This is a genomic window from Brucella cytisi (genome assembly GCF_038433355.1).
Classification (GTDB): Bacteria; Pseudomonadota; Alphaproteobacteria; order Rhizobiales; family Rhizobiaceae; genus Brucella; species Brucella cytisi.
In genome coordinates this window covers 57,672-107,065 of sequence record NZ_JBCAUP010000007.1, presented here as the reverse complement: position 1 = coordinate 107,065, position 49,394 = coordinate 57,672, and the positions used below count along the sequence as shown (strand labels likewise).

Sequence of the window (49,394 nt, the reverse complement as noted above, 5' to 3'; positions counted from 1 at the left end):
ACGCAGCGAGCTGTTTTCGCTGGAGCCGTATGCGTCTTCTTCGCCGTCGCCGCCGCCGTTCCAGTTGTAACGCAGTTCGGTGAAGGTCTTCAGAGTACCGAGTTCGGTTTCCGAAGCGGTCGAGAAGCGGAGCGTTGCACGGGCGAGCTTGCCCCAGGTGTCACGGTCCAGATCGCCAGGCGTACGAGCGTAAACGCGATCACCGCCCGAAGCATCGTAACGAACGTAGCCATGGATACGCAGGCAGGTTTCGGTGCCCGGGATGTAGAAGTAGCCAGCGCCGTAAGCATCGCAGACGCGGACATATTCAACGGCTTCTGGCTCTGGAGCGACGATTGCGTCGGCAGCCTGAGCGCCGGAAGCGGCAACCAGAGCTGCAGCGGAGCCGAGGAGAAGGCTCTTGATATTCATTTCTGACCTCTAAACTGTAGTTTTTCCTGAACGCCGATTTCGTGTTCAGCGACTGAAATATAAAAGACTTCGAAGGAGGCGAAATGGCAAGAACTATCTGCACCATAGAAAAATCGCGAGACTGCGTGTTGCTCAATGACCACAGAAATTCGAACATCTTACCAAAAAAATCCCGAATCAATGTCATTTGTTAACGAGGAGTTAATGAAGATCCGTAGAACTACTGAGCCGAGAAATTGTTATTTATAGTTGCTATAGTTAATGTTTATCATTGCCAATAATTAGCAGGCGATTTGTACATTTGCCCTGTTAGCGAACAAGCGCCTATTTCTGGTTATTCAAATCAGAATGAAAACGGCTCCCTGATGAAGCGTACATAATATTGAACTCAATTGGATGATGTTCAACGACCTCATACGGCGCACGGTCAGCCACGATTTATGATGCAATAGCTTTGTGAATAACCAACACCACCATACCAACAGGCCGTATATTACGCATCAGACGCGTGCTTGACAGCTAGCCGGTAAATCCGTCACTGAAGGAAATCAATTGCCGGAGAGACACGATTTTGATCAACTCTGCCCCACGTCATGAAAACCTGTTCACCGCTATCGCCAATCGGTCGGCGCGGGTGGGCGTCATTGGTCTTGGCTATGTCGGCCTGCCTCTGTCGATAACCGTCGCCAATAGTGGTTTTAGTGTTGTTGGCTTTGATATTGACCCCGGCAAGATCAGCATGGTTGACGATGGAAAATCCTATATAGAGGCCGTTTCGGATTCAGAGCTGTGGCGCCAGGTGAGTGAAGGTCGGTTCAGCGCTACGACTGACTTTTCGGGTCTCGGCGATTGCGATGTTATAATTATCTGTGTTCCGACACCTTTGACTAAACAGCGGGATCCTGACCTGTCGTTCGTCATCAAGACCTGTGACGCTATTGCTAAAGGGTTGAAAGCCGGTCAACTGATCGTGCTGGAATCCACAACCTATCCCGGTACCACCAATGATGTGGTGCGACCAATTCTGGAGCATACCGGGCTGCGTTCAGGAATAGATTTCTTTCTTGGCTTTTCGCCGGAACGCGAGGACCCCGGCAACCGCGATTTCGAAACCTCAAGCATTCCAAAGATTGTTGCCGGCGATGGACCTGCGGCCTCTCAACTCATGACGGCCTTCTACGGAGCCGTCGTCAAAACTGTCATTCCTGTCTCGTCCAATGCAACCGCCGAGGCGGTAAAGCTGACGGAAAACATATTTAGAGCGGTCAATATCGCTCTAGTCAATGAGTTGAAAGTCGTCTACGAGGCTATGGGCATCGATGTCTGGGAAGTGATTGAAGCTGCCAAAACCAAGCCTTTCGGTTACATGCCTTTCTATCCGGGTCCAGGTCTAGGCGGTCACTGTATTCCCATTGACCCGTTCTACCTGACCTGGAAGTCTCGCGAATACGAGTTGCCAACGCGTTTCATCGAACTCGCCGGCGAAATCAATTCGGCGATGCCGCGCTATGTGGTCGACCGTCTCGCTGAAGGACTCGACCGTCGACATGGAAAGGCCGTCAGCCGTTCTCGCGTTTTGATAATAGGCCTCGCGTACAAGAAAAATGTTCCTGACATCCGCGAAAGCCCGTCGCTAAAACTTATCGAATTGATCGAGGCTCGAGGTGGGGCGACCGACTATCATGATCCGTTTGTCTCAACGCTTCCGCGGACACGCGATTATATCGAACTTTGCGGCCGCCACTCGGTCGAATTGACTGAGGACGTTGTCAGGAACTTCGACGCTGTTCTGATCGCCACTGATCACGATCAGGTCGACTATCAGGCGCTTGCCAACTGGGCACCGCTGATTGTTGATACCCGAAATGCTTTCGGAAGCCGTAGTATCAGCGGCGACAATATTATAAAGGCATAGCTTGGTAAATTTTGAGGTATGTGATCACAGTAGCCGGATCCGGATGCGAAGTTCTTCAACGAAAGGCCGAGATCTTCATAGCTAAAGGCGTTGAGTGGTCGATACGCGGGATTCCAGACGGTTCTCGAAGTCGGTATGGAGATTGTGTTGTGGACACCACCATCCGTAAGCGCATTGCCACTTTGTTGTGTGAAACCTGATTGATCTGACGGGTACCACTCGCCGCCAAAGACAGGACGTTCGCGCATTTAGTCAATGCGCAAGATCATAACTCCATCTTCTACAAGCGGCATGTCGGGATCGTCTGGCGGTTGCTGCTATTGAATATAGTGGGTGAACCTGCTCGTCGTCCAACCCTCGCTTGGATCGCCGTAAGAATTGTATCGGTCTTGGTCGACATTGTGTTCGACGTCGTTTAAACGGAGACCTAGATCATTATTCATATTGAAGAAAAATCATGAGTCGTCTCGACAGTTTTATCCGCCGTCTCTGTGCTCAGCGTGATATCCTGAATAGCATTAGGGACGATATTCACGCGATGCCAGGTACAATTATAGAGCTTGGTCTCGGCAACGGTCGCACATACGATCATATCAGAGAGTTGTTTCCGAACCGCCGTATCATCGCCTTTGATCGCGCGATGCGCTCATTTGAAAGCTCGACACCCGACGAGGGCAGTCTGGTAGTGGGGGAAATCCAAGACACCATCCGCGACCACTACGGCATAGAGGCGGCGCTTGTGCATGCCGATATCGGCACCGGCCATGATGACCTGGACGCAAAGACACTTACATGGCTGCCCGATGCCGTTGCCTCTCTCCTGACGCGCGGCGGTATAGCGGTCTGCGGATTGCCGCTCGAACATCCGGAATTGACGCCGATGGCGCTACCGACGAATGTGCCGGCCAAGCGCTATTTTCTTTATCGGCGTCGTTAGCAATATCAGGATTACGGTTGCGGTCTTGAATGTCTCGTGAAGACAAAGGTCATCTTGTAATGATCGCGATGTGTATTCCTCGCGTTTCTGAGCATTTAACTGGGCTCGCCGATTTGCAAATGGCAATTCATGCGTTTAAACAACGCTTGCGCCCTTGGGAGGACGGGCCTGTGTTGATTTTGAAGATGGATGGAAGAATAATGATTATTGTCTGGCGTGGATGGGGTTTTCTCTCTGTGATTATTATTGGAGCGGTGACGGTTGCCACTTTGCTCGGCACACTTTGGGTGACAGAAACCTTGCAGTTGCCTGACTGGACGAAAGCCCTTGATATTGCGATCTCCCTGGTCATGGCTGGTGTCGTCAACTGGATAGCTGGCCGATATCTCAACAAAGCGAGCAAATCCCGGTTTGTGCCTGACGACAAGACTGGTCGCTCATCCGGCGACAGCGCAGTCAGGCACGATCTGTTCTTCATAAAGATGGAGTACTGGTCGGTCCCGCTCTTTGTTATAGCAGCCTGGCTTACGGCAGCTGCCTTCTTCGCCCGTTAGTCTGGGCTCATAAAACGCGATTGGTTGCCTGCGTTTTCGGCGCAGATACCGCATGACGGATTCAAACCAGTTATCAGACCCAGTCGAAACAATTCCAATTCCCAAAAAAGGCTCGTTCACGCATTTGTGTGACGTTAAAGTAGTATGACACCAACTATGAAATCGCTTCTAACTGCGCTGTTCCTTGCTGCAGGAGTTTGCCTTGCAGGCTGCAATGACCAGAAGGATGGGCAATCAACAGCGGAGGTTGAACCGCCTTCGGCCCAGCAGCAGGAGATTGCGAAATACAATATCTATATTGACGCGGCAAACGGCAGTGCGTCTTTCGCAGCCAATCTCGCTGACCACCTGAAATATTACCAGGAGACGCTGAAAAAGGGCCGGGAGCTCAAAAATTATTCCGTTGAAAGTCCGTATAACATCAAGCGTATGCATGAGACGCTCGACAAGGCTCTGGCGATGCAGGCTGAACTCCCTGAAATCGACAAGGCTGCGAAAGCCCTTACAGCGGCGTTGAAGGAAGTTGAACCGCTGAATACGGAACTGGATAATTACGCCCAGGCCAACGGTTATCTCGCAGACGAGGGAAAAAAGGCCCGTGAAAAGGATGGCGAGTACATTGCTGCAATGGCAAAAGTCGCAGCCGCAGAGGAAGAGTTTTACAGCGGTATCCAGAAACGGGACGAGGCAAACACTCGTACTGCTTTCGAGCAGGCCCAGAAGGACTCTGTCGAATATTTTCGCGCAGGCATAATCCTTTATTCAAAGCAGACCGCGCGACTTGCCGATGAATTCTTCCAGTCGAAGGGTGAAGAAAAAGCGGCCCGGGCCTTTGGCGACAGTCTCAATCAGGTCAATGAGATGGCAGAAGGCTTTGATAAAAAGATCCGCGAAGGCAGGCCGGATGGTTGCACGAGCATGATGCGTTCGGTCAACAGTGTCCTGGCGCGGGCGCGTAATGCCATTCAGCGTGCTGAGCGAGGCGATTACAAACAACAGGGTTTTAGCAGCCTTTCCGATCCGGTCGCCATGGATGTCCGTGCGTTCAATCAGGACTTCAACAATATGATCAATGATTTCAACCGCGATCGATGCTGAAACGGGGTGCCATTCAATGAATTTCCTTCATAACTTTGGCTCCGCCATATTGTTATCGCAGTTTGCCAGCCGTCAACTGCAGGGCCTGCATACGCTCATTGACCGGAAACGCATCCCGGTCGAGAAGTCAGATGATTTTTATCGACAGACCCTCGCCCTCGACAGGATTACGGGCGAGGGAAGGTTCGGGCGCTGTTATCACCGATATTCTTTGATCAGAAAGGTCACGGTCGCCGTGGCGTCGATTATCATTGTTCCGGCATTGGCTGTCTTTCTATTGTCGAAAGTGCCGTCGTTTGGCAGCCAGATAAACGAATTGATGGCCTGGCTCATGTCAGATTTCATGCGGTTCATTTACATTGTGGGCACGGCAAGCGGATTTCTGCTTCTGGTGCTGGCTGCAGGGCATTTCTATTCGCGCGCCCTTCTGAACAGGCTTTTGGGGCCGGAGCTTGCTCAACTGTGGCAATCAATTATTCGGAAATGGGCTCCTGAACTTCAGCATCAGGACGCTTTACGCCGTAACGACCCCGAAGAAATCGCGGCTATGATCACAACTGCCAGCTTTGAGACTTAGACGCGGATCCTTTGCAGGTCATTGAGCTGCCTTCGACGCAGAGTATTCGCTGCGAAACGAAGTCACCGCATCGATGTTTTGAAGTAATAAAACATCTGGAAACAGAAATTGAGGAAATTGGTAGTGTCATCGGATAGGCCAATCTGTATTTAGGGGTTGTTGAATCAAACAATTGATGAGGACACTTATGAAAGCATATCTTTTAGCCGCCATACTCTTAGTTGCAGCTACTCCTTCTTTTGCCTGCACGGCGGAAGAAGCGACTGCAAAGGCCACTGAGGTCTCGCAAAAGATGCAGGAACTAGCAGCAAAGGACCCTCAAAAGGCTGCAACCGTCGCCCAGAAGATGTCGGATGCTCAAACGCAGGCCGCGACGGATCTCGACGGTGCCTGCAAGGTCTATGATGATATGCTTGCCGAACTGAATTAATTCTGCTGCTTGATGGCAGTGCCTGAGGGCGCTGCCATCGACTTAATCCCAAATAATTGCTGAACGTTAGGTCTCGGTGTTTGCGTCTTCCGCGAGCCGCTCTCGGCTAAAGGAGGCGAAGTCAAAGAGAAACCGTTCGGCAACCTGCCGGTTGGAAGGTACCTTCAGTATTTTCAGGATCTGTTCCGGCGCCTCATTCATGACAGTAAGCCGGAAGAAAAGGCTGTCGTTGAAACCAGAGCTTACCGTCGCAAGCACCGTTCTGAGCGTTTCCAGCATATCGTTTCCACGATGCGAAGCATGGACGAGTGCAACAGGTTTCGCGATCACCTGATCGCCGGAAACAAGCCAGTCGATGGCATTTTTCAAGCCGCCTGGGAGACTGCGGACATATTCAGGGCTTGATATGATCAACCCATCACTTTCCGAAACAGCCCGTTTGAAAAGCCGCACATTATCGGGCTCGTCGGAACCCTCGAGGTCGGGCGAAAAGACAGGCAAATCTCCGATACCATCAAACACGTTGATTACGACATCCTTCGGAGCAATCGATTGCATAGCTCTCAATAAAGCCGTGTTGGTAGACCTGCGGCGTGCGCTGCCTGAAATTGCAAGTATATTCATGATCGAAAATGCCAATCTGTCTGGTCGTCCAATTTAGCCTGGCGGCCCCTTGTTCTGAGCGAAAGTCCGTTAAAGCTCAATCCGGTCTGGATGGAAAGCACCTCACGACAAACTGATTATAGTCCAGTTCGAAATGCGACATTATGCTGACAAACAGATTCCTACAGAATGACAGTTTATATGAGGGAGTTTATGCGAGAATCCCGAGTTCTTCTGGCCCTGACCGCCATACTGGTTGCCAATGTTAGCCTGGCGGAGCAGGTGGACCAAAAGTCGATCGCAGTTGGTTCGGCTCAATGGGTTTCCAGTAGTGGGGACAAGTCACCGACCGATGCGATGGTGGACATTGGTTCCATGCGTCAAATTGGAGATGCGCTCGAGGTTATTATTCGCTGGCCTTACTTGCCAGCGTCTTATGGACCTGAAGCGGTGGAAAAAGATCGCATCATCTGTAGGGCCGATGGAGCATTATCATTCAGCGTGGAGGAGGGTCACGTTTCGCCGGATGGACATTATCAGTTCAAGAATGTCTATGATCCGGCAAGCCAGCGAGCGGAGGCTGAAAAGCGAGCTTCTCAAGTGGCTAAAATCGGCAACGGTGTCTCCTCTTATGGCTCCGATCCGCGAAGCCTTGCGTGTTGGGCAGCCGCTCGCAAATGTGCCAACGAAGCTTTCACCTGGCCCCCGCCACCGAACAGAACTCCGCTCGAATATACCGAACAGGCTCGTAAACTGAACAAGGACTATAACGAGTTGTTTGTTCCGACCTGCAAACTGGAGTGATCGGCGTTCGGTTGGCAATGCTCACGTGGGATCGGCTTTCGACCATCATCGCGGTCGCGCCAAAGTCAAGCCACTTCCCCGAAAGCGACCGTTCCAGGGACAAATTCGAGAGAATCCTGGCCACATGCGAATCTGCCCGCATCGATAATCGTGAATAGCGAGGCCAAAATCCTGTGATAAATTCTGTCAGCAGAGCATATAGGGTAAATTCCAATGCTGGAAGCTGACAGGACATTCTCCGGATCGGTTCCGGAAAACTATAACCGGTTCATGGTGCCTCTTATTTTTGAGGTGTTCGCTACTGAATTTGCGCGACGCGCATCATCCCTTTCACCTGAAACAGTCTTGGAGACCGCGGCAGGGACAGGTGTTGTTGCACGCGTTTTGGGGCCTCAATTATCGCTATCTGCGAAGTATATAGTAACCGATCTCAATCAGGCGATGCTTAACTATGCGATGTCGCAACAGACTTTTGATGCGCGTATTACCTGGTTGCAAGCGGATGCATTGGATTTGCCGTTTGGAGATGGAACCTTTGATCTAGTTTGCTGCCAGTTCGGCGCAATGTTTTTTCCTGATCGTGTCGTCGGATATCGGGAAGCAAAGCGTGTTCTGAAACCAGGTGGACATTTCTTGTTTAGCGTATGGGACCGTATCGAAGAAAATCTATTCGCAAACGAAGTGGAAAATGCACTGGCGGATATTTTTGCTGATGACCCACCGCGTTTTATGTCACGTACGCCACATGGGTACCATGATACGGCGTTGATACGGCGCGAACTGGAAGCCGCTGGCTTTCGTCACATTGCGATTGATACGAAAGCCGAAGTATCGAGGGCGTCTTCAGCGGCGTTTCTTGCCGCAGCGTATTGCCTGGGGACGCCCTTGCGTGGGGAAATCGAGGGCAGGGCAACCGGAAAATTGGAAGCAACAACTGATCTTGTCGCTCGAGCGCTCGAAAGAAGGCACGGCAAAGGAGAAGTGATCGGGAAAATTCAGGCACATTTGATTTCAGTGAAAAACTGAGGAACGCTAAGTGACACCACAATCCGTCGATGAGAAAGGCCGACGCTCGGATCGGTCTATTCGACCAGATCGTTCAGATACACTAAGTTTCAAGGTGGGGCATCGGAGTGGTTTCAAGGTCTTGGTTCGCCTGACGGTCAGCGGAGACGACGTAACAGAAGGTTTGAAGGTTCGCTAGAAATCCCGAATGCTTGCCCGTGCTCATGCCTGTGCCAATGACGAGGCATTGGCACAATCGGCAGCTTCGCGCCTCCGTGTCGGTCATTGGCCGCGAACTATCAGGAGCCGAAAAGCAGCCCATCAGATAGCAGCCCACAGGATTTGCGTCGACAACAGGACGCGACGAGTTCTGAGCAGCCCTAGTGGTTCACGCCACACCCTCCGAGCTGGGGATGTTATTCATTGCTGTTGTTTGTGTGCCTTCAGTGGCAAGAATGTCAAAGCCTTCACGGTATGTAAGCACGCCCGGGGACACGGCCTGAAAGACGCCAGCGTTCGGGTGTTGTACCGATCGCGCGCATGGCGGGCAACAAGGCCAATCGGATGACCGGGTTCATATCTCCAACAAAGGCTGTCTTTGACATGAACAAGCCGTCAGGTGCAAGCAAAGCATGGATGCAGCTCAGCGTGCCGGGCAGGTCGCGGACCAGATGGAGATGGTCGAACACCAGAACTGCATCGAACCGCCCGTCTCAAATATCACCGCTTCTGCGATCGCGGTGCGGAAGGCAAGCGCCGGGACACCTTCAACTCGGCCGAACGGCGCGCGGGCAAGACGATTATTCATGTGTGCCCATAAGAGGGAACAGTATAAACATAGGGAGCGCAGAAAACACAATTCGATACGAAAACAATCGTTGATCACCTGACGGGGTTCTGCCGGACGCAACAAAGGAGCTAGCACTTGACACTTGTTCACCCAATTTTTGCACGATGGCCTGCACAGCACCCCGAGCGACTGCAACTGTTCTCCCTGCCCACACCCAATGGGGTAAAGGTCGGCATCATGCTGGAGGAAACAGGGTTGGCCTATGAAGCGCATCGTATCGACATCGGGGCCAATGAAAGCCACGATCCGGCATTTCTGGCGCTCAATCCCAATGGAAAGATTCCTGCAATCTATGACCCGGAGGGGCCAGATGGCCAACCGCTGGCCCTATTTGAGTCGGGTGCTATCCTCCTCTATCTTGCTGACAAAACCGGGCAATTCATATCATCCGATCCCAATACTCGCTATGAGACGATCCAGTGGTTAATGTGGCAGATGGGGGGCGTCGGCCCGATGTTCGGCCAGCTCGGCTTTTTCAATAAATTCGCGGGAAAGGATTATGAGGACAAGCGCCCGCGTGACCGCTACGCAGCCGAATCCGCACGGTTGCTCGGTGTCTTGAATGAACGGCTCGTTGGTCGGGACTGGGTGATGGGCCCCGACTACAGCATCGCCGACATCTCGCTGCTTGGCTGGGTGCGGAACCTGATCGGATTTTATGAAGCGCGCGACCTTGTGGGGTTCGACCGTTTTGCCCAGGTGCAGGCCTGGCTCGATCGTGGCCTTTCGCGTCCAGGCGTTCAACGCGGGCTGGAAGTGACGGCCAGCTAAATAAAGCGATCAAACGGGTGCCGCCAATGGCGTCCCCCCGCGTCTACCCTGACCCAGCATTTGGCATTTTGTCTATATTGGTGGAGAAGCAATCATTGACCTGTCTCTCCTGCAAGCCGCTTACGGCAGTACTCGTCAACTCCTCGGCTCCGGGGATTAGCGGCTTATTACCCCTGATTGAGAACACATTCAAATTCCACGAACGCAGCCGTGGGCTTTCACCGATCTGATCCAGCCATAAGTCGGTTTCTTTCTGAATAGCTCTTAGGCCGAATACCTTCTTTCAAGAGCGATCTGGCTGGCAAGCCTTGCGGTCTCTTCATCAGATATAAGGACATTTCCCATGCCTGATAACAACGCTGCGGCAATTGCTTCTGCCTTGTTGAGACCGCCCGAGGCGAACACGACGGTTGGCACGTTTGTCAGCGTATCGAAGGAAGGCGCTATAGCACGCTGATTGATCGGATGATCGATCGGCAATCCGTTCTTGTCGATAAACTGCGCCATGATATCGCCGCAAGCACCTGCCGCGATCAACTCCTCCAGCTTGACATTGCTCGGCAATCCGTAGCGTACCAACAGGGAACGCGGGGTCATGTCGCCGATACTGACGATGATAATATCGTTTTTTCGAATTTGCTCGAAGGCATCCTCGAAAACATCCTGGCTCACGATTGCGTCCCGCGACTGAGGACTGCCGGCATAGATTGGTGCTGCGAGATAGGCGCACTGGGCATTGAGCTGGCGTGCAAGATCGCTCGCAATGTCGAATGTATTGATTTCGATCCCGTGCGTTAACCCACCCAGCACTGAGTTCACGAAGACGTCAGGGCGCTTCATCATTGGAATATGGCGCACCATCTCACGCAAAGTAGCGCCCCAGCCAACACCGATTCCCGATATTCCGGTGGTGTTCAATTGAGTGACGAGATAATCGGCAGTTGCCTGCCCGACCAGAACCGGCACAAGATCGACGTCGTCGGGCGTGGGTACGATGCTTGCATGATGCAAGGAAAAGTCGGCTACGAGCTGCTGTTCAAGTTCGACGCACGAAGCCAGCCGGGAGTTCAACGTGATCGTCACCAGCCCCGACCGGCGCGCTTCGGCGATGATCTTGTTGATCCGCAATCGATTGGTGGAGTGTGCCTCGGCGATTTCACCCTGAGTGCGGCCTTCCATGAAGTACTGCCAGACCACACGCATCTGCATTCGCTCGTCAGCGTGAACAGCTGAAGAATTTTGCGTCGGCTTTCCGTTCATCGATTGGACCTCATTTTCTCGTCATGCAAATTCGCTGTTCGGGGTTCTGGTTTGAAGACGTCTATCCATCCCTGATTAGCAGCGCTTTCCCTGTTCGAAAAGATATTTGCATGACTGGATGCATAACCTGCCCTTCTTCCCTTCCAACTCATATCGCACAGGGATTTACAAGTGTAAAATTATATTGACACCTGAATGAAGGCTCTTCTAGATTGAACGCAACAAACGAAGGCCAATGGGAGAAGAAGGCTATGCCACGAGCAAACTAGATGACAAAGCCGCTTCGAGGTTTCTCCCGGGAACTCAATTTTGGTGCAATTTGGTGATCGCGATGAACGGCATGTGCCTGACGAACGAGCTCGAGAATATTGCGCTGGTCATTTTCGATTGCGACGGCGTACTGATCGATAGTGAACCCCTTGCCAGCCGGACGCTTGCCGAAATGCTGCGGGAAGCCGGAATAACTATTGACGCGCGAGAGGCGCATGTCAGGTTCACGGGCAATTCGGAACCGGCAATCCGCAGGATATGCGAAGAAGAACTCCGTTTGACGGATATTGATGCGCGTTTTGCAGCCTGGCACGAAAGCCTCTACCGGGAATTTGGTCGTTCGCTTAGGTCAATGCCAGGCATGGATGCGGTGGTTGCGAGTATCAATCGCCCCAAATGTGTGGCCTCTAACAGTTCTCTGGACCGTTTGCAGAAAAGCCTGGGAAGGCTCGATCTCTGGGAGCATTTTTATCCGGCTGTATTCAGCGCTCAAATGGTGGCCGACCCGAAGCCCGCTCCGGACCTTGTTCTGCTTTGTGCGGAGAAATTCCAGGTCAGGCCGGAGCATTGCGTGATGATTGATGACAGTCCGCATGGAATTGTAGCGGCTCGAGCGGCAGGAGTGGTGGCAATAGGATTCGTCGATCCGGCAGATCCGAGGCCTGATCGCGCATCTCTGCTGATGGCCAGCGGGGCATCATTCATCGCCCATGGTGCAATAGAATTGCCGGCGGCGATATCTGCGGCCAATATCTTGCTCGGTGAAGCAAATAGGGTGGCTTGAACACCGTGTTACATTTGCAAGTTTGCACCAACAACTGTAAGCTTTTAATCGATGCGGTGAATTGATCTAATCAGTTTACAACCCGGGGAACGAAAAAATGGCCCGCGTCATACAGATTTCAGATACCCATCTCGGTCGCCAGAAGGCGCATTTCGTGGGCAACTGGCCACCCTTGCGAGACTGGCTTGTCAGTCAGAACCCGGATCTCATCATTCATTCCGGCGACATCAGCGTGGATGGTGCGGACGTCGATGATGATTTTGTGTTCTGTCGCGAGATTATGGCGGATCTGCCGGCTCCGATGCTTGTCGTTCCGGGAAATCACGATGTTGGCGAACCGAAAAGCGTGCATCAGCCGACTGACGATCATCGTCTGGAGCGCTGGAACCGCCAGTTTGGCAAGGATTTTTGGGTGAAGGACGAGGAAAACTGGCGTCTGATCGGTTTTGATTCCATGATCCTTGGTTCTGGTCTGGCAGCCGAAGAAGAGCAGTTTTGCTGGCTGGAACAACAGATGGATAATGCGAATGGCCGCCACATCGCATGGTTTTGTCATCAGCCATTGTTCATAAATAGTTGGGATGACGTCGATAATGGTTATTGGTCGGTCAAGCGTGAACCCCGTGGCCGACTGCAGGATCTGGTCAAGCGCTTCGGCGTTGAACTCATCGCCAGTGGCCATCTTCATCTTTCACACGGTTTTGTTCTCGACGGGGTTCAGTTTGTCTGGTGTCCGTCGGCCGCGTTCGCAGTTGGTCCTGACATGCAGCCGCCGCTTGGCGGTGAAAAGCAGCTTGGCGCGGTGCGTTATGAATTTTCGGATGCGGGTTTCACATTCGAACGCATTCATTTGCCAGAGCTGACGATGATGTGGATCGACGACGTCGTGCACGAAGTTTACCCCCCGCGATAAATTGGCGGAGACGAATGCTGGAGGAGAGCTTTTGTCCCAGGTTGATATTCAGAACATAAGCAAATCGTTCGGCACTCATCGGGTGTTGGATGACATCAATATTTCGATCCGTGACGGAGAGTTTCTTACACTCGTCGGCCCCTCCGGCTGTGGTAAATCAACCTTGGTGCGCATTATTGCCGGTCTTGAAAGCCAAACCTCCGGCGCGATTTGTGTGGATGGTTCGCCCGTGAACCATTTGCGTCCCCATGAACGTAAAGTGTCCATGGTTTTTCAGAGTTATGCGCTCTATCCCCATATGACTGTTTTCGACAATATCGCCGTTCCGCTAACTGTTGAAAGACTGAGTCTCTTCGAGCGAATTCCACTTCTGAAATATCTGTCACCGCGGCGTAAAAGGCTGATGCATGAGATCGGCGAACAGGTGAAGTCCGTCGCCGCGCAATTGAAAATAGAAGCTCTCCTTGGGCGAAAACCCGCTCAGCTTTCGGGAGGGCAACGCCAGCGCGTTGCCCTCGGCAGAGCAATGGTTCGTCAGCCGCGCGCCTTCCTTATGGATGAACCGCTGTCCAACCTGGACGCAAAATTGCGCGTCCATATGCGCGCCGAACTGACGGAACTGCACAGGCGTATGCGGGCGACTTTCATTTATGTCACCCATGATCAGACCGAGGCCATGACCATGTCGGATCGTGTTGCGATGATGGATGGTGGCAAGGTGCAACAGCTCGGAACACCGACTGAGCTTTATGAGCGTCCCGCTAATCTGGAAGTAGCCCGTTTTATTGGAAGCCCGACAATAAACACGATGGCTGCTGCCATCGGACAAGGCGGTCGCGTGGAGATACAGGGCAGATCCATCGGTATTGCCGTCGATTTGGTGCCGGGCCAGAATGTGACCCTTGGTATCAGGCCAGAGGCGCTCAGCTTGCTTTCGAACGATCTGCCATCCGCATACCGGTCGGTCATCGACGCGCGCTTGCGCCGCATGGAGAATCTTGGAGCCGAATTCCTTTACCATTTCGATCTGACCGGCACGGACGCCAACAGCTTTATCATGCGGGCGGCTTCTTTTCATGACGCTATCCATGAAGGGGACGACGTGCGGCTCACCTTCGATCCCGCGCTTTGTCATATTTTCGGTCCCGATGGACGTCGGGTGGAGAAAGCGCCTGTGTTTTCATCGGGCGATGAGGCAGGGAGGCCAAAACATGGCTCCATCGTCTGAGAATGCCGTTACCTTCGGGAACGGGAGACGAGTTTTCATCGAGAAACTGACAGGGCTCGGGCTCGCAGGGCCAGCGTTGCTTCTGCTCCTGCTGTTACATATCGTGCCTCTGATCATGCTGATCGTTCTGAGCCTCACCGACTACCAACTGGGTGATCTCGCGTTGAATTTTGTCGGCCTCAAGAACTTTTCGAGCGCTTTGCAGGACGATGCGTTTCGACGGTCGCTTTTCAATACCTTCATTTACGTAGCCATCGTCGTTCCTGGTTCGGTTGGTCTCGGACTTTTGTTTGCACTCCTCATTCATGGCAGAAAACAAAGTAGAGCAATCTATGAGGTGATATTCTTCCTGCCAGTCACCGCGACCCTCATCGCAATGGCGTCGGTCTGGAAATTTCTACTCCACCCCACACTTGGTCCTATCAATGCAGTTATCGTTGCGCTGGGCTTCGAACCGGTGAATTTTCTTAGTGATCCCTCCTATGCTCTGCCGACGTTAGCAGTCATCGGCATCTGGCAACTCGTCGGTTTCAATATGGTGTTGTTTCTGGCCGGGCTCTCATCAATCCCCAAAGATCTCTATGAAGCCGCAGATATTGACGGCGCAGCAGGTGTAATCGACAGGTTTTTAACCGTAACCTGGCCCATGCTTGGACCGACGACAATGTTCGTCCTCATCACCACCTCGATCACCGCGTTCAAGGTATTTGATACCGTGGTTGCTATAACGCGGGGTGGTCCGCAGGATTCTACCAATGTGATCCTCTATGCGATTTATCTGGAAGGCTTCCAGTATTTCTCGACTGCCTACGCCGCTGCCCTGACGCTGGTCTTTTTGACATTCATTCTGATTTTTTCCGGTATCCAAACCTTTTTGATCGACAGGAGGGTCCACTATTGATGGCGCAACACAACGAAACCGCTGCAATCGGCAACCCGCCAGACCGCAGTTCGGCGAGATGGAAAAAGGGCCTGATGTTTCTGACGGTCCACGGAATCCTGATTTCAGGTGCAATCTTCATTCTCATGCCATTCGTCTGGATGCTTGTGACATCGATCAAGCCGCCGAACGAGATCTTCAGCGCCCAGTTGAGATTATGGCCAACGCAGTTTTATGGCGTTGAAAATTACAGCTTTGCGCTTGAAAGCGCACCTCTGCTTCGTTTTGCCTTGAATGGCGTCATTGTCTGTGCGGGGATACTTCTGGTTCAACTGATAGTGGCCATTCCTTGCGCCTACGCGCTGGCGAAGCTGGAATTCACAGGGCGCAACGTTTTCTTCATTCTGATCCTGCTCGCACTGGCCATACCCATCCAGGTGCCGGCGCTTCCCCTTTATATAGGTCTGGCCTGGACCGGTCAGTTGAATACCTATTTCTCGATGATGCTGCCGTTTTTCCTGTCGGCCTTCGCGATCTTCCTGTTCCGGCAATTCTTCAGAAGTTTTCCCGATGACATCATTAATGCTGCGCGTCTGGACGGGATGGGGGAGCTGGAGATCATCTGGCGCATTGTCACGCCAAGCGCCATGCCCGCCATTGCCGCATTTTCGGTCTTTTCAATCGTTGCTCACTGGAACGATCTTTATTGGCCGCTCATCGTAATTTCAGACAATCAGCTTGCACCACCTCCGCTGGGAATGCTGCTGTTTGCTGATGCAGAAACCGGCTCAAACTACGGTGCGCTCACCGCCGCGGCAACCATGCTGACTGCGCCTTTGGTGATCTGCTTCCTGGTCGCCCGCAAACGTTTCATTCAGGGCATCACCATGACCGGCGTCAAATAAAAAGCCTTAATAAACAGAAGAGCTTCACAGGGAGGAACAAATGAAACACATTCTAAAATTCGTCGTTGCCAGTGCTTTGACCGTGCAGATGGCGGGAACAACGGTGGCCGCCGACGTGACGCTGGACGTGCTCTATGCTCAGCCGGGCTTCGCAAAATTTCACGACCCGATCGCACAGGCCTTCATGAAGGAGCATCCGGACATAAAGATAAAATTCCGGGCTCCAGCGAAGGATTATGATGAAGGGCACCTTCTGATGCAGCGGCTTGCTGTGACCAATCAGTTGCCCGACATCTACTTCCCCGGCTATCACCTGTTGCCGGAGCTTGCGCGCACATTGTCCAAGCGCAAACAGATCACAGACCTGCAACCGTTCCTGGACGCCGAACCGGACAGCTGGAAGACAGAAAATTATTCGCAGTCCATGCTCAACCTGGGCATCGTTGACGGCGTAAAATACGGAATGGCTTTCAATGCTTCACTTCCCATTATTTATGTCAACGAGAATGCGGTGGAGAAGGCCGGTCTGGATCCAAAGGAAGTACCATCCAGTTGGGACGATCTTCTGGCGCGTGCCAGGAAAGTGCATGATGCCGACCCGAAGATGGCAGGTATCGGATATACTATCTACGATTGGCCGGATGACTGGCTTTGGCAGACCATTTTGCGCCAGGAGGGAACACAGCTTGTAGACCCGGACACGGGAAAGGCGGGGTTCAACAATGAGAAAGGTCTCGCAGCTCTGAAAATTTTGCGCCGTATGGTGACCGAAGGCGGCGAGACCTTGCTGGAATTTGAACAGGCGCGTCAGCAATTTGCTGCCGGACAGACAGCCTACTTCGTAGACACCCCGGCACGCCTCGCACAGATTATAGGCCTGGTTGGAGATCGCTTTAGACTGAACACGATAAGAGTGCCGCTCGATGACAAGGACAATGGTGGCTTGCCCACCGGTGGTGCCGCCGGGATTATTCTTTCGCAAGACGAAGCTGTCCAGAAAGCAGCATGGGAATACCTGAAATTCGCCACAGGCCCGCAGGGGCAAACTATTGTGGTGGAAACAACAGGTTATCTGCCGACGAACAAGCTGGCTGACGGCGCTGATTATCTTGCCCCATTTTACGAAAAGGAGCCGCGTTTCAAGACGGTGGCATCAGAGATAGAACTGGCGCGACCGTGGGAGGGCTATCCTACTGGATCATCGGTTCGCATCTGGCGCGCAGCACGCGATGTTATCGCCAAGGTTATGCGGGGTGATCTTACCCCCGAGGACGGGCTTGCCGAACTTGTAAAAACTGTCGATGCAATGACCCGGTAACGGTCGAGTATCGAGGCCGAGTTTTATCGTCAGGGGCGCAGTAACTCGACGCGCCCTTGTTGGTGTTCTCGAAATAGCAGCGTAACTTTACAATCCATGATGTCGGCGAAAGCGTTCTGTTTGGTTATTGCGACGTCCGGTACATGAATGACACACTTCGACGTTTCAGCCTGCCGTATGTGAGCTGTAAAGAGTTTGAACGGGACGGAGGACTTTCACTCGGGTCGCTATGTTGACTGGCCTTCAAATTGGCAAAAATGACATTCGAGATTTTCAACATTCGCCTCAGCCTACACGGACTCACCGTGCCGATTTCGCGAGATCGGCACGTTTTGATACGCCGACAGTTTGCAAAAAGAAATAACTTCCATCTGGGATGATCATAATGAGCGACGGTCATCCCATGTTTTATGAATATAAAAAGGGATGGTCAGGTTCGGCTTGCGATTGGCCCGTGCCCGGTCTCGTAAACGTGTATAAATCCAGTCGAGGGCCAGGAGGATTATTGCTGCACAGGCAAATGCAAGCATGGTCTGGTCGGGAATACCGAACTGCTGGTCCATATGGGTACTGATCCCCAATTCCGGCACTTTTCCAGGCGGACCATAGTCTGCATAGCTCATGTTGATCAGCACATTTCCTGGATACTGGTCAAGATGCACGACCCGTTGTTGCGATAGATCGACCGGGTCGACCGATCCGGTAAATGGATCTGTCGCATTCAATTACCGACACTGACTGGGGCATAGCCTGGCAAGACTAAAAAGTTTGCGACAGAACCGCAGCGTGAGTGCTTTCTCTCAAAAAGGGTTTTGAAGCGATTGCAACATAGCCGCGTCCAAAGTTCAGGTGTGTTCCATGCAGTGAGAATTTTTGCTGCAGAACCGATAAGGCACTAGTCGGTATGTGCGAAGCTGTCACGCATGGCACGCAATATGATGATTGCGGAAGCAGCACCAGGATCAACATGTCCGAGAGAGCGTTCGCCTAATCGTGCGGCACGTCCCCGCGTTGCGATCATTGACCGGGTTGAATCCGAACCTTTTTCAGCGGCTTCGAGTATTGCGTTCCACATTTCCAGACTGTTCAGACCGTGCGTTTGGGCATCAATCGCCATTTCCATTGCAGGTATCCAGGCATCCAGCATGGTTTTATCGCCGCGTTGTCCTTTTCCGCGGTCCTGAATGCCTCGCGTCATCGCCTCGACGATGGCGGCCTGTCCTTGAGTATCGAGGGATTCACGGGCTTTCAACGCCTTGGAAGCGTGGCGGAACGCTGTTGCGTAAAGAGGTCCGGTCGATGCGCCCACGGCGTCGAGAAAAGCGGAAGCGGCTGTAGCGAAAATCTCGGAGGGGAGTGTCTCCACCAGATTGACTTTGGCAAGCGCGCTGTTCACGGCAGAAAACCCCAACACCATGGTGATGCCATGATCCGCGTCGCCGATTGCGCCATCGAGATCGGAAAGCCGCTCTTTTTCCTCTCTCATCGAAAAGGCGATGAACTGAAACATTCGGCTTAGACGACGCGCTGCAGTTTCCTGCATTTTTACCTCCCAGATAATCTGGAATTCATGAAACCGCCAGAGGCGGCATTAATCAGTTGACCCGAAGAAAAGCCGTATCGCAAGGGTGCGACAAGAGATCGGACAATTCCTGATCGAGATGCATGACGGATATGGATGCTCCGTTCATGTCCAGCGATGTACAGTAATGGCCGACCCAGTTGGCCTCGATTGTTATTTGCTTGGCATTCAGGCGTTGCTCGACGCGTCTGAACAGGATGTAGAGTTCCATCAGAGGAGTTGAACCGAACGAATTTACGAGCACCGCCACCCTGTCCCCAGGCGATGCGTTCATCTCACTGAAAATCCGGTCCATGATGTGATCGATGATCGCGTCAGCAGGCATCATTTTTTCCCGGATGACACCGCGTTCGCCGTGGATGCCCATGCCGATTTCCATTTCTTCGGCTCCGATTTCGAAATTGTGGCGACGGGTCTGGGGCAGCGAACAGGGTTCCAGCGCAACGCCCATCGTAAAGGTGCGCCGATTGGCCTTGCGTGTCACCGCTTCGCATGCCTCAAGCGACAGGCCGCGATCGCAGGCTGCGCCGGCCGCCTTGAAAATGAAGAAGTTGCCTGCGACCCCGCGGCGACCGTCGCGATCCTCTATGGGAGAAGAAGATATGTCGTCCGTAGTCAGAACGGTACGAGTGGGAATTTCGGCTTCCTGTGCCAGTTCGGCCGCCATCTCGAAATTCATCACGTCCCCGACATAGTTACCGTAAACGAAGAGAACGCCTTCTCCCCCCGAGGCGGCCTTGGCGCATTGGAGGATGGGGGCAGGCGGAGGTGAGGAAAAAACATTGCCGATAGCTACGGCATCGGCAAGCCCCTTGCCGACATAGCCAAGAAAGCAGGGTTCATGCCCCGATCCACCACCGATCACCAGCCCCACTTTCCCCCTGCGGGGCCCATTGCGTGCGACGAGGGCGCGTTTCGATCCGTTGATCGGAGTGAGATAGGATCGGTGCGCTTTGGTGGCACCGTCCAGCATTTCCTCGACGACATCATCGGGGCTGTTCAGAAATTTCTTGATATGCGTGCGATAATGGCTGGACGTGTGGGCTGCCGGTTCCGCACGCAGCTTCTGGGAAAGCTTGTTGTCGATTTCAGTCACGCCGTCCGCATTGAGAATACCGCGTCCGGTCGCGGCATCAGTAATCAGAACATTGACATAACCGCCACGCAAGGCGGCAAGAATTGCCGGTACCTTGTCGAAGCCACCCGCAACGGCGATGCGCATGTCGATGTTCCGCAGCCTGTCAAGTGTGATGCCGATTGTCCTGTCATCAAGCGGGCCGGACACGGACTGTCCATAAGAATCGATGAAGCGCCCGGCTACGACGCCGACGGCATTCTTGGCCAGATAATCCTGTATCGAGACGTTCTCAAAAAAGCCGCTGGTATGGATTGTCGAATTCGGTCTTAACGAAGAAATGCCAAACAGCGCTTTGTTCGCGTTATTCAGCGCCTGGAACTGCTCCACGATAATCGGTTCCCCGATAATCGCTGACTTTACATCCGGGCTGGATACGATCGCGGGTGCCGTGATGTTGATCAGATGCGCATTCGTGGCGCGTGCCATTGCCGCCGCACACAATTCGGGCGTGTAAGCGAAACTGGCGCGCGTCCCGCCGGTTGCTTGTACCACGGTTATATCCTGCAGATTGGATATGCGGGTATTTTCGGCGATGGCGAGGACTGTTCGTCCCCAGGCAACAGCAAGCGAGTCACCAGATTTCAAAAGCCTGGTGATTGCTTGTGCGGCTGCCGTTCCGAGCCGGTCGATAAGCGTCCGCGCGCCGTCGTCATTGGGCACCACCAGACAGTCGCTTAACCCGAAATGCCGTTTGAGTTCCTGGGCGATGGCGAGAGAACCGAGGCGTGCGGGTTCGATCGAGATATTGACGATACCACGGCTGCGGGCATCTGCCAGATAGCTGTTTACGGTAGCTCGCGAAATTCCCATGATTTCGGCGATTTCGCCCTGCGTGCGTCCGTCTTCGTAATAAAGCCAGCACGCCCAGACATAAGGATCGTCACCATAGCGCAGCGGAATGCCGTCAGCCGGTTCCACCTGTCCGATTTTGCTTGCGGTTGTTTTTCCGTTTGACGCCATCTTGTCTGCATTGATCCCCGTGTTTCGTCCTTCTATCGACCGGGTTGCCTTGCAATACAATATTTTTTGTTCACGGTCAGTCGAAGAGTGACCGGCCCGGCTTCGTGATGGTGCACCGGGCCAGCCTGAATGACGATGCTGTTTACTGCAGTCGAGCCCGCGCACCGTCGGAAAGTTCCTTGAGAATAATGGCGCATGATGTCGCCCCGGCATCCAGAACACCCAGTGATCTTTCGCCAAGACGGCTGGCGCGACCGATCTTCGCCACCAGATCAATCGTGGAATCGCGGCCTTTCTCGGCCGCTGCAACCAGAGCTTCGAGTGCCTCGGCAAAGGTCTTGCCGGTAGCGGTGGCTTCATCGAAGGCTTTGACGGCCGGCACGAGCGTGTCCAGCAGGGTTTTATCACCGACCTTGGCGGAGCCGATAGACTGAATGCCTTCCAGTCCTGCATGAAGCATGCGGCTGAACGCAGTTGCATCAATATTGTCGATTCCGTCGATTTTTTCGGCGAATTCGGTAAACATCACGCCATAAAGCGGCCCCATCGAGCCGCCGATCTCGGTCATGAGCACGGTGCCAAGCGTATCGAGCGAAGTTGCGAGAGCCTCGTTCTTTCCCTTCAGGCGTTCGGCAGCCATGTTGAAACCCTTGGCCATGTTGACGCCGTGATCGCCGTCTCCGATTTTGCCATCGATTTCGCTGAGATAGGCGCGGTTCTCGACAATCCGGTCGACCATTGCGAGTACGATGTCTCCGGCTTTTGCGTTATTGAGTGTTTGCACAGGTCTGTTCCTTACAAAATGGCGGTGCACCGCACTTCGACGTCGAGCAATTCCTTCAGCTCGCTGTCCAGCGCCATAACCGTCAGCGTTGCTCCGACCATTTCGAGTGATGTGAAGTAATTGCCGATATAAGTGCGATGGATGGTCAGCCCGCGAGACCGAATTTCGGATTCAATCGTGTCGTTGAGTATATAGAGCTCGTTGAGCGGCGTTGCCCCGAGACCCGAGACAAGAACGGCGACTTCTGTTCCTTCCGCCAGCGCATGATCGTCGAGCACGATCTGGCACATGTCTTTTGCGACCTCGGCCGCGGACTTGAGCGGTTCCACCCGCACGCCAGGCTCGCCGTGGTGGCCGATGCCGACTTCCATCGTTCCAGGCGCGATTTCAAAATTGGGATGGCCAACTGCAGGCAGCGTGCATGGTCCGAGCCCAACACCGATCGAACGGCAATTGTCGATGGCCTTCTGCGCGGTTGCGCGAACTTCCTCCAGTGTGGCTCCGGTTGCCGCTTTTGCGCCGCCAACCTTCCACATGAATATCTCGCCGGCGACACCGCGCCGCTTCTCGCGTTCATCGGCAGGGGCCGAGCAGACATCGTCATTTGCAACTACTGTCGCAACGTCGATCCCATCCTTGGCTGCCAGCCTGGTCGCCATCTTCACATTCATGTTGTCACCGGCATAGTTGCCATAGAGGACTACTACACCCTTGCCGCCATTTGCTTCGCGTATGGCGTCGTGAAAACTCTTGGCTGTTGGCGAGGAAAACAGCTCGCCCACCGCCACAGCGTCGAGCATGTTCTTGCCGGTATAGCCGATAAAGGCCGGTTCATGACCGGAACCACCGCCTGTAACGACACCGACCTTGCCAGTGACAGGCACGTTATTCGCGACGATAACCCGCGGGTTTTCCGCAAGTCGAACGATGTCGGAATGAGCCTTGACAAAGCCCTTCACGGTATCCTCGACGACTTCGTCCGGATTGTTGATGAAGCGCTGCATGATATCTCCTGTAAGATGAACGAGCGCTGGGCTCAAAGAATGGTATATCCGCCATCGATCAGAAGATCGGCGCCGGTAATCATGTCGGCTCCGGCAGATGCGAGGAACACGGCCGCAGCGGCGATCTCTTCCGGGTAGGCAAAACGCCCCGCCGGAATGCGCTTCTTGGCGGCTTCGCCCTTTTCTCCGGCCCAGGCCTTTTTGCCGAGTTCTGTGAGCACGATGGTCGGGGAAAGCGTGTTGACGCAAATGCCATGCTTGCCCCATTCGGCTGCGAAGGTCTTCGACATGCCAATGACGCCGAACTTGGACGCGCAGTAGGCGACGTGCTCTTCTATAGCTACGGTCCCGGCCTGTGAGGCGAGATTGATGATCTTGCCACCTTTGCCAGCAGCGATCATGGCACGGCCGACAGCCTGTGTGACGAGAAAACTTCCCTTGAGATTGATGGCGATTGTCTTATCCCAGTCACCAAGCGAAATATCTTCCGCGGGAGCCAGATAAACGACGCCGGCGCTATTGACCGCGATATCGATCGCACCAAACTGATCCTTAACCGCCGCGATTGCGTCATTGACCGATTGCTGGCTGGAAACATCACAAACGAACGGCTTTGCATTTTCGCCGAGGTCCTCGGCTTTGGCTTTGGCAATGTCGGCGCTAATGTCGAGTACTGCGACTTTGGCGCCCTTGGCTATGAAGGCCGTGGAAATTGCGGCGCCGATGCCGGAAGCGCCGCCGGTCACGATGGCGACTTTTCCGGAGAGCGGGAAGTTCAGGTCAATTTGAGGAGCTTGTTCGGACATTTTTTGCCTCGGGAGTCTGGATTGTGAGCTTGGCGGCCCGGCACATCCATTATGATCTGCATCAAAGTTGGCGGGCCGCCAAGGCGGCTTTACTTGCGGCTTTCCAGGAGCTTGTCGACGTTCTGAGCTGTCACGGGCGTCCAGGGAACATTGTAGTTCTTGTCCTTGCCATCGTTGAACGGCATATCCGGATACTGGGCCCAGATATCGGACTGGGGCTTGTAGTCACCCTTCTTGGCGTGGAAAATCGCAAGGTCGAGAGCACCCTGCGCCTGCGCATTGGCATCCTGCAGAATGGAGGTCATCGTACCCTCCTTGACGGCATGGAGCGCATCGGTAATGCCATCGATGCCGGCAATTGCAAAATCACCGACCTTGAGGTTGGCCGCCTTAATCGCTTCGATTGCTCCCAGTGCCATCTCGTCGTTCTGACCGATCACACCGTTGATCTGGCCGGGGTGCGCCGTCAGCCAGTTCTCCATCAGGGTCTGGGCCTCTGCGCGTGACCAGTTTGCCGTCTGGTCTTCAAGCACCTTCACGTCCGGGCATTCGGCCAATGCCTTCTTGTTGCCTTCCAGACGGGAGATCTGGGCAGACTGGCCGATTGGACCTTCGAGGATGACGACATTGCCCTTGCAGCCGATCTTGTCGAGCACGTCCTTGGCTTCCATATAGCCTGAAACCGTATCGTCGGAGCCGACATAGGCCGCGAGCAGATCTGAATTGACGCGGGTGTTCGATCCCACAACCGGGATGCCAGCGTCGCTGGCGGCCTGAACCGCAGTAGCACCCGCCTCGATGTCGATGGGAACGAAGATGATCGCATCGAATTTCTGCGTAATCATCGTGTTGAACTGTTCCTGCTGAACCAGCGCGTCATAACGGCCGTCGAATACAGTCAGTTCAATCTCGCCGTTCTTGACTGCCGGGTGCTTCTTCAGGGCTTCTGACCATACCTGCATGAACTCGGCGTTCAATCCATAGGGGGCCGCGCCAATCTTCATCTTCTTGTCCTGCGCGAGCGAGGGGGTAGCGATCAGCGCGGATGCCGCAGCGAGCGCGATCAATAGTTTTTTCATTGCAATCTCCTCCGTAGTTGGTGTGGCTACCGATCGGTAGGCCGTTCTTGAAAATAGTTGCGGGCGAAAGGTGACTAGGCACCCTGATTGCGTTTCTGGTCGAGCATGACTGCGCCCACAATGAGCGCTCCCTTGAGGACCTGCTGGTAGTAGGATTGGATGCCCATCAGATCGAGACCGTTGTTCATGACGCCGATGATGAGCGCACCGATGAGTGTTCCGGTGATGCGACCGACGCCGCCGGACAGGCTGGTGCCGCCAATGACGACGGCTGCGATAGCGTCGAGTTCGTAGCTGATACCCGCTTGCGGGAGGGCAGAGCCGGTGCGGGCAGACAGGATCATGCCTGCAAGACCCGCCAGCCCGCCGGAGATGACATAGACGGAGAAACGCACCCGTGAGATATTGATGCCTGAGGTATTCGCGGCGTGAGGATTACCGCCGACAGCGTAGATATAACGTCCGAACCGGGAGCGATTCAGAATCCACCACGATACCAGGAACACGATTGCGAGCAGGATGACCGGAACCGGAATACCCAGAATGTTGCCGGTCCCGATCCAGCGGAAATCCGGAATAAGTGCCGGCACTGGCTTGCCACCGCCATAGATGAGCGTTAGTCCGCGCGCGGCGGAAAGCATGCCCAGCGTCGCCACGAAGGCTGGAACCGCAAAGCGCGAGACAATTGTGCCGACCAGTGCGCCGCAGCCAATGCCTACCAGCACGCCGACGGGAATGGCTATGAACGGCGAATACGGGGCGCCGGCAATGCCCGCCGTCGCCGATGTGGTTGCGAAGCTGGCGCTGACGATACCGGCCAATGCGACCACAGAACCAACTGAAAGATCGATACCGCGCGTCAGAATGACGAATGTCATGCCGATGGCAAGAATGCCGTTGATCGAGGTCTGCAGCAGGACGTTGGAAATATTGCCTGCTGTAAGGAAATATTCGTTGGAGAACGAGAGGATCGTGGCCAAAAGCAGGAAGGCAATGAATATGCCGTATTCCTGGATAACCAGTCTGCGGCGTTCAGAGCCAAACCAGCTCGACGATGAATTTTTTTCTGTGGTGGACACTGTTCTACCTCTCCAGAACCGGCCGTATCTGCTGTAGCAGACGGCTGCTCTATCTCCTTGGTCTCAGACGAAACGCGATGCTTTTCCGGTCAGCCTTTATGTCGAAAGATGCACCAACGACTGCGCGTCCGTTTCTGCCCTGCGATAAATGCCGGCCGATTGTCCGCCGCGCATGACCATGATGCGGTCAGACATGCCGAGAATTTCATCGATCTCGGAAGAGATCATGACGACAGTTCCGCCTTCGGAAGCAAATTCGCAGATGATGCGGTAAATTTCCTGTTTTGCGCCGACATCGACGCCACGCGTTGGTTCATCGAGCAGCAGAACGCACGGCTTTCGCAGGAACCATTTTCCGAGCACGACCTTCTGCTGGTTGCCGCCTGAAAGTCCGGAAACGGCCATCGTGTCGTGTGCGACTTTGATCCTGAAGCGCTCTATCATTTCCCGGCTGGCGGACGATTCCTCGCGTCGGTTCATCGCAAAATGCGGGCTCATCTCCGGAAGGCTGGCAAGGCAGATATTGTTGCGAACGGTGTCGCCAAGATTGAGACCGGTCAGTTTGCGATCTTCCGTCACGAAGGCCAGTCCGAGCGCCATGGCGTCAGAGGGGCGCCGGATGGTTATCGGCTCGCCTTCAAGGCGGATTGCGCCCTGGGATGCTTTATCCAGTCCGAAAAGACAGTTGAATATTTCCGAACGGCCTGATCCCATCAATCCGTAAATGCCGAAAATCTCGCCTTTGTGCGCTGCAAAGGAAATGTCGGTTATCTTACCGGGCGCGCTGAGGCCCGAGACTTCTATGCCCGGTATTTCTGTCGGCGCATTCGTCTTGATATATTCTTCGCCCAGTTCCCGTCCCACAATCATACGGATCAATTCCGCGCGTGTGATGTCATCGAGGCTGCCGCTGTCGATATAACTGCCGTCTCGAAACACGGTATAGGTATCGGCGATCTGAAAAATTTCCGACAAGCGATGCGAGACATAGACGATGCCTTTGCCGCTCGCTTTAAGACGTTCAATGGCTGCAAACAGCTGCTGGGCTTCCTTTTCGCCAATGGCCGAGGTCGGCTCATCCATAAAGATGACTTCTGCGTCGTGACTGAGTGCCTTGGCAATTTCCACAAGCTGGATTTCGGCCACAGACAAATTCATCATGAACTGATTGGCGCGGATCTTGAACGCGAGCTGGTCCAGAAGCTTTTGGGCGTTCCGGTTCATCGTCTTGAAGTCGATGCCGCCGAAACGGCGGAGCGGCTCTCTGCCGAGATAGATATTTTCCGCCACCGTCATGTGGGGAACAGGGCTGAGCTCCTGTTCGATGATCGCGATCCCCGCCTGCAGCGCTTCAGCTGGACTGGAATATGTCACTTCTTTTCCGCGCCGCCGGATGTGTCCGTCGTCGCGGGCGTGGATGCCCATCAGGATTTTCAGAAACGTGGATTTGCCCGCGCCGTTGCCGCCGCAAAGTGCATGCACTGAGCCGGCGCGCAATTGCAGCCGACCGTTCCGCAAGGCGGCAACGCCGCCAAAGGACTTCTTGAGTCCCTCCACATCCAGCAGAAATTCCAATGCATTTCCTCCGCTGGCGACAATCAGCGCTGCCGCCGGTTTCGACGATCAAGCCGTCGTTTTGACAATATTCGGTAAAGGATCGACAAATGTCAACCCATGATGTATGAAGGATGAAAAGAGCGGGAGAAGCGCTGGGTCCGGATGACTGCGCTTAAAACCGGGAGGTTTGAATGGCTTTTTATATTCAAATGGTTAGTGCGGTTTTATGTTCCTGTCGGGCTTTGACAGGGCGCAATGCCAAGCGCCGGGCCCCTTCAGTCAGAAGCTCTACTTTTCAGAAGATTTCTGTAAGTCTGGAAAGATGTTGACAAGAGACAGAACTGTCTGACAAATGTCAAAATCGAGGACTGAGCTTCAAATCGTAAAACTGTCTGGAGGCGGCAGGGTTTGAAGGACCAAGAGGTGCTCGTTAGCGGGAGGATGGACGTGTCAACGAATAGCCTGGATCGACAGACGCTGTTTCTGGCGTTGATCAATATTGCCGTTCTGGCCGCGGGCGGGTTTCTGGCTGGCTCAAATTTTATGGACAGCTATAATTTGCAATCCATGGCGTCGCAGGTTCCCGAACTGGGGCTTCTCGCCTTCGGTGTCATGCTGGCAATGATTTCGGGCAACGGCGGCATTGATCTTTCAGGCATAGCTCTGGCAAATCTTTCCGGTGTCGTCGCATTCCTGCTCACGCGCCATTACATTCCAGCTGCCGATGCGCCTTTGCTGTTCTCGTGGGTTTTCGCCGGTCTGGCACTCGTAGTGGGAATGATCGGCGGTATCACCAACGGGATCGTGATCGCATATGCCCGTCTAACGCCGCTGATCGCGACGCTTGGAACCCAGCTTCTGTTTACCGGCATCGCCGTCTTCCTGACCAACGGTTCCGCTGTGAGCATGGGTTTTATCGAGCCGCTCGATAACTTCGGCAATATGCCTGTTCTTGGTATTCCGTTGTGTTTTGCTCTGTTTCTCGCGATCGCTTTGGCACTGTCTTTTCTGCTGAAATATACGCCTTTCGGCGTGAAGCTGATGTTGCTCGGCAGTAATGCCAGGGCGGCCCGCTACGGCGGCATCAACGAGAAGCGCATGCTTCTGATTACCTATACCTTGTGCGGACTGCTTGCTTCAGTCGCCGGGATCATCATTGCAGCGCGCAACTCATCGGTGAAATGGGACTACGGTGGGTCTTACGTGCTGATCGCGATCCTGATTGCCGTTCTGGGCGGCGTCAAGCCGGAGGGTGGATACGGCAAGGTCGTCTGTGTGCTGATGGCTGCGACGGCTCTGCAGATCCTGTCGAGCCTGTTCAATTTCATGAATATTTCGAATTTCTTCCGCGATCTCGCCTGGGGTGTTCTACTGCTGGCGCTTCTCGCATCGGCACGTATGCACTTCGGCTACTGGTTACGACCAGGACGACAATAGAGACAAAGCCGGCGGCTGCGGGATCAAAGCCGCTGGCGGACGACCGAAAAACAATCTGCTTATATTAATGGAGGAGTCATATGAGCATGTTTTCCAAAATGATAGTCGCCACGATGCTTGCGGGTACGGTTATGGCAGGGACTGCCTTTGCCCAGGACAAGCCAACCATCGTGACGGTAGTCAAGGTTACCGGTGAAAACTGGTTTACCCGAATGAATGAAGGCGTTGATGCCTATGGCAAGGACAATGCCAATGTGAGCACCAGTCAAGTTGGCCCGGCAAAGGCAGATGCTGCCCAGCAGACCCGCATCATCGAAGATCTCGTCGCTAAGAATGTCTCGGCGATAGCGGTTGTGCCGATGGATCCTTCGGCGCTTGAAGGTGTTCTGCGGCGTGCTTCCCAGCGCGGCATCAAGGTCATAACCCATGAGGGCGACAGTCTGGTGAACACCGATGTCGATATCGAAGCCTTCGACAACAAAGCATTCGGCGCCCGCATCAATGAAAAGCTTGCCGAATGCATGGGCAAGTCCGGCAAGTGGACATCGTTCGTTGGATCGCTTGGCAGCCTTACGCATAACCAGTGGGTCGAGGCTGGTGCCGAAAACGCGAAGCAATACGCGGACATGGAGCTGGTGGCAGAGAAGAACGAGTCATTCAACGATGCCAACCGCGCCTATGAAAAGGCCAAGGAAATTCTCCGTAAATATCCGGATATCAAGGGGTTCCAGGGATCGTCTGCGATCGACGTGATCGGCATCGGGCGTGCTGTCGAGGAAGCCGGACTGCAGGACAAGACCTGTGTGTATGGTCTCGGTCTGCCCAAGGATACCGGTCCGTATCTCGAAAGCGGCGCCGTCGACCAGATTTTCTTCTGGGACCCGAAGGATGCCGGTTACGTTATGAACAAGGTCTCGGACCTCGTTCTGAAGGGCGAGGAGATCAAGGACGGCATGGATTTGGGCGTGCCGGGCTACGAGAAGATGACCGTCATCAAGGGGCCGGGCAAAGGCATCATCATTCAGGGTCAGGCTTGGGTTGATGCGGATAAGTCCAACTACAAGAATTTCCCGTTCTGATCGCGACAGAACGAACCAAAGCTGACTTCCGGGGCCTCCTGCATCACGGCGACCCCGGAAGAACTATCAGGTAGTTTCAGGATTTCACCATGCTTGCCACCGATACAACGACACATTCTGCGCCACCGTTTCTTGAGGTCAGAAACGTCAAGAAGTCTTTTGGCGGCGTGAAAGCACTGAAAGACGTCAGCCTGACGATCGAAGCCGGACAGATCTACCATCTGATGGGAGAAAACGGTTGCGGCAAGAGCACGCTGATAAAGATCCTCTCGGGTGCACAGCCGGCCGATGAGGGGCAAATACTGATCGATGGTGAAGTAACTGGCGCACGAGCCGGTGATCTCGGTGCGATCGGCGCGCTTCGCGCCGGTATTGAAACCGTTTATCAGGATCTGTCGCTTCTCCCTAATTTCTCAGTGGCGGAAAACGTAGCATTTACCGAACAGCTCGTTGAAGCCTCCGGCCGCCTTTCCCGCCGGTTGAATATTTCCCTGTTGCACGAGACCGCGCGCCGTGCGCTTGCCGAAGTGCATTTGCCAACCGATAACGCGTTTCTCGCGCGTCGGACAGACACGCTGCCGCTGGCGACCCGTCAGTTGATCGCCATTGCGCGCGCTGTCGCTTCCGAGGCGCGCTTCGTCATCATGGACGAGCCGACGACATCCCTGACGCGTCAGGAAGTTGAAAACCTGTTGCATGTGGTAGAGCGCCTTCGCAGCAACGGTATCGCGGTTCTGTTCGTCACGCACAAGCTTGATGAATGCAAGTCGCTTGGCGGACGTGCAATCATCATGCGCGACGGGCTCAAGGTTGCCGAGCTTGACGTCGCCGGGCACAGCAAGGCGGAGTTTAGTCACTGGATGACGGGCCGTGAAATCAGCGAAACACGCTATCGCACCGATCCGAAACTGGGCGATATCCTGCTCGAAGTTGATAGGCTGGGTGATGGCAAAGCCTTCCAGGACGTTTCGCTCACACTCAGGAAGGGTGAGATTCTGGGTATTACGGGACTGCTGGATTCCGGTCGCAACGAGCTTGCGCTTGCGCTTGCTGCTGTCAGACCGGCACCAAGGGGCAAGGTGCGCCTGAACGGGCAGGAGATCGCCCCGCAATCGACCGCGCACGCCATTGAGTATGGTATCGGTTACGTCCCGGAAGACCGGCTCACCGAAGGTCTTTTCCTCGAAAAGCCCATACAGGATAATATCACCCTGCCAATCCTGGACCGATTGCGCAATGCGCTGGGTGTCATCAGTGCCCGGCGGGCGCGACGCGTCGCCGAGCAAAGCGTTACCGACCTGCAGATCGTGGCGCCAGATGTCACGATACCGGTGCAATCCCTTTCGGGCGGCAATCAGCAACGCGTCCTGATAGGTCGCTGGCTGACCATCAACCCGCAGCTTCTGATCTTGCATGGGCCGACCGTCGGGGTCGATGTCGGGTCGAAGGATACAATCTTCCGTATCATCCAGCGGCTGGCCGATGAGGGCATGGGTGTTATCATCATCAGCGATGATCTGCCGGAACTCCTGCAGAACTGTGACCGCATTCTCGTCATGCGACAGGGCCGTATCGTGGCAGCGCATGCTGCCGATGGTTTGACCGAAGATGCCATCTACCAATCCATGGCCAGCACGTCGAAGGAGGTGGTACAATGACCGAGATTGCATCGGCCAGCGTTGCAGCTAAGGGTCAGCGCGGCATTGGCTCACGCCTTTGGGATCTGCTGGGCCGTCGGCCCGAAATCTTTACGCTTCTTCTGATTATTCTGACCTGTCTGGTGGTTATTGGCGCCAATCCCGACTTCCTTCAGATGAGCAATATCGTGGATATTCTGCGCGCTTCCGTTGTGCGCGGACTATTCGCAATGGGTGTTCTGGTCGTGCTCGCTTCGGGCGGGATCGATGTTTCGTTTACCGCGATTGCAGCCTTCGTGATGTATGCACTTACCATGTTGGTCACGAACTGGTTTCCCGAAATGCCGATGACGATCATTCTGATCCTTGCGGCATTGGGCGGCGGCGCTTTCGGGGCTCTGAATGGCCTGCTTGTCCAGAAACTGCAAGCGCCATCGCTGATCGTTACCATCGGGACGCAATATGTGATCCGCAGCTTTCTGCTGACTTTCGTCGGGACCGCATTGTTCATGAATATTCCGGTGGCGATGGATGCTTTCGGCAAGGCGTCGCTGTTTACGCATCACGCATCAAACGGCGTCGTTTCCGTTCTGCCGGCGACGGTTCTGGTCCTTGTCGCTGCGGCTCTGGTGACATGGTTCATTCTTGAGCGGACATTGATGGGGCGGGCGATCTTCGCCGTTGGCGGCAATCCGGGAATTGCCGAGCGCCTTGGCATCAACCTCTTTCGCGTGCGTATTTTCGTCTTCGCCTATGCGGGGCTTCTGGCCGGCATTGCGGGTGTCGTTCACGTCTCAAGCAACCGTCTCGCCAATCCGTTCGACCTTGCCGGTATGGAACTTGAAATCATCGCAGCCGTTGTGTTGGGCGGGGCACGGATCACGGGCGGTTCAGGCTCGGTGACCGGAACGCTCCTGGGCGTGCTTCTGATTACGATCGTCAGCAATGTGCTGATCTTCGTGGGTATTCCAAGCACACTGCAACTCGCTATCGTCGGCATTTTCATCCTGCTCGCTGGTACGATCTTCGCCTTGCGCAATCGCAGTTGAAGCCAAACTGGACGTGCCTTGCTCAAGTCTGCATGGTGCGGCCTCATGCATTTTCTGGGAGGTTTTTCATGTCACATGACGTGTCGGTCGTCGGGCTCTATATTCTTGATGTACTCGGTCGACCGGTCGATGCAATTCCACCGGGCGGAGATGTCGAATTTATCGATGAAATCCGGTTGACCGTCGCGGGTACCGCAGGCGGTACGGTGGTCGATCTGGCAAAGCTCGGCCTGAACTGTCTGGCCGTCGGAGCTGTTGGTGACGATGAGAAGGCGGATTTCGTTATCGCGACGCTGCAAAGGTTTGGTGTCGATACGGCACAGATGCAGCGTCTGAAGGGCGTGCCGACATCGTCTACGATCCTGAATATCCGCCGCAACGGTGATCGCCCGGCCTTGCATGCGCGTGGGGCCTCGGATCATTTCGAGATTGCCGACAGTGCACTGGATGCAGTCCTGGAACCGCCAATCATCCATCTTGGTGGAACTGGCCTTCTGGCCAGGCTCGACGGAGAGCCAAGTCGAAAGCTGCTTGCAGAAGCAAAGGCACGCGGAAGAATAACGACTTTCGACCTCCTTGGCGCAAATGATGGCACGCTTGATCTTATCGCCCCGCTTTTCCCGCATATCGACTATTTCATGCCTTCGATCGAGGAAGCAAAACAGATTTCGGGGGCTACGGATGTAGAAGGCGCAGGAGCGTTCTTTCTCGAGCGCGGTGTGAAGCATTGTGTGTTTACGCTGGGTGGCGACGGTGTTTGTTTCATGGATGCATCGGGCGAGATCGTGCGTCAGCCTTCTTTCCGGATCGAAGTTGTGGATACGACCGGGTGTGGCGATGCTTTCGACGCCGGCTTCATCACGGCCCTGCATCACAAGATGGATCTGAAAACAGCGTTGAACTTCGCTCAGGCGTCTGCCGCACTGGTCGCAACGGGCCTTGGCTCGGATGCGGGTATTCGCTCCTATGATGAGACGCTTGCATTTATGAACACGGTGCCTGTCCGGCGTTAGGGTGGTGGAGAGTGGGCGGGTTGAAAACCTGCCCGCTTTCTAATCTGTAAGGAGCCTCTCGGCGGCATCCATATCAGTAACCAGATGTGTGGCGTAGCCACCCATCAGAACCGCGCGTATCGCTTCTACTTTCTGCGCACCACCCGCCACGCAGAGCCTGTTGGGCACACGGCGCAGTTCATCCAGTTCGATGCCGATAACGCGCCGGTCAAGTTCGCGGACGATCTGCTTTCCGTCGCGATCAAGAAAGCGGCAAATCAGAACGGCTGCTGCCCCTTCGCGGGCATACGCGTCGATTTCCTCATCGCTGGTTACATCTGCGATACGCATCGTGCTTTCGGCGGCCAGGCCACCGACGCCGAACACGATCAAGCCGGCCTGGCCGATCAGTTCGAACTGTCGCTGAAGTACAGGTTCGCCCATCAGCGCATCACGCAGACCAGCCGTACTGAGCACGGCGGGAGCCAGCATGTTGATGCTGGTGGCTCCCATGTTACGCGCCATAATCGACGTGCAAAGCTCGGCGGAAAATTCCCTTTTACCGATGGAGCAACCGGTGACCTGCACCACGGTTAATCCTTCCATGGGCTGTGGCATTGAAATTGCGTCGGCGACGGCGAGTACCGTACGCCCCCATGAAACACACACGGTTTCGCCAGGTTTCACCATGCGTTCCATCAAACGGGCGCCGCCGGCGCCCAGTGCCTTCAGGCGCGCTTCGGCCGTGAACGATTTTTCTGATGGAATGACGAGCGCTTCCGACAGTCCGAACCGCGCAGTTAATTTGCGGGCGATATGTGTGCGTGTTGCTATTTCAGGATTTATCAGGATGCGCACCACGCCTCTTTGTCGCGCCTCCTGCAGATAGTTGACGATGGTTGCGCGTGAGACCCCAATCATCTGCGCAATTTCGTTCTGGGTAAGCTGGTTCTCGTAATAGAGCCATGCCGCCCAGACGACGGCATCATCGAACTCGGCCGGGATGGTATGCGTAGACGTTGTTTGAGCGCCCGATATCATACTCGTTTCCTACTGTCTTTGTTGTGCCTGAGTTGCACAGAAAAGCCTTTCGATCAACACGACAATCAATCGAGTTGACTAATGTCAGTCAATGGTGTCAATTGTATATGAGGGGAAAAGGAATCTCCACAAGTCTTTGTTGCGCCATGGGAAATGCCAGATTTCACATGATAGCACCCTTGCGTCTGCACTTTGATGCGCAGGCCAGCAACTAATGGAACAACAGATGAAATCAAATTGGTCACAGGCGGATTTCGACAGGATCGTCGGCACGTATGAGAAGCAAGGCGTAAATCGCGATGTCGCGATCCGCACCTATACAACACGCCTCCTGGGTTCCGAGCCGAAGCTGGTTTTGCATGGCGGGGGCAACACTTCGGTCAAGACCACGTTGATTGATCACGATGGCAGTGAAGTTTCAGTGCTATGCGTCAAGGGCAGCGGCTGGGATATGAGCAAGATCGAACCCGCGGGTCTTCCTGCCTTGCATCTTGAACCGTTGAAGGCCATGGTGAATTACGAGACGTTGTCGGATGACGATATGGTCATGCTGCAGCGTCGCCTGTTGCTCGATCCGGTGGCTCCGAACCCGTCGGTAGAAGCTATTCTTCACGCGATCCTGCCGTACAAGCACGTGGACCATACCCATGCGAACGCGATCGTGGCACTCACTAATCAGCCACGTGGCGAAGCGATGATCCGGGAAGTTTTTCCGGAGATGATAATTGTGCCCTACGTCATGCCTGGCTTCGATCTTTCGAAGGCATGCCTGGAGGCATTTTCTGCACGGCCCGATGCGCCCGGCATGATCCTGCTGAAGCATGGCATTTTCACCTGGTCGGATGATCCGCGTGAAGCCTATGAAAACATGATCGCTGCGATTGATCGTGCTGAAAAGCGCATTGCCCAAGGCAAGCCGCGTCCATTCGGAACGGCGAGCACCTCACGATCCGGGCGAACTTTGGCCTCGGTTGCCGATATCGCACCAATATTGCGTGGAGCGATTGCACTTCCTGGCACGGCAGAGGGACAACCGCGGCGCTTCATTCTCGAGCATCGCGTTAATGATGATGTCCTTGATTTTTGCGGGGCGCCCGATGTCGCAGATCTGGTACGACGAGGGAATGCGACGCCGGAACACGTTATTCATATCAAGCGCTTTGGTGTGGCATTGCCAAAGCCGGAGGTCAAAAATCTTGAAGCATGGGCAGCCGGTGTAAAACTGGCCGTGACAACCTATGTGGCGGACTACACGGCCTATTTCGAGCGCAACAATGCACGCGTGGGCGGTGGCAGGAAGATGCTCGATCCGATGCCGCGTGTTTTCTATGTCGAAGGCATAGGGCTGTTTGCGGCTGGAAACACACAGAAAACTGCTCGTATCTGTGCGGATGTTGCCGAGGCGACGATCGAGGTCATTCGCGGTGCAGAAGGGATGGATCGGTTCGAAGCTCTATCAGAGGAAGATCTGTTCGACATCGAATACTGGTCACTGGAGCAGGCAAAGCTCACCAAAGTGACGGAAAAGCCGTTGACGCGACAGGTAGCTGTGGTGACAGGTGGCGCGGGTGGGCTTGGCCTGGCCATCGCGGAACAACTGAAAAGCCAGGGCGCGGAACTTGCATTGATCGATATTGATATGGAGCGGGTTAGTGCAGAAGCGAAACGGCTGGATAGCTTTGCCATTGCATGCGACCTGACTGATCCCGCCTCTGCGGATAATGCACTTGCGCAAATTGCGGTGGAGTTTGGTGGGATTGATATACTGGTTTCCAATGCGGGGGCGGCTTTCCGGGGCGCTTTGACATCTGTGGATGACGATCTCTTCAAGGCCGCATTCGATCTTAATTTCTGGAGCCATCATTATATTGCACGCGCCGCAGTCAAGGTCATGCAGAAGCAGGGAACTGGCGGCGCCATGGTGTTCAATGTCAGCAAGCAGGCTGTAAACCCCGGACCAGATTTCGGCCCCTATGGCACATCCAAGGCAGCATTGATGGCATTGATGCGCCAGTATTCTCTGGAACATGCCGCTGATGGCATCACCGTGAATGCGGTCAATCCCGACAGGATACGTACAGGCCTGATGACTGATGAAATGGTTGAGGAACGAGCGCGTGCCCGGGGCGTGACGCCAGAGGTTTATATGCGAGGCAATCTGTTGAAGCGGGAAGTCTCGGGCTACGACGTTGCCGAAGCGGTTCTGCATCTCGTGCATGCGCGTACGTCCACTGGCACTGTAATAACCGTCGATGGCGGGAACGTCGGCGCGATGATGCGATAGATCGTCTTATAATTGCGTCAGCGATTAGTGCTGAGTTGAGTGGAAGCGGGTTTCGTCTTCGCGGGTAGGCAAATTGAGGGTAGGAATTGGAGGATGAACTTCATCACTGCGACCGGTTTGCAATCCGTGGTCGATCCTCCGTCTGATCGGCTTGAAGCATTTGGCCAGCCGTGCAGCCACCGCGTCATAGGTGTTTGCCGCGCTGGCAGGATATGTCAGGCGAAAGACACGAACTGTGTCGACGCCATCCGCCGCATTTCCTTCCAGCAGGAGTTTGGCGTAGAAGACGTGGTCCTTCCCGCGACCGGAGACGACTGCCCAGTCCGTTGTAACGCGGCGATACGTGACTGTGTCGCCATCGCCGGAAAGATGGCCAATGAGGGCGTCAATGTCCTGCTTCAGAACATTGTAGCTGCCCCAGACCGTCAGTTCGGCACCTGACTCACCGGTAAACTTGCGACCGTCGCCATTGTCTGCCTCCGGTTGCGCGGTCAACAGGTCGCCCGGATAGCAGACGGAATAGCCGAAACGCACATTGTCGTAGACGTTCCACTCGTGTTCTGCTCCCACGGCAGGCACGCCTGCGGTCATGCTGAACAAAGATACCGCTAGCGATCGTAAGAAGATACTCATTCGTCAGTCCTTTCAATGATCGTCGTCAATTGCCTGGTTCGATCATATGAAGCGCACTATGATCGCGGCGCCGAGACCGATCAGGATGCCACCACTGACTTTTGAGACCCAGGTGCCGGAGCCCGACGAAACACGCGGCGATGCGAAGGAGGCGATGGCCACCGCGGTAAGATCGCCGAGCGAGAAAGCGCTGTTGACGATGATACCAAGCAGTAGGAACTGAAGCCTGTCAGGCATTGCCGCCTGCGGATCAACGAACTGCGGCAGGAAGGTCAGGAAAAACAGCGCGGTCTTCGGATTAAGAATCTCGACCAGGATGCTGTCGCGCAGAACGCGCTTGTGCCTCGCAGGGATTTCGGTTTCTTCCTCCGGGATGGCGGGAAAGATCATCCTTCCACCCAGCCAAAGCATATAGAGCGCGCCCGCCATCCGCACGAGTGAATAGAGCACAGGCGCATGGTGCAGAAGCGCGGCCAGTCCAACGGACGCAGTCACAATATGGATGTAGCAACCGAGATGGATGCCGAGGGCCGCCATCAGGCCCGCCCTGTGCCCGTAAGCCAGGGTCTGTGCGGACATATAAAGGATTGCTGGACCTGGCAAGATGGCGAAGGCAAGTGTAGCAAGGGCAAACGGTATCCAGGTTTCCGGCAACATGCTGCCGACCTCCGATCTCCCGCCAGGCCGGAGTCAATCAGACTTTATTGATCATGAAAAACGATTTATCATCATGCTATTCATGATCGTTCGAGGTGAATCAATGTTCGATATCGCACTGTTGCGGACCTTTGAGGCAGTCGCTGGCTTATCGAGTTTCACACGAGCGGGGCAACAGCTGAACTTGACGCAATCGGCCGTGAGCGCGCATATCCGGCGGCTGGAAGAACAGACGGGGACCGTCCTCTTCGAGCGCAATACCCGCTCGGTTGCGCTGACGCCGCAGGGGCAGGCTCTGCTCGGCTACGCAAAGGCGATCCTGCGCCTGAGCGAGGAAGCCCGGACCCTTATGAAAGGAAACAGCAGCGGGTTTCATCTGCGGATGGGTGCCTCCGATGATCTGACGAGTACATGGCTGCCGTCGGCGCTGAAAAAGTTTCAGGATTCCCGCTCGGACAGGACGTTGGAAATCCAGATTTCGAACACAGCCTCTTTGCTGGAATCCATGGACAGGAGCGAACTTGACCTGATCATTGCCTGCCGATGTCGGGGCGATCAGTCCGGCATCCATTTGTGGAATGAACCGCTCCGATGGATGGTCGGCAAGACACCGCTCGATACCGAAGCACCGATTCCGCTCGCCGTCTTTCCTGAACCGTGTCCTTACAGGGATGCCGCCCTTGCAGCGCTCGCCGCGAAAAACTGCAGATGGCGGATAGCAAGCATCAGTCCCAGCCTTGGCAGCCTGACGGCCATGGCCGGGGCCGGCCTCGCAGTCTCGCCACTCAATTCCGGTTCCATCCCGGCAAAACTACAATCAATAGTAGCCGATGAACAACTGCCGCGACTGCCCGACGTTGAATTTGTAGCCCATGTCAGGCCTGGTCTGTCGGAAGAGAATGCGCTGCTCACGCGCTCGGTAATCGACTGGATTAGCGTCAACAGGCCGAAGCTGAATACATAGATGACGCAAGAGTTGAGATGTCAGTGTGATCCAATGAGCGTGGGTATGTAACAGGATAGGAGCACGAATGAAGGATCTGGAACAATTCGCCAGAGAGGTATTTCTTAATCAACCTTTCAGTCAGTATCTGGGTGCTGAACTTGTTAATGTAGGTGATGGTAGCGCTGTTATATCCCTGGTCATCCGCGAAATTCATACCCAGCAACATGGCTTTGTTCATGGTGGCGTGATCAGCTATCTGGCAGATAACGCGCTAACATTTGCTGGAGGTCTCGCTTTGGGAGGTGACGCGCTCACTTCTGAATTTAAGATCAACTTTGTTCGACCTGCAAAAGGCGGCACATTGCTTGCAAACGCATCGACATTAAGCAAGGGCAAGCGTCAAGCTGTGTGTCAATGCAAGGTTGTTTGCGACGAAATGCTCGTGGCAATCGCTCAGGGAACAATCGTCAAAGCTTAGGAGTCTTTCAGGGCAGTTTGGTCTGTGGGCTTAGAGTCCGTTTTCGGGATATTTGCGAAAAAGAGTATACTCATGTCGTCCATCACTTCAGGCAATGCAGAGCAGTATGGTGATAGCCGGAAGCTTGCCGCTCGCGCTCGACTGAATAGCGAATACTCTATTGCCGAAATCAGCTGGTTTCCGTGGGTAGCGAAGCAGTTCCCCCTTAACGCTGGCGACAGCGTTCTTGATGTTGGATGCGGCCCGGGCTGGTTTTGGGCGACGGTCGCAAGCGAGGTACCGGAGAATCTAAAGCTTACCCTTTCCGATCTGTCGCCTGGCATGGTTCAGGAAGCCGTTGAGCGGTGCCAACCATTGCCATTCGCATCGGCCACAGGCCAACAAGCCGACGCGACGGCCCTACCTTTCGAGGACGGTTCCTTTGATGCCGTAATAGCTATGCACATGTTCTATCATCTGGCTGACCCGTCGAAGGCGATTGCAGAAATGTATCGGGTTTTGAAGCCGGGCGGCTTCCTTGCCTTGACGACGAACGGGGCCGGGAACATGCGCGAGATGTATGCGCTGGCAACCGTGTTCGGCAGCGCACCCTTGGACCCGGCCGGCGCTGCCTTTGGATACGATGCCGCCGAGCGGTTCATGCAGGCCCAGTTCGGCAATGTGAGCATGACGCAGCACCCGGCCCGCCTGCGAGTGACGGAGCCGGAGGACGTATTCCTAGCCCTCACGTCCTATCCACCCGGAGACAGCGCAGGCGAGGCGCAGCTTGCCGCGTTATGGGATGCGATCACTGAAGCGTTTCGGGCCGGAAATGGAGTTCTTGAGGTTGGTAAGGAAAGTGGCGTGTTCATCAGCCGAAAGGCGGTCTGAACTATCGCACATTTCCTGAAACCTGCACCATGTCCGCAGTTGCCAGTGTTCAGGTCCCGTAAGGGTAAAATACCTTGGCAAAAAGGGGTGTTTTAACTGGAAGCGTCAAAATTTGACGTCTTGATTCTCAATGGGTTACAACATCTCCAGAGGCAAAATAGCGTGGCAACCGACAAAACTTAATTCTCAAACGGACTCTAAGTCATCCCAGTACATTGCCGCGCATTATAAAAACCCAAAACCATTTAGGTTTTCTTCGCTCAAGCAGCCGCAAAAAACACGGCTGCTCCACTTCGTTGATGCGGCTTAACGCCTTACGTTCGTTATAAGAGTGATGGATCGAGCCGCAGCTGTCACGAGGGGTGCATATTTTTCTTCCGCTTCCTCCGGCGTGTAGCGACTGCGAGATACAGCAATATTGATTGCGCCATATGGATGGCCCCTTGCATCCAGAACGGGTGACGCAAAAGATAGATCGCCGTGGAAATACTCCTCAAAAGCTGTTGCATAGCCTTTAGCTGCGGCCAGTTTGAGCTTCGCGCTTAATTCGTCACGGTTCCATGTGGTGTGTGGTGTGTAGGGATGCAAATGCGAACGATCCAACACATCATTCGCTTCTGTCTCTGTTAGCGTTGAGAGAATAGCAATGCCGGGTGCCGTGCAATAGGCGGGCAGACGCATGCCGGTGACGACATCATTGTTCAATACGTGGCGGCTCATAAAACGCTGAACGAACACGATGTCGGTTCCGTCGAGAACAGTCAAATTAACAGTCTCTTCCGTGGTTTTACTCAAATGCAGGAGGTAGGGCGTGCCTCGTTCCACCAAAACGCTGGCGCGGCTGTAATGGTAGCCGAAGTCCAGTGTCTTTACGCCCAGTTCGAAACGCTTTGTTTCGCTGCTCTTCGTCAAGTAGCCGAGTTTAGTCAGCGTGTAGGTAAAACGTTGCGCCGCGGAAATGTCTAGCCCGGTCTCTTCCGCGATCTGTGAGAGACTGAGTGTCGGTCTGCTGCCATCAAAGGCACGCATGACACGGAACGCTTTTTCCACTGACTGCACAAGCAGCGGATCGCGACCGCCGGTTTCGTTTTCTCCGGGTGAATTTGCTGACTTTTCCGATTTGCGTACCATCAAAAACTCGCCTGAGATCATTGTCCATCAATAACACAATTATCAAAGCATCTGAAAAGTCGCTTGACATTGTAATATAATAAAATCACCATAACATAATATTTATTGCAATGCAATAGAAATATATCGAGAAGCGTGTAATCCAAGGGAGAACATAATGGATCGCTTTATTCTGACTGAGCGTCGCGGCGAAGTTGGCATCATCACCCTCAATCGTCCGCACATTCTCAACGCTTGGCACAGTGCTATGCGTCGTCAGCTCATCGATGCCTTCGATGCGTTCGAAAGCGATGCCGATATCCGTGCTATCATCCTGACGGGTGCCGGCGATCGCGCGTTCAGTGCCGGTCAGGACCTGAACGAAACCCGCACTTTTGATGCCGAACGCGGCAAAGAATGGGTAGGCGAATGGGAGCGTCTCTATGATCGCATGCGTTCGCTGTCGAAGCCGCTAATTGCTGCTCTTAACGGTGTCGCAGCTGGTTCGGCCTTTCAGGTTGCTCTTCTTTGCGACATCCGCATCGGTCATCCGGCCGTTCGTATGGGGCAGCCGGAAATCAACTCAGGTATAGCCAGTACGACCGGTCCCTGGATCATGCGCGAGATTATCGGCCTTGCCCGTACTGTAGACCTGACGCTGAGCGGCCGCCTGATGGATTCCGAAGAATGCCGCTCCATCGGTATCATCAACCGCATCGTGGACCAGTCCAAAGTTCTTGATGAAGCAGTTGAACTCGGACGTGAACTTGGCGCCAAGCCGCCGGTTGCAATGCGCCTCAACAAACAGCGTTTCCGCGAAATGACAGAAGCAGGCTTCCGCGATTGTCTGGATGCCGGCTCGCGTATTCAGAAGGAAGCATATGCATCGGGCGAACCGGCTCGCATGATGGAGCAGTTTCTCGCTGAACGCGCCGCGCGCAAGGCGTCCTGATCAAATGCTGCCCGCCACCAGCGGTGGCGGGCAGTCTCATACCGCAATGTATAACGAAATAACCTGCCGGAGGGAAAACAATGACAAACGGGAAAACGTTCACAATTCATCGGCGCAATCTGTTGAAGCTCGGAGGCGGGCTCGGGATTGCTCTTGCTGCCCCGGCAATTTTGACGCGTCGGGCGTTCTCGGCTGAGCCACTGACAGTTGCCGATCCGGGTGGCCCTTATAGCCCCGGTTATCGCAAGGCATTTTACGATCCATTTGAAAAGGCGACAGGTATCAAGGTCGTGAATGTGGCGCGCGATGCCGAACCTACCGCACAATTTCGCGCTATGGTCGAAACCGGATCCTATAGCTGGGATGTTTGCACGCTGACACTGTCAGCACGTGATATCCTCCAGAAGCGAGATCTGCTTGAGCCGATCAATATTGCTGCCGGTGATGTGCCCGGCCTGATGCCGGATTCGTTGACCGATGTCTGGCTCGGTGTAGACGTCTATTCGACGATCATGGCTTATCGTGCCGACAAGTTCGACGAAGCTGCCGCGCCGAAATCCTGGGCTGATTTCTGGAACATCGAGAAATTTCCGGGTCGCCGGTCATTGCGCAAGAACCCGATCGATACTCTGGAACAGGCATTGCTTGCCGACGGCGTTCCGCTCGACAAGCTCTACCCGCTCGATATCGAGCGCGCTTATGCCAGCCTTGAGAAAATCAAGCCGCATGTGGATGTGTGGTGGACGGGCGGTGCCCAGTCGAGCCAGCTCATCCAGAGCGGCGAAGTGGATATGATCGCTTTGTGGAATGCACGTGCGCAGGCCGTCATCGACGGCGGAGCTCCCGTGAAAATCGGCTGGAACCAGGGCCTCTATTCCATTGAGGGCTGGGGTATCCCGAAAGGCTCGCCACGCGCCGACAATGCGCGTCAGTTTGTCAAGTTCTGTACCGATCCGAAGCAACAGGCGCTGTTCACGGAATTCCTCGCTTACGGCCCAACCAACCTGAAGGCCTATGAGCACATTCCGGCTGAGCGGGCGTCGTCGCTGCCGACCTTCGAAGCCAATCTGAAACAGATGAGCATTGCCAGGGAAGACTGGTGGAGCGCCAATCGTTCGGAAATGACCGAGCGCTTCAATGCCTGGATACTGGGCTAGGCCAGATTCGATCAAAGCCGAAACTGGGCGGCCGACGGTCTCCCTGACAACGCAATACACAAAACAAAAGGTGGAGCAGCGACCATGATGGCCGCTGGCTCCGGGTTTAAAGGGAACGACATGCTTGCCAAACCCGAACAGGCTCTTCAGCCGAAACTTCTCGTTGACGGACTATCCAAGCGCTACGGTGAAACCATCGCACTTAAGCCGACAAATATCGCGGTGCAGCCGGGCGAGTTCCTGACGCTTCTTGGACCTTCGGGATCCGGCAAGACGACGCTTCTTCAAATGATCAGCGGCCTTGTTCCGCCCACCGAAGGCCGCCTCTTCATCGACGGCAATGACGAGACCGATACGCCGGTGCATAAGCGCGATATCGGCCTTGTTTTCCAGCATTATGCGCTATTTCCACATCTGACTGTTGAGGAGAACGTTGCATTTCCACTGAAAATGCGTGGTCAGAATTCTGCAGACATCAAGAAGCAGGTACAGCACACGCTGGAAATGGTTCAGCTCGGCCACCTGGCATCCCGCTTCCCGCGTGAGCTTTCGGGGGGACAGCAACAGCGCGTGGCGCTGGCGCGCTGCTTTGTCTATCAGCCATCCATCATTCTTATGGACGAACCGCTCGGTGCGCTCGACAAGAAGCTGCGAGAGCATATGCAGTTCGAGATCAAGCGGTTGCATCGTAAGACCGGTGCGACCGTTGTTTATGTGACGCACGATCAGGAAGAGGCGCTTGCGCTTTCGGATCGCATTTGTCTGATGAACCATGCGATGGTTGAGCAGATCGCGCCACCGCAGGAAATCTACACCCGCCCGGCCACCGCTTTCGCTGCAGACTTTATCGGCATTTCCAATATTTTCCGAGGCAATGTCGAAACGGACACCGACGGTCGCAAGCGTCTTGCGACCGGGAATGCGAAGCTTCTTCTTGACAAGGCATGCACGGTAGATGGCGGCGAGATGGCCCTCGTCGTAAGGCCGGAACATCTGGCGCTCGGCGATACCGGAGTGAACCGCATCAGCGGTCAGGTCACGGAAGTGGTCTATGCCGGGTCCGAAACTCGCATATTGGTCGATGCCGCCGAAACGCGTTTGCTGACGGTGCGCGTGCCGCCGGGCCAGGTTATCCCTGCGCTGGGCGAAGACGTTACACTGAGCTGGCAGCCTGAAGCCGCCGTTCTGGTGACGCCATGAGTGTAGCTGCAGTCTCCCAGACGGGCGCGACGACGCGTTCCCCTTTCCGGTTCGGTCCGCTGTGGCTAGCTGTGCCGGGGCTCGCTTTCCTGATCATCTTCTTCCTCGTGCCCGTTGCGCGCCTGATGGGCCTGAGTTTCGAAAATGCCGATACGGGTGCGATGACGGCGGCGCATTACACACGAATCTTCGACACGGATGTCTATTTTCGCGTTTTGCTGATTACCTTTCGCATTGCCGCTCTGACCACGCTGTTTTCGCTTCTGTTCGGCTATCCGCTTGCCTACTGGCTGTCGCGTCTGCCGGAGCGCAAACGCGGTCTCATGATCCTGTTAGTCATGGTGCCGTTCTGGACGAGCTATCTTGTCAAGAGCTTTGCCTGGGTTATTCTTCTCGGGCGTACCGGCGCGATCAATCAACTTGGCCTTGCCTCCGGTGTCATCGGTTCACCGCTCGAAATGCTGCATAACGAGTTCGGGGTCATGATCGGCATGGTTCATGCCATGATGCCACTGGCGGTATTGACCATGCTGCCGGTTATGAGCGGGCTTGATCGCAAGCTGACACAGGCTTCAGGCACGCTGGGGGCAGATTCCGCCAAGAGTTTCTGGCTGGTCTATTTCCCGTTGTCCCTCCCGGGGGCCGCTGCAGCGGGGCTTCTCACCTTCATTTCTTCCCTTGGCTTTTTCATCGTTCCGGCCCTTTTAGGGGGACGCCAGCAGACCATGCTGGCGCAACTGATCATCGTGCAGGTGCAGGAAATCCTGAACTGGGCTTTCGCGGGTGCACTAGCTGCCATGATGCTGGTCGCTGCCCTTGTTACCTGCTGGGTCTATGATCGCGTTTTCGGTCTCTCAAGCCTTTCAGGCGATACGGGCACCGGACCTAAGGGCAAGAATGGTATTCTGCGAAATTGCGGTTTGCGTATTCTGGAAGTTTGTGCGCTTACGTCAAGCCGCGTCGCAACCGCAGTCAGTGATTTGCTTGGACAAGCCGTCACAAAGCGTCTGATGGGACTGTATTGCTTTCTGTCCTGCGCATTTTTGATGTTGCCGACGCTCATCGTGATCCCGATTGCGTTCACCAGTTCGCAGTTTCTGGAATTCCCGCCTCCCGGGTTCAGTCTTGACTGGTTCCGGGCCTATTTCGCCTCCGACCTCTGGTTGTCTGCGACCTTGCGCTCCTTCGGAGTCGCCTTTGCAACGGCAATCTTCGCGACGGTCATTGGTGGATTTGCAGCGCTGGCATTGGCGCGATCGCGATCGCGTTGGGCTGGACTGATCTTTGCCTTCTTTCTCGCTCCTATGATCGTTCCCCGCATCGTTATCGCTGTAGGCCTGTTTTATCTGTTCGCCCAGATCGGACTTGTGGCCACCAATACCGGCCTCGTAATCGGCCATACAGTACTGGCTCTGCCTTTTGCATTCGTTGCGATTGCCGCAGTCTTGAAAAGCTATGACTGGCGTCTTGATCAGGCCGCGGCAACTCTCGGCGCGAACAAGGTACAAGCCCTGCGTTTCGTTACCGTTCCGCTTATCCGCAGCGGTCTGACGGCAGCATTCCTGTTCGCCTTTATTACCTCCTTCGACGAACTGACGGTTGCGATCTTTGTCAGTGGCGGCATCAAGACCACTCTGCCCAAACAGATGTGGGATGACATGATCCTCCAGCTCAATCCGACGCTTGCCGCTGTATCGGTCGTCGTTTTCCTCATCGTCACAACACTTCTTCTGGCGGCGGAAAAACTCCGCCGCTCCTCCTGATCAAAAAAGAGTGCTTCCCATGACTTTGAAATTTGAAGGCTTCCTCGGAAGCTTCCTGACCAAGGCTGCGCAAAAGCCGGACCAGAACTTTGCCCTTTTTAATGGCGAACCGATCAGCTTCGCTGCCATTGAGAGGAAGTCAGCCGCACTTGCTACGCATCTGAATGCTCGCGGGCTTAAGCACGGTGATCGTGCTGCGGTCATGATGCGTAATTCGGACCTTTCCTTGCCCGTCCTGTTCGGTCTTGCTCGCGCGGGCATTGCCTGGGTGCCGGTCAATGCGCAGCAACGGGGCGAGGGGTTGCGCTATATTCTGAACCATTGCGAGCCCGGCGTGGTCATTTGCGATCCAGATGCGCGGGAAACCATCCGTGAATGTGGTGCCGAGATAGCGGGGGATGCTTTCATACTGACGTCGGGCGAAGGATCGCTAGAGGACATCGTCGCCGGGGAAAGCGCGAGCTTCACCGAAGCGCTGCCCGCTGCGAGCGATCTTTTCGCTATCATGTATACGTCCGGCACGACCGGGCGCCCAAAAGGCGTGCTTGTTTCCCACGGCATGATGCGGCTTGCCGGAGAAGCCGTACGGCAACTGACTATGGTGCGCCCTGGCGATGTGTTCTTCGTCTGGGAGCCGCTTTATCACATAGGCGGTGCACAGCTTATCGTCCTTCCCGCTCTGGAAGACGTCACACTGGCGATGGTCGACCGTTTCAGCGCCAGCCGTTTCTGGGCGCAGGTCCGCGAATATGGTGCAACGCATATCCATTATCTGGGCGGTATCCTGCAAATATTGCTGAAGCAGCCGGAATGCGCTTTCGATCGGGATCATCCGGTGCGGATCGCCTGGGGCGGCGGCTGTCCCAAAGAAATCTGGCCGCTTTTCCGCGACCGCTTCGGTGTCGAGATGCGGGAATGTTATGGCATGACCGAAGCGTCAAGCATCACAACCTGTAATGATAACGGAACCCCGGGTGCAGTGGGCAAACCCATGCCATGGTTCACGGTCGAGCTTCTTGATGAAACCGGCCAGCCAGTAGCTGAGGGTGAGAAAGGCGAGATCGTCGTGCGTTCTTCTATCGAGGGAGCCTTGTTTCAGGGATATCTGCGTAATCGTGAAGCGACTGAAAAGACCCTTCGCAAGGGAACACTTCATACTGGCGATTCCGGTTCGTTCGACGCAGACGGTAATCTCTGGTTTCACGGTCGCCTGACCGACAGTGTACGCTGTAAAGGCGAGAATGTTTCCGCATGGGAAGTCGAACATATCGCGGGCGCTTATCCATCGGTAGAAGATTGTGCAATTGTCGGCGTTGCTGCCGAATTTGGCGAGCAGGACATAAAGCTGTTCGTCAAGCCGAAGTATGGGTGCGAAGTCGATCCTGCTGCGCTTTCGGCATGGCTGTCGAGCCGTCTCGCAACCTATCAGAATCCACGTTACATTGCCTTGATTGACGAGTTCGAGCGCACGCCCAGTCAGCGTATCATGAAGCACAAACTGTCGAAGGATCTCGGCGATTGCTGGGACCGGTATGAGGCAGCGCTCACCCCGGGCCGGTAGCCGAACCATGGAATAGCTTTTCGACGGGTCGACAGCGTTTCCAGTGCCTTCCGGGTGCGATGAAATCCTCCGACGAAATCAAACCGTGTGAAATTCCTGTTGACTAGAAAGCGCAAGTTTTTTGGCCTTCGCGGGTTTCGCGGAGGCATCGTTTCTGCTGCTTTTGAGCGATAACGCAGTAACAAGCGGGAGGCATGTTGCCATAGATATGCGACAGTTGGTTTTGGAGATGAAGGCTGCTCCAGTCGGCCATGGTTTTTTTCGACCGGACAAGCGACGGAGTTGGCTTTGCCAGGACCATGCGGAATCTTGATTGGCAATCCAACTACCCAGACAGTGAGTTCGCGTTGTAGTGTTACTCGTGTATATTTCTGTGCCTACCGCTAGTGCTTTACCTGATATCCGAGGCGCTCCGAGATTTTTCGGGCAGCCTTGATAGTTCGGGCTATTTGCTCGTCGGTCGGCACTTCTCCGACTGATTGCACCATGTCAACAATGCCTGTTGCCCCGCACACCATACCCGATGCGTCGAATACCGGGCTTGCAAGTGTGTTCAATCCGAGAGCCGTTTCATGAGGCGCGATTGCCCAGCCTCGTCGCCTGATCTCGGCAAATTCCTTTTTCAGCACGGCAGGCTCAATAATTGTTGAGGGCGTGAAGGCTTCGAGTTGCCGTGCAAGAACGCGGGATTGAAAGGCCTCTGACGAGAACGCGGCTGCAACTTTACCTTGCGCAGAGCTGTGGAAAGACAACAGTGACCCCACGCGTACGCCAATTTCGATTGGTGAGCGTCCGGGAACAGTCGCGATGACCAGCATCCCTTCCGGTGTCAGCTGAGAAGCGACGGCGGAATGGCCAAGCGCATCACGAAGTTCGAGAAGTGGATCGTAGGCGGCGTGCACCATACCCGAATTATCAGACACGGATTGTACCAACGAAACCAATTTGTGACCGACTTCATAACGCTCCGAATCCTCGTGCTGAAACACATAGCCCTGACGAACAAGTGTCTGCAAATGTCGATGAATGCGGCTTTTGCTGGTACC

47 protein-coding genes and 2 pseudogenes (1 of these 49 only partly in view) are annotated in these 49,394 nt (G+C 54.6%); 30 read left to right on the top strand and 19 right to left on the bottom strand.

Annotated elements, in window-relative coordinates; translation table 11 throughout:
• A pseudogene (locus AAE521_RS26820) lies at positions 1-111 on the top strand (hypothetical protein); the annotation flags it as partial.
• Here the strand turns inward: AAE521_RS26820 and AAE521_RS09535 are convergent.
• Positions 94-411 (bottom strand): annotated as a pseudogene (locus AAE521_RS09535) (porin); the annotation flags it as partial. The pseudogenes AAE521_RS26820 and AAE521_RS09535 overlap by 18 nt on opposite strands.
• Positions 412-985: 574 nt before the next feature.
• Between AAE521_RS09535 and AAE521_RS09530 the strand changes: the two are divergent.
• From AAE521_RS09530 to AAE521_RS09505, 6 genes are all read left to right on the top strand, one after another.
• Positions 986-2,326, top strand: a complete 1,341-nt coding sequence (locus AAE521_RS09530; protein ID WP_374864973.1) for a nucleotide sugar dehydrogenase — start codon at positions 986-988, stop codon at positions 2,324-2,326.
• A 457-nt stretch (positions 2,327-2,783) separates the two neighbouring features.
• Positions 2,784-3,263, top strand: a complete 480-nt coding sequence (locus AAE521_RS09525; RefSeq protein ID WP_342061185.1) for a class I SAM-dependent methyltransferase — start codon at positions 2,784-2,786, stop codon at positions 3,261-3,263.
• A gap of 29 nt (positions 3,264-3,292) precedes the next feature.
• On the top strand, positions 3,293-3,817 hold the full coding sequence (locus AAE521_RS09520) for a hypothetical protein (RefSeq protein ID WP_342061184.1): 525 nt from the start codon (positions 3,293-3,295) through the stop codon (positions 3,815-3,817).
• Between the two features lie 156 nt (positions 3,818-3,973).
• A complete protein-coding gene (locus AAE521_RS09515) occupies positions 3,974-4,915 on the top strand; it encodes a DUF3829 domain-containing protein (protein ID WP_342061183.1) in 942 nt (313 codons plus the stop codon).
• A 16-nt stretch (positions 4,916-4,931) separates the two neighbouring features.
• Positions 4,932-5,492, top strand: coding sequence for a DUF6097 family protein (locus AAE521_RS09510; RefSeq protein ID WP_342061182.1), 561 nt, complete (start codon positions 4,932-4,934; stop codon positions 5,490-5,492).
• 187 nt (positions 5,493-5,679) lie between these two features.
• Complete coding sequence (locus tag AAE521_RS09505) at positions 5,680-5,922, top strand: hypothetical protein (protein WP_342061181.1); 243 nt, start codon at positions 5,680-5,682, stop codon at positions 5,920-5,922.
• A 66-nt stretch (positions 5,923-5,988) separates the two neighbouring features.
• Here AAE521_RS09505 and AAE521_RS09500 read toward each other — a convergent pair whose 3' ends face one another.
• On the bottom strand, positions 5,989-6,546 hold the full coding sequence (locus AAE521_RS09500; protein ID WP_342061180.1) for an NADPH-dependent FMN reductase: 558 nt from the start codon (positions 6,544-6,546) through the stop codon (positions 5,989-5,991).
• Between the two features lie 168 nt (positions 6,547-6,714).
• Here AAE521_RS09500 and AAE521_RS09495 point away from each other — a divergent pair, with 168 nt between their 5' ends.
• Together AAE521_RS09495 and AAE521_RS09490 are read left to right on the top strand one after the other, a co-directional pair.
• Positions 6,715-7,329 (top strand): hypothetical protein, encoded by a 615-nt coding sequence (locus AAE521_RS09495; protein ID WP_342061179.1) that lies wholly within the window; start codon positions 6,715-6,717, stop codon positions 7,327-7,329.
• Between the two features lie 213 nt (positions 7,330-7,542).
• Positions 7,543-8,355, top strand: coding sequence for a class I SAM-dependent methyltransferase (locus tag AAE521_RS09490; RefSeq protein WP_342061178.1), 813 nt, complete (start codon positions 7,543-7,545; stop codon positions 8,353-8,355).
• Between the two features lie 446 nt (positions 8,356-8,801).
• Here the strand turns inward: AAE521_RS09490 and AAE521_RS09485 are convergent, their stop codons facing one another.
• Together AAE521_RS09485 and AAE521_RS09480 are read right to left on the bottom strand one after the other, a co-directional pair.
• Complete coding sequence (locus AAE521_RS09485; RefSeq protein WP_342061177.1) at positions 8,802-9,023, bottom strand: hypothetical protein; 222 nt, start codon at positions 9,021-9,023, stop codon at positions 8,802-8,804.
• Positions 8,978-9,142, bottom strand: a complete 165-nt coding sequence (locus AAE521_RS09480) for a hypothetical protein (protein ID WP_342061192.1) — start codon at positions 9,140-9,142, stop codon at positions 8,978-8,980. Before AAE521_RS09480 ends, AAE521_RS09485 begins: the two co-directional genes overlap by 46 nt.
• A gap of 117 nt (positions 9,143-9,259) precedes the next feature.
• Here AAE521_RS09480 and AAE521_RS09475 point away from each other — a divergent pair, with 117 nt between their 5' ends.
• Positions 9,260-9,955, top strand: a complete 696-nt coding sequence (locus tag AAE521_RS09475; protein WP_342061176.1) for a glutathione S-transferase N-terminal domain-containing protein — start codon at positions 9,260-9,262, stop codon at positions 9,953-9,955.
• A 264-nt stretch (positions 9,956-10,219) separates the two neighbouring features.
• On the opposite strand, the gene AAE521_RS09470 is transcribed toward AAE521_RS09475, so the two are convergent.
• Positions 10,220-11,215 carry a sugar-binding transcriptional regulator gene (locus tag AAE521_RS09470; RefSeq protein WP_342061175.1) on the bottom strand — a complete coding sequence of 332 codons (996 nt, stop codon included), beginning with the start codon at positions 11,213-11,215 and terminating at the stop codon, positions 10,220-10,222.
• Between the two features lie 331 nt (positions 11,216-11,546).
• Between AAE521_RS09470 and AAE521_RS09465 the strand changes: the two genes are divergently transcribed.
• The 6 genes from AAE521_RS09465 (at position 11,547) to AAE521_RS09440 (ending at position 17,513) form a co-directional block, all read left to right on the top strand.
• The gene (locus AAE521_RS09465) at positions 11,547-12,269 is read left to right on the top strand and encodes an HAD family hydrolase (RefSeq protein WP_342061190.1); all 723 of its coding nucleotides are present in this window, start codon (positions 11,547-11,549) and stop codon (positions 12,267-12,269) included.
• Positions 12,270-12,366: 97 nt separating this feature from the next.
• The gene (locus AAE521_RS09460; RefSeq protein WP_342061174.1) at positions 12,367-13,182 is read left to right on the top strand and encodes a metallophosphoesterase family protein; all 816 of its coding nucleotides are present in this window, start codon (positions 12,367-12,369) and stop codon (positions 13,180-13,182) included.
• A 31-nt stretch (positions 13,183-13,213) separates the two neighbouring features.
• Positions 13,214-14,410, top strand: a complete 1,197-nt coding sequence (locus tag AAE521_RS09455; protein WP_342061173.1) for an ABC transporter ATP-binding protein — start codon at positions 13,214-13,216, stop codon at positions 14,408-14,410.
• Positions 14,394-15,311 carry a carbohydrate ABC transporter permease gene (locus tag AAE521_RS09450; protein ID WP_342061172.1) on the top strand — a complete coding sequence of 306 codons (918 nt, stop codon included), beginning with the start codon at positions 14,394-14,396 and terminating at the stop codon, positions 15,309-15,311. The genes AAE521_RS09455 and AAE521_RS09450 overlap by 17 nt, the downstream gene beginning before the upstream one ends.
• 74 nt (positions 15,312-15,385) lie before the next feature.
• The gene (locus tag AAE521_RS09445; protein ID WP_342061189.1) at positions 15,386-16,195 is read left to right on the top strand and encodes a carbohydrate ABC transporter permease; all 810 of its coding nucleotides are present in this window, start codon (positions 15,386-15,388) and stop codon (positions 16,193-16,195) included.
• 40 nt (positions 16,196-16,235) lie between these two features.
• The gene (locus tag AAE521_RS09440) at positions 16,236-17,513 is read left to right on the top strand and encodes an ABC transporter substrate-binding protein (RefSeq protein WP_342061171.1); all 1,278 of its coding nucleotides are present in this window, start codon (positions 16,236-16,238) and stop codon (positions 17,511-17,513) included.
• 380 nt (positions 17,514-17,893) lie between these two features.
• On the opposite strand, the gene AAE521_RS26750 is transcribed toward AAE521_RS09440, so the two are convergent.
• The 9 genes from AAE521_RS26750 to AAE521_RS09395 all read right to left on the bottom strand — a co-directional run bounded on the left by AAE521_RS26750 (position 17,894) and on the right by AAE521_RS09395 (position 27,520).
• Entirely contained in the window at positions 17,894-18,238 is a 345-nt protein-coding gene (locus AAE521_RS26750) for a hypothetical protein (protein WP_374864958.1), read from the bottom strand.
• A gap of 170 nt (positions 18,239-18,408) precedes the next feature.
• Positions 18,409-19,056, bottom strand: a complete 648-nt coding sequence (dhaL, locus tag AAE521_RS09430; protein ID WP_342061170.1) for a dihydroxyacetone kinase subunit DhaL — start codon at positions 19,054-19,056, stop codon at positions 18,409-18,411.
• Between the two features lie 52 nt (positions 19,057-19,108).
• The gene (locus tag AAE521_RS09425; RefSeq protein WP_342061169.1) at positions 19,109-21,193 is read right to left on the bottom strand and encodes a bifunctional sugar-binding transcriptional regulator/dihydroxyacetone kinase subunit DhaK; all 2,085 of its coding nucleotides are present in this window, start codon (positions 21,191-21,193) and stop codon (positions 19,109-19,111) included.
• 142 nt (positions 21,194-21,335) lie between these two features.
• A complete protein-coding gene (gene dhaL, locus AAE521_RS09420; protein ID WP_071632450.1) occupies positions 21,336-21,977 on the bottom strand; it encodes a dihydroxyacetone kinase subunit DhaL in 642 nt (213 codons plus the stop codon).
• A gap of 11 nt (positions 21,978-21,988) precedes the next feature.
• Positions 21,989-22,981: a dihydroxyacetone kinase subunit DhaK gene (locus AAE521_RS09415; RefSeq protein WP_071632451.1), complete on the bottom strand. Its 993-nt coding sequence runs from the start codon at positions 22,979-22,981 to the stop codon at positions 21,989-21,991.
• Positions 22,982-23,013: 32 nt separating this feature from the next.
• Positions 23,014-23,787, bottom strand: coding sequence for an SDR family oxidoreductase (locus AAE521_RS09410; protein WP_342061168.1), 774 nt, complete (start codon positions 23,785-23,787; stop codon positions 23,014-23,016).
• Positions 23,788-23,876: 89 nt separating this feature from the next.
• The gene (locus tag AAE521_RS09405) at positions 23,877-24,866 is read right to left on the bottom strand and encodes a substrate-binding domain-containing protein (protein WP_071632453.1); all 990 of its coding nucleotides are present in this window, start codon (positions 24,864-24,866) and stop codon (positions 23,877-23,879) included.
• A 74-nt stretch (positions 24,867-24,940) separates the two neighbouring features.
• Entirely contained in the window at positions 24,941-25,945 is a 1,005-nt protein-coding gene (locus AAE521_RS09400; protein ID WP_071632454.1) for an ABC transporter permease, read from the bottom strand.
• Positions 25,946-26,041: 96 nt separating this feature from the next.
• The gene (locus tag AAE521_RS09395; protein ID WP_342061167.1) at positions 26,042-27,520 is read right to left on the bottom strand and encodes a sugar ABC transporter ATP-binding protein; all 1,479 of its coding nucleotides are present in this window, start codon (positions 27,518-27,520) and stop codon (positions 26,042-26,044) included.
• 423 nt (positions 27,521-27,943) lie between these two features.
• Between AAE521_RS09395 and AAE521_RS09390 the strand changes: the two genes are divergently transcribed.
• The 5 genes from AAE521_RS09390 to AAE521_RS09370 all read left to right on the top strand — a co-directional run bounded on the left by AAE521_RS09390 (position 27,944) and on the right by AAE521_RS09370 (position 33,717).
• Positions 27,944-28,939: an ABC transporter permease gene (locus AAE521_RS09390; RefSeq protein ID WP_342061188.1), complete on the top strand. Its 996-nt coding sequence runs from the start codon at positions 27,944-27,946 to the stop codon at positions 28,937-28,939.
• Positions 28,940-29,019: 80 nt separating this feature from the next.
• Positions 29,020-30,018: an autoinducer 2 ABC transporter substrate-binding protein gene (locus tag AAE521_RS09385; protein ID WP_071632457.1), complete on the top strand. Its 999-nt coding sequence runs from the start codon at positions 29,020-29,022 to the stop codon at positions 30,016-30,018.
• A gap of 89 nt (positions 30,019-30,107) precedes the next feature.
• A complete protein-coding gene (locus AAE521_RS09380; protein ID WP_342061166.1) occupies positions 30,108-31,676 on the top strand; it encodes a sugar ABC transporter ATP-binding protein in 1,569 nt (522 codons plus the stop codon).
• Complete coding sequence (locus AAE521_RS09375) at positions 31,673-32,704, top strand: ABC transporter permease (RefSeq protein ID WP_071632459.1); 1,032 nt, start codon at positions 31,673-31,675, stop codon at positions 32,702-32,704. Before AAE521_RS09380 ends, AAE521_RS09375 begins: the two co-directional genes overlap by 4 nt.
• Positions 32,705-32,772: 68 nt before the next feature.
• A complete protein-coding gene (locus AAE521_RS09370) occupies positions 32,773-33,717 on the top strand; it encodes a carbohydrate kinase family protein (RefSeq protein WP_071632460.1) in 945 nt (314 codons plus the stop codon).
• A gap of 39 nt (positions 33,718-33,756) precedes the next feature.
• Here AAE521_RS09370 and AAE521_RS09365 read toward each other — a convergent pair whose 3' ends face one another.
• On the bottom strand, positions 33,757-34,737 hold the full coding sequence (locus AAE521_RS09365) for a sugar-binding transcriptional regulator (protein ID WP_071632461.1): 981 nt from the start codon (positions 34,735-34,737) through the stop codon (positions 33,757-33,759).
• Between the two features lie 226 nt (positions 34,738-34,963).
• On the opposite strand from AAE521_RS09365, the gene AAE521_RS09360 reads away from it, so the two are divergent.
• Positions 34,964-37,021, top strand: coding sequence for a bifunctional aldolase/short-chain dehydrogenase (locus AAE521_RS09360; RefSeq protein WP_342061165.1), 2,058 nt, complete (start codon positions 34,964-34,966; stop codon positions 37,019-37,021).
• A gap of 24 nt (positions 37,022-37,045) precedes the next feature.
• On the opposite strand, the gene AAE521_RS09355 is transcribed toward AAE521_RS09360, so the two are convergent.
• Positions 37,046-37,654 (bottom strand): hypothetical protein, encoded by a 609-nt coding sequence (locus AAE521_RS09355; RefSeq protein WP_342061164.1) that lies wholly within the window; start codon positions 37,652-37,654, stop codon positions 37,046-37,048.
• 42 nt (positions 37,655-37,696) lie between these two features.
• Positions 37,697-38,311 (bottom strand): LysE family translocator, encoded by a 615-nt coding sequence (locus tag AAE521_RS09350; RefSeq protein WP_342061163.1) that lies wholly within the window; start codon positions 38,309-38,311, stop codon positions 37,697-37,699.
• Between AAE521_RS09350 and AAE521_RS09345 the strand changes: the two genes are divergently transcribed.
• The 3 genes from AAE521_RS09345 (at position 38,310) to AAE521_RS09335 (ending at position 40,605) form a co-directional block, all read left to right on the top strand.
• Positions 38,310-39,275: a LysR family transcriptional regulator gene (locus AAE521_RS09345; protein WP_071632465.1), complete on the top strand. Its 966-nt coding sequence runs from the start codon at positions 38,310-38,312 to the stop codon at positions 39,273-39,275. The two genes, AAE521_RS09350 and AAE521_RS09345, sit on opposite strands and share 2 nt — an antisense overlap.
• Before the next feature lie 67 nt (positions 39,276-39,342).
• Positions 39,343-39,735, top strand: a complete 393-nt coding sequence (locus AAE521_RS09340; RefSeq protein WP_342061162.1) for a PaaI family thioesterase — start codon at positions 39,343-39,345, stop codon at positions 39,733-39,735.
• A 72-nt stretch (positions 39,736-39,807) separates the two neighbouring features.
• Positions 39,808-40,605: a class I SAM-dependent methyltransferase gene (locus tag AAE521_RS09335; protein ID WP_071632491.1), complete on the top strand. Its 798-nt coding sequence runs from the start codon at positions 39,808-39,810 to the stop codon at positions 40,603-40,605.
• Positions 40,606-40,911: 306 nt separating this feature from the next.
• Here AAE521_RS09335 and AAE521_RS09330 read toward each other — a convergent pair whose 3' ends face one another.
• On the bottom strand, positions 40,912-41,736 hold the full coding sequence (locus AAE521_RS09330; RefSeq protein ID WP_071632492.1) for an IclR family transcriptional regulator: 825 nt from the start codon (positions 41,734-41,736) through the stop codon (positions 40,912-40,914).
• A gap of 157 nt (positions 41,737-41,893) precedes the next feature.
• Between AAE521_RS09330 and AAE521_RS09325 the strand changes: the two genes are divergently transcribed.
• From AAE521_RS09325 to AAE521_RS09305, 5 genes are all read left to right on the top strand, one after another.
• Positions 41,894-42,667: an enoyl-CoA hydratase/isomerase family protein gene (locus AAE521_RS09325; RefSeq protein WP_342061161.1), complete on the top strand. Its 774-nt coding sequence runs from the start codon at positions 41,894-41,896 to the stop codon at positions 42,665-42,667.
• 80 nt (positions 42,668-42,747) lie between these two features.
• The gene (locus tag AAE521_RS09320; RefSeq protein WP_071632468.1) at positions 42,748-43,824 is read left to right on the top strand and encodes an ABC transporter substrate-binding protein; all 1,077 of its coding nucleotides are present in this window, start codon (positions 42,748-42,750) and stop codon (positions 43,822-43,824) included.
• A 120-nt stretch (positions 43,825-43,944) separates the two neighbouring features.
• Complete coding sequence (locus AAE521_RS09315) at positions 43,945-45,024, top strand: ABC transporter ATP-binding protein (protein ID WP_374864976.1); 1,080 nt, start codon at positions 43,945-43,947, stop codon at positions 45,022-45,024.
• Complete coding sequence (locus AAE521_RS09310; protein WP_342061159.1) at positions 45,021-46,787, top strand: ABC transporter permease subunit; 1,767 nt, start codon at positions 45,021-45,023, stop codon at positions 46,785-46,787. Before AAE521_RS09315 ends, AAE521_RS09310 begins: the two co-directional genes overlap by 4 nt.
• Before the next feature lie 19 nt (positions 46,788-46,806).
• A complete protein-coding gene (locus AAE521_RS09305) occupies positions 46,807-48,348 on the top strand; it encodes an AMP-binding protein (RefSeq protein ID WP_071632494.1) in 1,542 nt (513 codons plus the stop codon).
• A 383-nt stretch (positions 48,349-48,731) separates the two neighbouring features.
• Here AAE521_RS09305 and AAE521_RS09300 read toward each other — a convergent pair whose 3' ends face one another.
• On the bottom strand, positions 48,732-49,394 hold the 3' portion of the coding sequence (locus AAE521_RS09300) for an IclR family transcriptional regulator (protein WP_342061158.1). It continues 123 nt past the right edge of the window; the window shows 663 of its 786 coding nt (coding positions 124-786); its start codon lies beyond the right edge, outside the window — the gene reads right to left on this strand; its stop codon occupies positions 48,732-48,734.

Coding starts and splice junctions, on each gene's coding strand:
- AAE521_RS09525 (WP_342061185.1), top strand. CDS start 2,784: ATGAGTCGTCTCGACAGTTTTATCCGCCGTCTCTGTGCTCAGCGTGAT.
- AAE521_RS09520 (WP_342061184.1), top strand. CDS start 3,293: ATGTCTCGTGAAGACAAAGGTCATCTTGTAATGATCGCGATGTGTATT.
- AAE521_RS09515 (WP_342061183.1), top strand. CDS start 3,974: ATGAAATCGCTTCTAACTGCGCTGTTCCTTGCTGCAGGAGTTTGCCTT.
- AAE521_RS09510 (WP_342061182.1), top strand. CDS start 4,932: ATGAATTTCCTTCATAACTTTGGCTCCGCCATATTGTTATCGCAGTTT.
- AAE521_RS09505 (WP_342061181.1), top strand. CDS start 5,680: ATGAAAGCATATCTTTTAGCCGCCATACTCTTAGTTGCAGCTACTCCT.
- AAE521_RS09500 (WP_342061180.1), bottom strand. CDS start 6,546: ATGAATATACTTGCAATTTCAGGCAGCGCACGCCGCAGGTCTACCAAC.
- AAE521_RS09495 (WP_342061179.1), top strand. CDS start 6,715: ATGACAGTTTATATGAGGGAGTTTATGCGAGAATCCCGAGTTCTTCTG.
- AAE521_RS09490 (WP_342061178.1), top strand. CDS start 7,543: ATGCTGGAAGCTGACAGGACATTCTCCGGATCGGTTCCGGAAAACTAT.
- AAE521_RS09480 (WP_342061192.1), bottom strand. CDS start 9,142: ATGAATAATCGTCTTGCCCGCGCGCCGTTCGGCCGAGTTGAAGGTGTC.
- AAE521_RS09470 (WP_342061175.1), bottom strand. CDS start 11,215: ATGAACGGAAAGCCGACGCAAAATTCTTCAGCTGTTCACGCTGACGAG.
- AAE521_RS09465 (WP_342061190.1), top strand. CDS start 11,547: ATGAACGGCATGTGCCTGACGAACGAGCTCGAGAATATTGCGCTGGTC.
- AAE521_RS09460 (WP_342061174.1), top strand. CDS start 12,367: ATGGCCCGCGTCATACAGATTTCAGATACCCATCTCGGTCGCCAGAAG.
- AAE521_RS09450 (WP_342061172.1), top strand. CDS start 14,394: ATGGCTCCATCGTCTGAGAATGCCGTTACCTTCGGGAACGGGAGACGA.
- AAE521_RS09445 (WP_342061189.1), top strand. CDS start 15,386: ATGTTTCTGACGGTCCACGGAATCCTGATTTCAGGTGCAATCTTCATT.
- AAE521_RS09440 (WP_342061171.1), top strand. CDS start 16,236: ATGAAACACATTCTAAAATTCGTCGTTGCCAGTGCTTTGACCGTGCAG.
- dhaL (WP_342061170.1), bottom strand. CDS start 19,056: ATGCAGGAAACTGCAGCGCGTCGTCTAAGCCGAATGTTTCAGTTCATC.
- AAE521_RS09425 (WP_342061169.1), bottom strand. CDS start 21,193: ATGGCGTCAAACGGAAAAACAACCGCAAGCAAAATCGGACAGGTGGAA.
- AAE521_RS09415 (WP_071632451.1), bottom strand. CDS start 22,981: ATGCAGCGCTTCATCAACAATCCGGACGAAGTCGTCGAGGATACCGTG.
- AAE521_RS09410 (WP_342061168.1), bottom strand. CDS start 23,787: ATGTCCGAACAAGCTCCTCAAATTGACCTGAACTTCCCGCTCTCCGGA.
- AAE521_RS09405 (WP_071632453.1), bottom strand. CDS start 24,866: ATGAAAAAACTATTGATCGCGCTCGCTGCGGCATCCGCGCTGATCGCT.
- AAE521_RS09390 (WP_342061188.1), top strand. CDS start 27,944: ATGGACGTGTCAACGAATAGCCTGGATCGACAGACGCTGTTTCTGGCG.
- AAE521_RS09385 (WP_071632457.1), top strand. CDS start 29,020: ATGAGCATGTTTTCCAAAATGATAGTCGCCACGATGCTTGCGGGTACG.
- AAE521_RS09380 (WP_342061166.1), top strand. CDS start 30,108: ATGCTTGCCACCGATACAACGACACATTCTGCGCCACCGTTTCTTGAG.
- AAE521_RS09375 (WP_071632459.1), top strand. CDS start 31,673: ATGACCGAGATTGCATCGGCCAGCGTTGCAGCTAAGGGTCAGCGCGGC.
- AAE521_RS09370 (WP_071632460.1), top strand. CDS start 32,773: ATGTCACATGACGTGTCGGTCGTCGGGCTCTATATTCTTGATGTACTC.
- AAE521_RS09365 (WP_071632461.1), bottom strand. CDS start 34,737: ATGATATCGGGCGCTCAAACAACGTCTACGCATACCATCCCGGCCGAG.
- AAE521_RS09360 (WP_342061165.1), top strand. CDS start 34,964: ATGAAATCAAATTGGTCACAGGCGGATTTCGACAGGATCGTCGGCACG.
- AAE521_RS09355 (WP_342061164.1), bottom strand. CDS start 37,654: ATGAGTATCTTCTTACGATCGCTAGCGGTATCTTTGTTCAGCATGACC.
- AAE521_RS09345 (WP_071632465.1), top strand. CDS start 38,310: ATGCTGCCGACCTCCGATCTCCCGCCAGGCCGGAGTCAATCAGACTTT.
- AAE521_RS09350 (WP_342061163.1), bottom strand. CDS start 38,311: ATGTTGCCGGAAACCTGGATACCGTTTGCCCTTGCTACACTTGCCTTC.
- AAE521_RS09340 (WP_342061162.1), top strand. CDS start 39,343: ATGAAGGATCTGGAACAATTCGCCAGAGAGGTATTTCTTAATCAACCT.
- AAE521_RS09335 (WP_071632491.1), top strand. CDS start 39,808: ATGTCGTCCATCACTTCAGGCAATGCAGAGCAGTATGGTGATAGCCGG.
- AAE521_RS09330 (WP_071632492.1), bottom strand. CDS start 41,736: ATGGTACGCAAATCGGAAAAGTCAGCAAATTCACCCGGAGAAAACGAA.
- AAE521_RS09325 (WP_342061161.1), top strand. CDS start 41,894: ATGGATCGCTTTATTCTGACTGAGCGTCGCGGCGAAGTTGGCATCATC.
- AAE521_RS09320 (WP_071632468.1), top strand. CDS start 42,748: ATGACAAACGGGAAAACGTTCACAATTCATCGGCGCAATCTGTTGAAG.
- AAE521_RS09315 (WP_374864976.1), top strand. CDS start 43,945: ATGCTTGCCAAACCCGAACAGGCTCTTCAGCCGAAACTTCTCGTTGAC.
- AAE521_RS09310 (WP_342061159.1), top strand. CDS start 45,021: ATGAGTGTAGCTGCAGTCTCCCAGACGGGCGCGACGACGCGTTCCCCT.
- AAE521_RS09305 (WP_071632494.1), top strand. CDS start 46,807: ATGACTTTGAAATTTGAAGGCTTCCTCGGAAGCTTCCTGACCAAGGCT.